At 65.6% G+C, this 57671-nt stretch carries 53 protein-coding genes and 1 tRNA gene (2 of these 54 running past the window's edge); 39 read left to right on the top strand and 15 right to left on the bottom strand.

The window, feature by feature from the left end; all coding sequences use genetic code 11:
• Positions 1-940: the 5' portion of an ABC transporter permease gene (locus tag ACFV4R_RS12800; protein WP_377202513.1), read on the bottom strand. It extends 527 nt beyond the left edge of the window; the window shows 940 of its 1467 coding nt (coding positions 1-940); it begins with the start codon at positions 938-940; the stop codon falls past the left edge of the window.
• A gap of 244 nt (positions 941-1184) precedes the next feature.
• Here ACFV4R_RS12800 and ACFV4R_RS12795 point away from each other — a divergent pair, with 244 nt between their 5' ends.
• On the top strand, positions 1185-2681 hold the full coding sequence (locus ACFV4R_RS12795; protein WP_377202514.1) for a polysaccharide lyase family 1 protein: 1497 nt from the start codon (positions 1185-1187) through the stop codon (positions 2679-2681).
• A gap of 90 nt (positions 2682-2771) precedes the next feature.
• On the opposite strand, the gene ACFV4R_RS12790 is transcribed toward ACFV4R_RS12795, so the two are convergent.
• The 4 genes from ACFV4R_RS12790 to ACFV4R_RS12775 all read right to left on the bottom strand — a co-directional run bounded on the left by ACFV4R_RS12790 (position 2772) and on the right by ACFV4R_RS12775 (position 8132).
• On the bottom strand, positions 2772-3869 hold the full coding sequence (locus ACFV4R_RS12790) for a substrate-binding domain-containing protein (RefSeq protein WP_377202515.1): 1098 nt from the start codon (positions 3867-3869) through the stop codon (positions 2772-2774).
• 51 nt (positions 3870-3920) lie between these two features.
• Positions 3921-5204, bottom strand: coding sequence for a multiple monosaccharide ABC transporter permease (gene mmsB / locus ACFV4R_RS12785; RefSeq protein ID WP_091718877.1), 1284 nt, complete (start codon positions 5202-5204; stop codon positions 3921-3923).
• A gap of 43 nt (positions 5205-5247) precedes the next feature.
• The gene (mmsA, locus tag ACFV4R_RS12780) at positions 5248-6810 is read right to left on the bottom strand and encodes a multiple monosaccharide ABC transporter ATP-binding protein (RefSeq protein ID WP_377202516.1); all 1563 of its coding nucleotides are present in this window, start codon (positions 6808-6810) and stop codon (positions 5248-5250) included.
• Positions 6811-6941: 131 nt separating this feature from the next.
• Positions 6942-8132, bottom strand: coding sequence for an ROK family transcriptional regulator (locus ACFV4R_RS12775; protein ID WP_377202517.1), 1191 nt, complete (start codon positions 8130-8132; stop codon positions 6942-6944).
• Between the two features lie 205 nt (positions 8133-8337).
• Here ACFV4R_RS12775 and ACFV4R_RS12770 point away from each other — a divergent pair, with 205 nt between their 5' ends.
• Positions 8338-9132, top strand: coding sequence for a nitrilase-related carbon-nitrogen hydrolase (locus tag ACFV4R_RS12770; protein WP_377202518.1), 795 nt, complete (start codon positions 8338-8340; stop codon positions 9130-9132).
• Positions 9133-9156: 24 nt separating this feature from the next.
• On the opposite strand, the gene ACFV4R_RS12765 is transcribed toward ACFV4R_RS12770, so the two are convergent.
• Positions 9157-10824 carry a PucR family transcriptional regulator gene (locus tag ACFV4R_RS12765; protein ID WP_377202519.1) on the bottom strand — a complete coding sequence of 556 codons (1668 nt, stop codon included), beginning with the start codon at positions 10822-10824 and terminating at the stop codon, positions 9157-9159.
• Between the two features lie 105 nt (positions 10825-10929).
• Here ACFV4R_RS12765 and ACFV4R_RS12760 point away from each other — a divergent pair, with 105 nt between their 5' ends.
• Positions 10930-12432, top strand: a complete 1503-nt coding sequence (locus tag ACFV4R_RS12760; RefSeq protein ID WP_377202520.1) for an amino acid permease — start codon at positions 10930-10932, stop codon at positions 12430-12432.
• A gap of 70 nt (positions 12433-12502) precedes the next feature.
• On the top strand, positions 12503-14236 hold the full coding sequence (locus ACFV4R_RS12755; RefSeq protein ID WP_377202521.1) for a flavin monoamine oxidase family protein: 1734 nt from the start codon (positions 12503-12505) through the stop codon (positions 14234-14236).
• On the opposite strand, the gene ACFV4R_RS12750 is transcribed toward ACFV4R_RS12755, so the two are convergent.
• Positions 14233-14751: a gamma carbonic anhydrase family protein gene (locus tag ACFV4R_RS12750; RefSeq protein ID WP_377202522.1), complete on the bottom strand. Its 519-nt coding sequence runs from the start codon at positions 14749-14751 to the stop codon at positions 14233-14235. The two genes, ACFV4R_RS12755 and ACFV4R_RS12750, sit on opposite strands and share 4 nt — an antisense overlap.
• 82 nt (positions 14752-14833) lie before the next feature.
• Positions 14834-15694, bottom strand: a complete 861-nt coding sequence (gene purU, locus ACFV4R_RS12745; protein WP_377202523.1) for a formyltetrahydrofolate deformylase — start codon at positions 15692-15694, stop codon at positions 14834-14836.
• Between the two features lie 274 nt (positions 15695-15968).
• On the opposite strand from purU, the gene glyA reads away from it, so the two are divergent.
• From glyA to ACFV4R_RS12690, 11 genes are all read left to right on the top strand, one after another.
• The gene (glyA, locus tag ACFV4R_RS12740) at positions 15969-17267 is read left to right on the top strand and encodes a serine hydroxymethyltransferase (RefSeq protein WP_377202524.1); all 1299 of its coding nucleotides are present in this window, start codon (positions 15969-15971) and stop codon (positions 17265-17267) included.
• Positions 17268-17270: 3 nt separating this feature from the next.
• The gene (locus ACFV4R_RS12735) at positions 17271-18173 is read left to right on the top strand and encodes a bifunctional methylenetetrahydrofolate dehydrogenase/methenyltetrahydrofolate cyclohydrolase (protein ID WP_377202525.1); all 903 of its coding nucleotides are present in this window, start codon (positions 17271-17273) and stop codon (positions 18171-18173) included.
• Between the two features lie 127 nt (positions 18174-18300).
• Positions 18301-19278, top strand: coding sequence for an ABC transporter ATP-binding protein (locus tag ACFV4R_RS12730; RefSeq protein WP_377202526.1), 978 nt, complete (start codon positions 18301-18303; stop codon positions 19276-19278).
• A complete protein-coding gene (locus ACFV4R_RS12725) occupies positions 19271-20128 on the top strand; it encodes an ABC transporter permease (protein ID WP_377202527.1) in 858 nt (285 codons plus the stop codon). The genes ACFV4R_RS12730 and ACFV4R_RS12725 overlap by 8 nt, the downstream gene beginning before the upstream one ends.
• An 8-nt stretch (positions 20129-20136) precedes the next feature.
• Entirely contained in the window at positions 20137-20970 is an 834-nt protein-coding gene (locus tag ACFV4R_RS12720; RefSeq protein ID WP_377202663.1) for an ABC transporter permease, read from the top strand.
• 106 nt (positions 20971-21076) lie between these two features.
• Positions 21077-21637, top strand: coding sequence for a hypothetical protein (locus tag ACFV4R_RS12715; RefSeq protein WP_377202528.1), 561 nt, complete (start codon positions 21077-21079; stop codon positions 21635-21637).
• 10 nt (positions 21638-21647) lie between these two features.
• Positions 21648-22481, top strand: a complete 834-nt coding sequence (locus ACFV4R_RS12710) for an exodeoxyribonuclease III (protein ID WP_056082380.1) — start codon at positions 21648-21650, stop codon at positions 22479-22481.
• An 18-nt stretch (positions 22482-22499) separates the two neighbouring features.
• Positions 22500-23543: a tryptophan--tRNA ligase gene (gene trpS / locus ACFV4R_RS12705; RefSeq protein ID WP_377202529.1), complete on the top strand. Its 1044-nt coding sequence runs from the start codon at positions 22500-22502 to the stop codon at positions 23541-23543.
• Between the two features lie 4 nt (positions 23544-23547).
• Positions 23548-24141, top strand: a complete 594-nt coding sequence (locus ACFV4R_RS12700) for a 2'-5' RNA ligase family protein (protein ID WP_377202530.1) — start codon at positions 23548-23550, stop codon at positions 24139-24141.
• Between the two features lie 37 nt (positions 24142-24178).
• Complete coding sequence (locus tag ACFV4R_RS12695) at positions 24179-25153, top strand: YihY/virulence factor BrkB family protein (RefSeq protein WP_377202531.1); 975 nt, start codon at positions 24179-24181, stop codon at positions 25151-25153.
• Positions 25154-25259: 106 nt separating this feature from the next.
• Positions 25260-26558: an ABC transporter substrate-binding protein gene (locus tag ACFV4R_RS12690; protein ID WP_377202532.1), complete on the top strand. Its 1299-nt coding sequence runs from the start codon at positions 25260-25262 to the stop codon at positions 26556-26558.
• A gap of 39 nt (positions 26559-26597) precedes the next feature.
• Here the strand turns inward: ACFV4R_RS12690 and ACFV4R_RS12685 are convergent, their stop codons facing one another.
• From ACFV4R_RS12685 to sdhC, 5 genes are all read right to left on the bottom strand, one after another.
• Positions 26598-27368, bottom strand: a complete 771-nt coding sequence (locus ACFV4R_RS12685; RefSeq protein ID WP_377202533.1) for an alpha/beta hydrolase family protein — start codon at positions 27366-27368, stop codon at positions 26598-26600.
• Between the two features lie 154 nt (positions 27369-27522).
• Complete coding sequence (locus tag ACFV4R_RS12680; protein ID WP_015936415.1) at positions 27523-28305, bottom strand: succinate dehydrogenase iron-sulfur subunit; 783 nt, start codon at positions 28303-28305, stop codon at positions 27523-27525.
• A gap of 1 nt (position 28306) precedes the next feature.
• Positions 28307-30106 carry a succinate dehydrogenase flavoprotein subunit gene (gene sdhA / locus ACFV4R_RS12675; RefSeq protein ID WP_377202534.1) on the bottom strand — a complete coding sequence of 600 codons (1800 nt, stop codon included), beginning with the start codon at positions 30104-30106 and terminating at the stop codon, positions 28307-28309.
• Positions 30107-30216: 110 nt separating this feature from the next.
• On the bottom strand, positions 30217-30678 hold the full coding sequence (locus ACFV4R_RS12670; RefSeq protein ID WP_056082046.1) for a succinate dehydrogenase hydrophobic membrane anchor subunit: 462 nt from the start codon (positions 30676-30678) through the stop codon (positions 30217-30219).
• 3 nt (positions 30679-30681) lie between these two features.
• The gene (sdhC, locus tag ACFV4R_RS12665) at positions 30682-31062 is read right to left on the bottom strand and encodes a succinate dehydrogenase, cytochrome b556 subunit (protein WP_082178227.1); all 381 of its coding nucleotides are present in this window, start codon (positions 31060-31062) and stop codon (positions 30682-30684) included.
• A 281-nt stretch (positions 31063-31343) separates the two neighbouring features.
• On the opposite strand from sdhC, the gene ACFV4R_RS12660 reads away from it, so the two are divergent.
• The 24 genes from ACFV4R_RS12660 to ACFV4R_RS12545 all read left to right on the top strand — a co-directional run bounded on the left by ACFV4R_RS12660 (position 31344) and on the right by ACFV4R_RS12545 (position 56468).
• The gene (locus ACFV4R_RS12660) at positions 31344-32477 is read left to right on the top strand and encodes a mannose-1-phosphate guanylyltransferase (RefSeq protein ID WP_377202535.1); all 1134 of its coding nucleotides are present in this window, start codon (positions 31344-31346) and stop codon (positions 32475-32477) included.
• Positions 32478-32574: 97 nt separating this feature from the next.
• Entirely contained in the window at positions 32575-33774 is a 1200-nt protein-coding gene (locus tag ACFV4R_RS12655) for an amidohydrolase (protein WP_377202536.1), read from the top strand.
• 179 nt (positions 33775-33953) lie between these two features.
• A complete protein-coding gene (locus ACFV4R_RS12650) occupies positions 33954-34388 on the top strand; it encodes a MarR family winged helix-turn-helix transcriptional regulator (protein ID WP_091718916.1) in 435 nt (144 codons plus the stop codon).
• A 74-nt stretch (positions 34389-34462) separates the two neighbouring features.
• A complete protein-coding gene (locus tag ACFV4R_RS12645) occupies positions 34463-34894 on the top strand; it encodes an organic hydroperoxide resistance protein (RefSeq protein ID WP_377202537.1) in 432 nt (143 codons plus the stop codon).
• A complete protein-coding gene (locus ACFV4R_RS12640) occupies positions 34891-35910 on the top strand; it encodes an NADP-dependent oxidoreductase (protein WP_377202538.1) in 1020 nt (339 codons plus the stop codon). Before ACFV4R_RS12645 ends, ACFV4R_RS12640 begins: the two co-directional genes overlap by 4 nt.
• A 258-nt stretch (positions 35911-36168) precedes the next feature.
• The gene (locus ACFV4R_RS12635) at positions 36169-37275 is read left to right on the top strand and encodes a BMP family protein (protein ID WP_377202539.1); all 1107 of its coding nucleotides are present in this window, start codon (positions 36169-36171) and stop codon (positions 37273-37275) included.
• 176 nt (positions 37276-37451) lie between these two features.
• Complete coding sequence (locus ACFV4R_RS12630) at positions 37452-39026, top strand: ABC transporter ATP-binding protein (RefSeq protein WP_377202540.1); 1575 nt, start codon at positions 37452-37454, stop codon at positions 39024-39026.
• A complete protein-coding gene (locus tag ACFV4R_RS12625) occupies positions 39019-40407 on the top strand; it encodes an ABC transporter permease (protein WP_377202541.1) in 1389 nt (462 codons plus the stop codon). Before ACFV4R_RS12630 ends, ACFV4R_RS12625 begins: the two co-directional genes overlap by 8 nt.
• Positions 40404-41726: an ABC transporter permease gene (locus ACFV4R_RS12620; protein WP_377202542.1), complete on the top strand. Its 1323-nt coding sequence runs from the start codon at positions 40404-40406 to the stop codon at positions 41724-41726. The genes ACFV4R_RS12625 and ACFV4R_RS12620 overlap by 4 nt, the downstream gene beginning before the upstream one ends.
• Before the next feature lie 5 nt (positions 41727-41731).
• A complete protein-coding gene (locus ACFV4R_RS12615) occupies positions 41732-42133 on the top strand; it encodes a cytidine deaminase (protein WP_377202543.1) in 402 nt (133 codons plus the stop codon).
• On the top strand, positions 42130-43461 hold the full coding sequence (locus tag ACFV4R_RS12610) for a thymidine phosphorylase (protein WP_377202544.1): 1332 nt from the start codon (positions 42130-42132) through the stop codon (positions 43459-43461). Before ACFV4R_RS12615 ends, ACFV4R_RS12610 begins: the two co-directional genes overlap by 4 nt.
• 6 nt (positions 43462-43467) lie before the next feature.
• Positions 43468-44097: a DedA family protein gene (locus tag ACFV4R_RS12605; protein ID WP_377202545.1), complete on the top strand. Its 630-nt coding sequence runs from the start codon at positions 43468-43470 to the stop codon at positions 44095-44097.
• Between the two features lie 227 nt (positions 44098-44324).
• Positions 44325-45053, top strand: a complete 729-nt coding sequence (locus ACFV4R_RS12600) for a DedA family protein (RefSeq protein ID WP_377202546.1) — start codon at positions 44325-44327, stop codon at positions 45051-45053.
• 39 nt (positions 45054-45092) lie between these two features.
• Positions 45093-46229: an adenosine deaminase gene (locus ACFV4R_RS12595; RefSeq protein ID WP_377202547.1), complete on the top strand. Its 1137-nt coding sequence runs from the start codon at positions 45093-45095 to the stop codon at positions 46227-46229.
• A 58-nt stretch (positions 46230-46287) separates the two neighbouring features.
• Entirely contained in the window at positions 46288-46914 is a 627-nt protein-coding gene (locus ACFV4R_RS12590; protein ID WP_377202548.1) for a MazG nucleotide pyrophosphohydrolase domain-containing protein, read from the top strand.
• A 117-nt stretch (positions 46915-47031) separates the two neighbouring features.
• On the top strand, positions 47032-48312 hold the full coding sequence (eno, locus tag ACFV4R_RS12585; protein WP_377202549.1) for a phosphopyruvate hydratase: 1281 nt from the start codon (positions 47032-47034) through the stop codon (positions 48310-48312).
• Positions 48313-48492: 180 nt separating this feature from the next.
• Positions 48493-49209, top strand: a complete 717-nt coding sequence (locus ACFV4R_RS12580) for a septum formation initiator family protein (RefSeq protein ID WP_377202550.1) — start codon at positions 48493-48495, stop codon at positions 49207-49209.
• 26 nt (positions 49210-49235) lie between these two features.
• On the top strand, positions 49236-49907 hold the full coding sequence (locus ACFV4R_RS12575; RefSeq protein WP_377202551.1) for a DUF501 domain-containing protein: 672 nt from the start codon (positions 49236-49238) through the stop codon (positions 49905-49907).
• Positions 49904-50851: an exopolyphosphatase gene (locus ACFV4R_RS12570; RefSeq protein WP_377202552.1), complete on the top strand. Its 948-nt coding sequence runs from the start codon at positions 49904-49906 to the stop codon at positions 50849-50851. The genes ACFV4R_RS12575 and ACFV4R_RS12570 overlap by 4 nt, the downstream gene beginning before the upstream one ends.
• A 4-nt stretch (positions 50852-50855) precedes the next feature.
• Positions 50856-52232 (top strand): S8 family serine peptidase, encoded by a 1377-nt coding sequence (locus ACFV4R_RS12565; protein ID WP_377202553.1) that lies wholly within the window; start codon positions 50856-50858, stop codon positions 52230-52232.
• A gap of 60 nt (positions 52233-52292) precedes the next feature.
• Positions 52293-53753 carry an NAD(P)/FAD-dependent oxidoreductase gene (locus ACFV4R_RS12560; protein WP_377202554.1) on the top strand — a complete coding sequence of 487 codons (1461 nt, stop codon included), beginning with the start codon at positions 52293-52295 and terminating at the stop codon, positions 53751-53753.
• A 100-nt stretch (positions 53754-53853) separates the two neighbouring features.
• Positions 53854-54798 carry an N-acetyltransferase gene (locus ACFV4R_RS12555; RefSeq protein WP_377202555.1) on the top strand — a complete coding sequence of 315 codons (945 nt, stop codon included), beginning with the start codon at positions 53854-53856 and terminating at the stop codon, positions 54796-54798.
• A gap of 20 nt (positions 54799-54818) precedes the next feature.
• Positions 54819-54892, top strand: a tRNA-Leu gene (locus ACFV4R_RS12550).
• 220 nt (positions 54893-55112) lie between these two features.
• On the top strand, positions 55113-56468 hold the full coding sequence (locus tag ACFV4R_RS12545) for an ABC transporter substrate-binding protein (RefSeq protein WP_377202556.1): 1356 nt from the start codon (positions 55113-55115) through the stop codon (positions 56466-56468).
• 66 nt (positions 56469-56534) lie between these two features.
• On the opposite strand, the gene ACFV4R_RS12540 is transcribed toward ACFV4R_RS12545, so the two are convergent.
• Positions 56535-57308 carry an ABC transporter ATP-binding protein gene (locus tag ACFV4R_RS12540; RefSeq protein WP_377202557.1) on the bottom strand — a complete coding sequence of 258 codons (774 nt, stop codon included), beginning with the start codon at positions 57306-57308 and terminating at the stop codon, positions 56535-56537.
• Positions 57305-57671 carry the final stretch of an ABC transporter ATP-binding protein gene (locus ACFV4R_RS12535; RefSeq protein WP_377202664.1) on the bottom strand. 731 nt of this gene lie beyond the right edge of the window, so only the last 367 of its 1098 coding nucleotides appear in the window; its start codon lies beyond the right edge, outside the window — the gene reads right to left on this strand; it ends in the stop codon at positions 57305-57307. Before ACFV4R_RS12535 ends, ACFV4R_RS12540 begins: the two co-directional genes overlap by 4 nt.

The raw sequence follows: 57671 nt of genomic DNA, 5'->3' as shown, positions 1-57671 counted from the left end.
TCTTGACGCTGCCAAGCGAGCTGACGGCGGTCTCCAGGTTCTGTCCCTGGGTGACGTCCGCCTTGTCAGTGCCGAGCGCGTCCTGCAGTGCGGTCTTGGCGGCTGCAACATTGTCCAGCGAGTTCACCGTAACGATCATGGTGGACAGTTCGGTGGGGGTCCCGGCGAGAGCCTGGGCGGTGGGAAGGGTCACGTACGCGGCGTTGTTGCCAAAGGCGGTGCCGGCGTCGAACAGGCCTGCAACGGTGTAGGTCTGGCTGTTGATAGTGAACGTGGAGCCGACGGCGAGGTTGTTCTTCTCCGCCAGGGTGGTGCCCAGGAGGGCGTTCGTGGACTCGGCGGTGTAGTCGCCCAACCCTGTGCCTTCGGTGATGGTGAGGGCCTTGCCCGTGGTGTCCACTTCGGCGCCGATGCCGGTGGCTGTGATGGGCAGCGACCGCATGGGCTGGGTGGTGGATCCGGTAGACCCCGTGGTGCCGTTTGACTGCTGGTTGCGGTTACCGAGTGTTCCCGCGTCCACTGCCGCCGTAAGGCTGGTGGTCAGGGTGGCGGCCGCCTGGCCGCCGGGACCGCCCTGGCCGCCAGGGCCGCCTTGGCCGGTTTGTCCCGCTGCCGTCTGGGCGGCGGCTTCCGTGGCATTCCGCAGACGAAGGGAGGAGGTCCCGACGACGGCGCTCACGTTGGGAACGGCGGCTGCAGTGGTTGCCTGCTCGGTGGTGAGCGGTTCACCACCACCTTCGAAGCCCTGGCCTCCGGCCGGGTTCACGGTCAGGACGGTGCCCACGGAGGCATTGAGCTCCTGGACTTTCGCGCCCACGGCCTGGTTGGCCACCAGCATGGCAAGGGCCAGTCCGATGGCGACGGCCAGCACGGCAACAACTGCTGCGGTCCTGACTTTGTTTCTGAAGGCGTTGCCTACGCTCCGGGCAAGGACGCTCACTGTACTCCTAGGATTTCGGGGCAGGCCTGCAAGCCCGCTGTCAGGGTCAACAATCAGCGGAATCCCTGTGCGGACTGCTGGCTGAACCTGTGTTTGCCCTGTGAAGACCCCTTGACAGTCTTGTCATGACGCGCGTAAGAATTAAGCAGTTGCTCGGAAACCGCTTTCTCAGCAACGGCTTCCCACCTTTTCATCCGCACCCCTCAAGGCATGTGGTCTCTGTGGCATGCCGGAAATAAGGCCAATGACGTCCCCTAAACGCGATAACGCACGCACTTCCACGTCCCGAAGGCTCCGGCGTCCCGCCGGAATCGCAGCATCGGCAGCCGCCGTGGCACTGGCTGCGGGCCTTGCTGTGACGGCGCCCGCAACCGCCGGCCCCGCACCGGTCGGCGGAGGAGTGATCAAAGCCGACGATGCGGCACCTACGGGTTGGGCCGCCGTCGGACGTGGCACGAACGGCGGCGCCGGTGCACCTGCTGACAGCCGCTACGAAGTCAGTACCCTCACGGAATTGAAGGCCGCGCTGGCCAACAACGGCCAACCGACCGCTCCCAAGATTGTCTACGTCAAGGGGATCATCGACGGCAACCAAACCCCGGACGGGCGAATCCTCGGTGAGCAGGACTACGCACCGGGCTACGACATCAATCAGTACATCTCCTGTTTTGGACCTGGCGGCAAGGTCTGGAGCGACCAGACTTTCGAATACTGCAAGAAGCAGCGCCAGCTTCGCCAAACCGGCAGCAATAACATGAAGCGGCAGATCGAAGTCAGCCTGCCCAGCAACACCACGCTGGTTGGCCTGGGGGATGGCTCAGGATTCGTGGGTGCCAACATCGTGATTCTGAGCGCCACGAATGTGGTGGTGCGGAACCTCAGCGTGGAAGCGCCGGTGGACTTCTTCAGCACCTGGTCGCCGGATGACGGCAATGGCGCCTGGAACGCGCGGTTTGACGCCGTGTCCTCGGTGACATCGGATCACCTGTGGATTGACCATGTCAGCCTCTCGGATGGCCGGTTCCCGGATAGCGAAGCTCCGAAGGGCCCCAACGGCAAACCCGCCAACCGGCACGACGGCCTGCTGGACCTGAAGGACGGCACAGACTTCGTGACCATTTCCAACAGCAGGCTCTCCAACCATGACAAGACCATGCTCCTGGGTTCCGGCGATGAGCACGTTGACAAGGACGGCGGCAAGCTGCGCGTCAGCTACATCGGCAACTACTTCGAGAACCTCCAGCAGCGAGCACCCCGCGTCCGGTTTGGCCAGGTCCACGTGGTCAACAACTACTTCTCCGGCAGCACCGATGATCCGCACTACCCGTTGGTGAGCGAGGCCCAGGGCGGCAGCAGCTACTTCCTCGGCGCCGGCTACGAGTCGCGGATCTTCTCCGAACGCAATGCCTTCGAGTTCACGGGCCCCGGAGCCGACCCGTCGATCATGGTCAGCAGCTACAACGGCAACCGGTTCAGCGACACTGGGTCCTGGTACAACGGGCAGCCCGCGGACCTTAACGCCATCGCCAAGTCCTCGTTTGAGCAGAACCGCGCGGAGGCACTGGCCGAGGCAGAAGCCGGCGGCGTTCCGGCTCCGGACTGGACGGGCTGGGACTTCACCACGGATGTGGGCTGGGACCCCGCCGATGTCTACGGTTACAAGGCATTCAGTACCCCGCAGGCAGTGAAGAACCATGCGCTGAAGTTCACCGGGCCCGGGGTGCTCAAGGTTAGGCAGTAGGGCAGGCCGCCCGCAGCGGCAGGCTGGAACGGAAACAGCCCGGCCCCCACATGGGAGCCGGGCTGTTCCGTTCGTAGGTAATGCGGAGTGCTACTTGGTGATCGGGCCGAGTACCGGATCGTCCGTGTAAGCGGTCTTCACGTTGGCGGCGGTGACGATGACCGGCTCCAGCAGGTAAGCCGGAACGGTCTTGACGCCGTTGTTGTAGGAATCCTTGTCGTTGATTTCCAGGTCCTTGCCGGCCTGGAGGTCCTTCACCATGGTGATGGCGTGCTCAACGAGCTTGCGGGTGTCCTTGTTGATGGTGGAGTACTGCTCGCCCGCCATGATGGACTTGACCGACTCAACCTCGGAGTCCTGGCCGGTCACCACGGGGAGCGGCTTGCCGGCTGCCTTGACGGAGGTCAGGACTGCGCGGGCCAGGGTGTCGTTGGGGGAGAGGACGCCGTCCAGGGAAGCGCTGGAGTAGCTGCCGGTCAGCAGCGTGTCAGCGCGGCGCTGGGCGTTCTCGGCCTTCCAGCCCTGGGTGACAGCCTGTTCGAAGTTCGTCTGGCCGGACAGCACCTTGAGCGTGCCGTCGTCGATCTTCGGCTTCAGGACGCTCATGGCGCCGTCGAAGAAGACCTTGGCGTTGGCATCGTCAGGGGAACCGGCGAACAGCTCGACGTTGTACGGGCCATTGGGCTTCTTGGCCTTCAGTCCGTCCAGCAGGGCCTGGCCCTGCAGTTCGCCGACCTTGAAGTTGTCGTAGGCCACGTAGTAGTCCACGTTGTCGGTGTTCAGCAGCAGCCGGTCATAGGCAATGATGGTGGCGCCGGCATCTTTGGCCTGCTTGAGCTGGGTGCCCAGCTGGGAGCCGTCGATGGCGCCCACGATAATGACCTTGGCACCCTTGGTGACCATGGCGCTGATCTGGTTTTGCTGCTCGGATACGCCGCCGTTGGCGAACTGGACGTCAGCCTTGAAGCCCGCGCCGTTGAGGCCGTCATTGAACAGCTTCTCCGCGAGGACCCAGTTTTCGCTGGTCTTCTGCGGAAGTGCGACGCCGATGGAGGAGTTCTGATCGAATCCTCCGGCGCCGCCGCTCGCTCCGCCCGATGGGGTTTCCGAGCGGCCGCAGCCCGTCAGCGCCAGTGCTGCGATGGCAGCTACCGCTGCGGCCTTTCCTGCTTTACCAAACATTCGCATAGTTGGTTTTCTCTTTCTTTGTGATGGATTACCGCTATTCGGTTGCAAAGCTCAGGCTTCCCTGGCAATCGCTTCCTTGGTGGAGGTGGTTTCGTCGGGCTGGGTGGGGCTGCTGGGGCCGCCGCCGGACCGGCCCATGTTCCTGGTCAGCAGTCCGATGATGGACTTCTTGCCCTGGCTCTTGTTGTAGACGTCGAAGGCGACGGCGATCAGCAGCACCAGGCCCTTGATGATCTGGGTAAGGTCGGCGCCGACGCCGAGCAGCTGGAGGCCGTTGTTCAGTACAGCCATGACCAGGCCACCGATGATGGACCCCACCACGGTGCCCACGCCGCCGGTCACCGCGGCGCCGCCGATGAAGACTGCAGCGATGGCGTCCAGTTCCCAGCCCACGCCGTCGAACGGGCCTGATGCCGTGGACCGGCCCACGAAGATCATGCCGGCCAGGCCGGCCAGGATGGACATGTTCATCATCACCAGGAAGTTGACCTTCTTGGACTGCACACCGGAGAGCTCGGCCGCGTGCCGGTTCCCACCGACCGCGTAAACGTGCCGGCCCAGGATGGTGCGGGAGGAGATGAAGCCGTAGAGAAGTACCAGGACAGCCAGGATGAGGCCGGGGATGGGGAACGAGGTCCCGGGCCGGCCAGTGGCGAACAGGTATGTGGCGTAGAGGATGGCGCCGCAGACCAGGACCAGCTTCAGGGCCGTAACCCACATTTCCGGGACCTCGGCGCCCAAGGCCTTGGCGCGGGACCTGGAGCGCAGTTCTCCCCAGACCACGAACGCCGCGGCGGCGATGCCGAGGAGCAGGGTGAGGTTGTTGAACCCGGTGTTGGGCCCGACTTCCGGCAGGTAGCCGGAGCCGAGGTACTGGAAGTCGTTGGGGACGGGGATGGTGTTGGACTTGCCGACGAACTGGTTGAAGCCGCGGAACAGGAGCATGCCGGCCAGCGTGACAATGAAGGCAGGGATCCCCACATAGGCGGTCCACCAGCCTTGCCAGGCACCGATGGCGGCGCCGAGTACGAGGCCGAGCAGCACGCCCGCCCACCAGGGGATGCCCCAGTCGCGGATGGCCAGGGCTACGGTGACACCCACGAACGCCGCAACCGAGCCGACGGAAAGGTCGATGTGGCCGGCGATGATCACCAGGACCATGCCGATGGCAAGGATCAGGATGTAGGAGTTGCCGTTGAAGAGGTTGATGACGTTGCCGGGCGTCAGGGTCCGGCCTTCGGTGAAGATCTGGAAGAAGACGATCAAGGCCACCAGGGCAAAGATCATGCCGAATTGGCGGGTGTTGCCGCCAAACAGCTTTTTGAGGGCGTTCATGGTCAGTCCTTGGGTCCGGAAGTTTCTGGGATGATCCAGGGGATCAGGCGGCTTTTCGGTTGGGGTTGGAGGTCATCAGTTTCATCAGGTTTTCCTGGCTGGCCTCGTCCTTGTCCAGGACACCGGTGACGGTGCCTTCGAAGATGGTGTAGATGCGGTCGGACAGGCCCAGGAGTTCGGGGAGCTCGGAGGAAATGACAATCACTCCCTTGCCCTGGTTCGCCAGTTGCTGGATGATGCCGTAGATCTCGTACTTGGCGCCGACGTCGATGCCGCGGGTGGGCTCATCCAGGATCAGCAGGTCGGGGTCCGTGAACATCCACTTGGCCAGGACCACCTTCTGCTGGTTGCCGCCGGAGAGCTTGGCCACGCCTTCTTCCACCGACGGAGTCTTGGTGCGGAGGGACTTGCGGTACTGCTCTGCGACGGTGAATTCCTGGTTCGCGTCCACCACTGAGTGGCGGCTGATTTTGCGAAGGTTGGCGGCCACCGTTGTGGTCTTGATGTCATCCAGCAGGTTCAGGCCCAGGGATTTGCGGTCCTCGGTCACGTAGCCCAGACCGGCATCGATGGCCTGGCGCACGGACTTGAGCGTGACTTCCTTGCCGTCCTTATATACGTGCCCGTCGATGAACCGCCCGTAGGACCGGCCGAAGACTGACCTGGCCAGTTCGGTGCGTCCCGCGCCCATCAGCCCGGCGAAACCGACGATCTCGCCCCGGCGGACGAAGAAACTGGAGTTCTTGCACACCAGCCTGTCCTGCACGTTGGGGTGGCCCACTGTCCAGTTCTTCACCTCGAAGAAGACTTCGCCGATCTTGGGTGTGTGGTCCGGGAACCTGGACTCCAGGGTGCGGCCCACCATGCCCTTGATGATCCGGTCCTCGTCCACGCCGTCCGCTTTCACGTTCAGCGTTTCGATGGATTTGCCGTCGCGGATGATGGTGATCGAATCGGCGATCTGCTCAATCTCGTTGAGCTTGTGGGAAATGATGATGGAGGTGATGCCTTTAGCCTTCAGGCCCTTCATCAGGTCCAGCAGGTGCTGGGAATCGGACTCGTTCAGGGCTGCCGTGGGTTCGTCCAGGATGAGGATTTTCACTGACTTGTTCAGCGCCTTGGCGATTTCGACGAGTTGCTGCTTTCCGACGCCGATGTCCTTGATGGGCGTGTCCGGATCCTCGCGCAGGCCTACGCGGGCCAGCAGGTCCAGGGAGCGGAGCCGGGCCTCGGACCAGTCGATGACGCCCCGTTTGGTGGGTTCGTTGCCCAGGAAGATGTTCTCCATGATGGACAGCTCGGGAATCAGCGCCAGTTCCTGGTGGATGATCACGATGCCGGCGTGCTCGCTGGCCCGGATGTCCTTGAACTGCTGGACCTGCCCCTGGTAAACGATGTCGCCGTCGTAGCTGCCGTAGGGGTAGACGCCCGAGAGGACTTTCATCAGGGTGGATTTGCCGGCCCCGTTTTCGCCGCAGATGGCGTGGATTTCCCCTGCTTTTACCCGCAGGTTCACGTTGGCCAAGGCTTTAACGCCGGGAAATTCTTTGGTAATGGACCGCATCTCAAGGATGATCGGCTCCGCTTGTGTGGTCTGGGACGTCATGTGCCCTAACCCTCCAATGCAATGACTTCTTTGTCCGGCCGGCAAAGCGCAGGGCCGTCTGATCCAAAAGTAAACTGGATCACAGCTATTGTCGTCAAGTCTTGAACGCAATTGCCGGATAACGAAACGATCTACATTTTGCGGATGCCCGCGTGTTGGAAGACCAGTGCCGCTGCGCCGAGGGCCTCAGCACGGTCCCCGAGGGATGACATGGTGAGTGTGGTGGTCTCGCCAATGACGGGCACGGCGTGCCGCACGAGGCCTCGCCTGATGGGGTCCAGCAACAGGTCTCCCAGGCCCGCCAGGGGCCCGCCCACCACAATGACTTCAGGGTTGATCAGGTTGGCCACGTTGCCCAGGGCGCGGCCCACGGAAAGGCCGGCGTCATCAACCACGCGAAGGGTGGCGGGATCTCGGTTGAGCGCCTTCCGGACGATGTCCGCTGGGTTCAGCGGGCGGTCCTCGCCCCGGCTCAGGAGTTCGATCATGGTGGTGGTGGACGCTATGGTTTCCAGGCATCCCCGGTTGCCGCAGCGGCACACCAGGCCTTGTTCGTGGATGGTGGCGTGGCCAATTTCCCCGGTGATGCCGACGTTCCCGTAGTAGGGCGCCCCGTTGAGGATGAGGCCTGCGCCGATGCCGGATCCTATCTTCAGGAACATCAGGTTGCTGACGCCTGTGTGTTGCCCCCAGGTGACCTCGGACCATGCCCCGAGGTTGGCGTCGTTATCAATGAAGACGGGGATTTTGAGCGTGTCTTCCAGATGCTGGAGGATGTTGATTCCCACCCACTCCGGCAGGATGGCGCCTTGCGCCACGGTGCCCGTTCGGCGGTCGATGGGGCCGGGGATCCCGACGCCGGCGCCCACCACCGAAGAGCGTTCCGTTCCGCTTTCCTTGAGGAGTTTTGCGAGGAGGACAACCGCCGCCCGGATGCCTTCCTCGGCCTGGTGGCCCAGCGGCAGCATGACCGATTCTTCAGCGATGACGTGGTAGCTCAGGGAGGCCAGCACCACCCGCAGGTGCCGCCGGCCGAAGTCGATGCCGACGGCCACTGCACCGTTGCTGTTGAGCCGGACATTCAGGGCCCGGCGGCCGGAGCTGGTAATGGGTTCGGTGGACGCCAGTCCCGAATCCAGCATGATTTTGACGATGTTGGACACGGTGGCAGTGGAGAGTCCGGTCTGCCTGGCGAGTTCGGCCTGGGTGGATGGTCCGCCCATGAGGCTTTCGATGATCCGCTGCTGGTTCAGCTGGCGCAGCGCGGATTGCGAGCCGGGGTTCTTGGGCTTGCTCTTCGTTGAGCGCGGGGTGGCGGACATGCTAAGAACATTGCCCTATCCGCACTCTTGTAGTCAAGAAGTTAACGCATGAGTCGCCTCATGCCTGGGGCGGGCTTGGTAGGTCAATTAGCCCGCTGCGCCTTGGCGGCGGTGCAGATGGTCCCGCGGGACGATTCGCAGCGATGGCTACGCTGGGACCAAGATTCCCATTTGGGGACCGTCCGGAGTAGGGAAGGTGGAAACAGTGCTGCTGGCACTCCTGCAGGCAAATGCCGAAGTTCTTGATATTGACGCGAACTGCGCGGTAATTGACAGTGCGGCGCGGGACGCGGCGGCCGTGGGCGCGGCAGTGCTGGTGACCCCTGAGCTCTTTCCGGTGGGCTACGCACCCCTCCGGGTCCGGGCAGCCCTGGATCCCGCCGAACTGCCCGGCCTCCACCGCAGGCTCGCCGTCATCGCCCGGAACCACGGCATCGGGCTTGTCTACAGCTTGCCGCGGATCACTCCGCAGGGGGAGTGGCAGATCAGTGCGACCCTGCTGGACACGGACGGCAGCACCCTGCTTGGCTACGGCAAGGTCCACCTCTTCGGCGCTGACGAACGTGCCGCCTTTACTCCTGCGGCGGAACAGCCCGCCGTCGTAAATTTCCAGGGAATCCCCACCTCCATGGTGATCTGCTACGACGTGGAGTTCCCCGAAGCTGTGCGCGCGGCCGCCGCCGGTGGCGCCGAACTCCTCCTGGTGCCAACCGCCCTGGCCCACGGGTTCGACGACGTTCCACAGATTTTGGTCAGGGCCCGTGCCCTGGAAAGCCAGCTGGCCATTGCCTACGCAAACCATTCCGGAGTGGAAGACGGCTGCCGTTTCCTCGGCGGAAGCGTCATCGCCGGTCCGGACGGAAAACTGCTTGCTGCCGCAGGGGAGGCACCGGTGCTGCTGTACGCCGAACTGGACCCGGACGCTCCCCGCCGTGAGCGGGCAGGGGTGCCCTACCTGGCGGAGCGCCGCCCCGACCTGTACCGCAGCTGGAGCATCTGACCGGTCCGCGGCGCTCTTGAGCTGTCAGGTGCCAGGCGGGCTGACGGAGTCCACGAACTGGAGCGCAATCCACAGCTCGGCCCGCACGGAGGCCTGGCTGAAATCCGTGTCCAGCAGCACGGCCAGCGCGTTGACCTGGCGCCGGACACTGTTGCGGTGCAGGCCCAGGTCCTTCGCCGTTGCGTCCCAGTTGCCGTTCGCGCCCAGCCAGGAGCGCAGCAGGCCCAACTGGCTGTCCCTGCGTTCCGGATCCAAGGCCATGACCGGCGCCAACAGCCGGCTGGCAAGCATGCTGCCGGCTCCGCCGCCGAGCAGCCCGGCCACCGTCCACGCCTGCTCCTCTTCCCTCACTGTCCGGCCGGTGGCGATGACGCGGGGGCGCAAGGCACTTGCGTCCCGGTACGCGGGCGGGAGGCCGGGGAGCTCGGCTGTTCCGCCAACCACCAGGCCCCAGCCCAGCCGCTCCACCTCGGCCACCAGCTGGTCATCCACCTTCAACCGGGTGATCGCAGCGAACCCATAGTCGGTAAGTTCCACCAGCTTCGTGTCGAAAAGCCTCCGCCACTGGAGCAGCTCCCGGACCGGCCCGTCCGCCACCGCGCCCTCCAGCCGGACGCCCTGGACCACCCTGAGGGGGCCGGTCCGGGTACCAGAGACGCTTTGGGCCAGCAGGTCCCGGACGCTGTTCAGCTGCCGGGTGCTGCCGCCGGCGAGGCTCTCCGGGTGCAGCAACACCGCCGCGGCCAGCTGGCTGGGCGCCAGTGAACCGCTGGTCCGCTGCCGGACAAGAAGCTCCAACAGTCCCACCACTGAGGAAACCACGCTGTTTTGCGCAGGCGTAAGCGGTTTGGCGGTGCCCAGGACCAACGCGCCGAGCGTAGCGTCCTTGCTGCTGCGCAGGGGGTGGCCCAGAGCCATCACCTGGCCATGCCCGGGCAGCGCCTCGGTTTCCACGCGGGGTCCACTGCCGGCAAGCAGCTTTTTGACCAGGGGCTGCACGGAGGAAAGTTCGACGACGGCTCCTGCCTTGGCGCGGACCTTTCCGTCCGGCCCGAACAGGGCTGCCCATACAGGGACCTTTTGCGTCAGGGCCGCAAGCAGTTCGTGCTCCGGGCGCGCCGAGAGGACGGCCCGCATGAGATGGCGGTTCGTTTCGGCCAGCTGGCGGAACGCCTGGGCGTTGCCCGATTCCAGCAGCTTGGAGAACTCCAGTCCAAGCGCGGCAAAGGGGATGCTGGCCGGGACTTCCACCAGCGTCAGGCCGCGGCGCCGGCACGCGGCGGCCACCTCGTCGGGTACGGCATCGTAGTACGGCTCCAACCCGAATCCGAGGGCGGCCACACCCGCATCCACCAACCGGGCAACGTACTCATCAGCCAGCGCCGGATCCACTGGTCCCGGCACCTGCGGGCGGGAGGCGTCCCCGCGCTCCTGGCCGCCGTGCCCGCTTCCCGTCCCCGCCTGCAGGAAAGGCAGCCCCGCTGTGAGGACGAACTCGCCGTCCAGGAGGTACGGGGTGGGATCCCCGAGCTCGCTGGGCTCCACCCAGCGGAGGGGCGCTTCACCGTTGCCGGCATCGTGGAGCACCGTGACACCGGCGGGCAGTTTTCCGAGGAAACGGCCCAGTGTCACCGCGTCCTGCTCTGGAACGGCGACGGGCGTCTCACCGGAAATTGGTGCAATATGTCTCATGGGCTTTCACTATAGGTCACTTTGCACCCCATTGAGATGCCGCTCACACCCCTACGCTGGGGTGGGGAATCCAACCATCCACCGACCCATGAACGGACGTCAACGATGACTGTGCCCACACTTCCAGGCCAGGTGACCGGCCGCACGGACGGCCGCCCCTCGCTCGGCGCGCAACTGCTCCGCCGCAAGCCCCTCGCACTTATGGCAGCTGAAGCGGACGCCGGCACCGGCGGACCCCGGCTGGTGCGGAGCTTCGGCGTGCTGCAACTGACCATGATCTCCGTCGGCGCCACCCTGGGTACCGGCATCCTGGTGATCCTGGGCGAGTCCGTTCCCCTGGCCGGTCCGGCAATCTGGATCTCGTTTGCGATTGCGGGCCTCGCCGCTTTGCTGTCCGCCGTCTCGTACGCGGAAATGGCCGGGCTGGTGCCGGTTGCGGGCTCCAGCTACTCGTACACCTACGCCACCATGGGCGAAGGCATGGCGTGGATCTGCGGATGGTGCCTGGTGCTCGAATATGCGGTCTCGGTGGCCGCCGTCGCTGTGGGCGCCGGACAGTACGTCAACGAGGCGCTGGCAGTCTTCGGGTCAGTCCTTCCGGACGCGCTCTCACAGCCCCCGGGTGACGGCGGCATGGTCAATGTTCCGGCTGTGGTGATCGTCCTCCTCGCCACGGTCCTGCTGGTCCGCGGCGCAAAGGAAAGCGCCTGGATCAACACCGCCATCGTGGCGGTCAAGGTCGGCATCCTGCTCTTCTTCTGCGCTGTGGCCTTCACCGCCTTCAACGCCGGCAACTTCGATCCCCTCCTGCCCATGGGTGCCGCGGGCGTCTCCGCAGCAGCTTCCCGGGTGTTCTTCTCCTACATAGGCTTTGACGCCGCTTCCACCGCCGGTGAGGAAGCACGCAATCCCAAGCGGGACCTGCCCCGGGCCATCATGCTCTCCATGCTCATCGTCACCTCCATCTATGTCCTGGTTGCCGTGGCAGCCATCGGTGCCCGGCCGTGGGGATGGTTCGACGGAACGGAAGCGGCACTGGTGAAGATCCTCGAAGAAACCACCAGGCAGCCCTGGATCGCCCTGGTCTTCGCCGTCGGAGCCGTGCTGGCCATCGCCAGCATCGTCCTGACTGTGCTTTACGGCCAGACCCGTATCCTGCTCTCGATGTCACGCGACGGCCTGGTGCCACAGGTCTTCAGCCGCGTCTCCCGCCGGACCGGGACTCCCGCTGCCGGGACCCTGATCATCGGTACCGCCGTCGCGCTCACCGCCGGCCTGGTGCCCCTGGGCGCCCTGGCCGACGCCACCAGCATTGGCACCCTGTTCGCCTTCGCCCTGGTAAACGTGGCGGTCATCTACCTCCGCCGTGCCCGTCCTGAGCTCGAACGTACTTTCCGGGTGCCGTTCTTCCCCGTGACTCCGATCCTTGGCGCTTTCATGTGCATCTACCTGATGGCCAACCTCGGCGCCGACACGTGGATCACCTTTGGCGTCTGGATGCTGGTGGGGGTGGCTGCCTACTTCGGCTATGGCCGCCGGAACTCCAAAGTGGCGGCCCTCGGCGGCAGCGAACACCTGGACGTACCGGCCGTGAACCACCAGTCCTGAACCACTGCTCCCGGCGACTACCCCGGACTTATTCACACCAGCACGCAGCAACTCCGAAGGCAGATATCAAATGACCACAGCTACCGAGCTTCCCGCCTCCGATCCGTCCAGCACCTCAGCGTTTACGGAAGACGCTCCCCGGCATCCGGAGGAGCAGGCGGGGCCCATTACTATGCTCAACCCGGACTTCCCGTTCAGCTATGACCGCTACCTGGCCCACCCCGGCGGGCTGGGCTCGGTTCCGGATGAACTGCTGGGCACCGAAGTCGCCGTCATCGGGGCCGGGCTTTCCGGCCTGGTCACCGCCTACGAGCTGATGAAGCTGGGGCTGCGGCCGGTGGTCTACGAAGCGGACCAGATCGGCGGAAGGCTGCGCACCGCGGCCTTCCCCGCGGCGCCGGGCGTCGTGGCGGATTTGGGTGGCATGCGCTTCCCCGTCTCCGGCAAGGCTTTCTACCACTACGTGGACCTGCTGGGGCTGGAGACGCAGGACTTCCCCAACCCGCTGGCCGACGCAACGTCCAGCACGGTGATCGAACTCGCCGGCAAGAAGTACTACGCGGAAAAGCCGGGCGACCTGCCGCCGTTCTTCCGCGAAGTCGCGGACGCCTGGAAGTCAGCCGTCAACGACGGTGCGAAATTCGGTGAGATGCAGGATGCCATCCGCCGGCGTGACACTGCCCGGATCAAGGAACTCTGGAACGAACTGCTCCCGCTCATGGACGAACAGACGTTCTACGGCTTTATCGCTGCCAGCGACTCCTTTAAGGCGGCAGGCTTCGCGCACCGTGAGGCTTTCGGCCAGGTGGGTTTCGGCACCGGCGGCTGGGACACTGACTTTCCCAACTCCATCCTGGAAATCCTGCGCGTGGTCTACACGGACGCGGACGACCAGCACCGCTTCATCCGCGGGGGAGCGCAGCGGTTGCCCGAGGCACTGTGGCAGCACGCGCCGTCGGACCTGGTGCACTGGCCTGCCGACACGTCCCTGGCGTCGCTGCACTCGGGATCACCACGGGGCGCCGTGGGAAAGATCAGCAGGGACCCGGACGGGAACCTGCGGGTCCGTGAACGGTGGGGCCGTGAGGCCAGCTACCCGGCCGTCGTGACCACCTGCCAGTCGTGGCTGCTGTCCACCCGGATCCATACCGAGGAGGCGCTGTTCCCGGCAGAGCTGTGGACGGCCATCGAACGCTCCCATTACATGCAGTCCTCCAAGACCTTCGTTATGGTGGACCGGCCGTTCTGGAAGGACATCGATCCGGAAACCGGAAACGAGGTCTTGTCCATGACGCTGACGGACCGGCTGAACCGTGCCACGTACCTGCTGGATAACGGTTCGGACCAGCCCGCCGTCATCCTGCTCTCCTACACCTGGAATGACGACGCCCTGAAGTGGCTTGCCCTCGACGCCGATGAGCGCGTGGAGCTGATGCTGCATTCCCTGGAGCAGATCTACCCGGGCGTGGACATTGCGGGCCACATCGTGGGCCAGCCCATCACCGTGTCCTGGGAGGCCGACCCCAACTTCATGGGCGCCTTCAAGGCGAACCTGCCGGGCCAGTATCGGTACCAGCAGCGGCTGTTTACGCACTTCAAGCAGGACAAGCTGCCCGAATCACAGCGCGGCATCTTCCTGGCGGGCGACGACGTCTCCTTCACCGCAGGCTGGGCCGAGGGCGCCGTCACCACCAGCCTGAACGCGGTGTGGGGTGTCATCAACCACCTGGGTGGCGGTTCTGCAAAGGACAACCCGGGCCCGGGCGACCTCCTGGATGAACTGGGTCCTATTAGCCTCGACTAGTGATGGAGGTCGCGGTGTTTCGCCGCGAGCTCCACATACCGTGACGCGTTGGCGCGGACGCCGTCGAACTCTTCCTCCGTCAGTTCCCGGCGCACCTTGGCGGGAACCCCGGCCACCAGTGAGCGCGGCGGAACCACCGTTCCTTCCAGTACCACGGCGCCGGCCGCCACCAGCGAGCCGGTGCCGATGACTGCCCCGTTGAGGACGGTGGCGCCCATGCCGATGAGGCAGTCGTCCTCCACGGTGCAGCCGTGCACGACGGCGGCGTGCCCCACGCTGACGCGTTCGCCCACCGTGCAGGGGAAGCCGGGGTCGGCGTGCAGCACCACGTTGTCCTGCAGGTTGCTGCCGGCACCGACAGTGATGGCGGCGGTATCAGCCCGGACCGAGACGCCGTAGAACGCGCTGGAGTCCTTGGCCAGGGTGGCGTTGCCGATGATGGACGCCGACGGGGCTATGAACGCTGATTCGTGAACGGCGGGGGAGTGACCGCCGAAAGGGTATAGGGGAGCCATGGCTTCACCCTAAGCCACCCTTGCACCCAACTGGGTAGCAATAGATGCCGTTTTGTGGCGCCATAACGGCATCTGCTGCTACCTAGTTGAAGACCACGGTCCGGTTGCCGTCCGGCAGGACCCGGTGTTCGGCGTGCCACTGCACGGCCTGGACCAGGGTGCGGCCCTCGACGTCGCGGCCCATCTGCACGAACTGCTCCGGAGTCCGGGCGTGGTCCACCCGGATGACTTCCTGCTCGATGATGGGGCCCTCATCCAGGGCAGCGGTGACGTAATGGGCGGTGGCGCCGATCAGTTTCACGCCGCGGGCGTGGGCCTGGTGGTAGGGCTTGGCACCCTTGAAGGACGGCAGGAACGAGTGGTGGATGTTGATGGCCTTACCGGTGAGATCGGTGCAAAGCTCGTCAGAAAGGATCTGCATGTAGCGGGCCAGGACGGTCAGCTCAATATCGTGCTCGGCAATCAGGGCGCGCAGCTTGTCCTCGGCCTGTTCCTTGGTGTCCTTTGTCACCGGGATGTAGTGGAACGGGATGCCATAGAACTCGGCCAGCCCGGCCAGGTCGCGGTGGTTGGAGACAATGGCGGGAATCTCGATGGGCAGCGTGCCGGAGCGCTGCTGGAACAGCAGGTCGTTGAGGCAGTGGGCTGACGTGCTGGCCATGATCAGGGTCCGGACCTTGTCGCCCACGGCATTGAGGCTCCACTGCATGGAGAAGGCCGCTGCCACCGGTTCCAGGGCTGCCCGCAGTTCGGAAGCAGGGGCGGCAGTGGTGACCTCCACCCGCATGAAGAAGTTGCCTGTTGCCGGGCTGCCGTACTGCTGGGAATCCATGATGTTGCTTCCCGCCACCAGCAGGGCGCCGGCCACTGCGTGGACGATTCCGGGGCGGTCCGGGCAGGACAGGGTCAGTACGTAGGCTTGGTTCAGCTGGTCTTCATTCACGCGTAATAGCCTACCCGCGCGGCAGGTGCCGGTTTTGGTAGGCTGGGAGCGTCGCAACTGGCGTTGGGTGGCTAACCACCAGGGAGCGGCAATCACGAAGACCACGGATCGTACGCCTGGGCCGAGGGTCATGTTTTGCCGGATTTGGTCTGCCTGCGCCAGCGCAGCAGCACCATGCCGGGCGCCCTCACGCCCTGTCATCAAGGCGGTGCGGGAGTGCGCCAGCCGGTAGCCTGACCTTAGCAGTGCCCGTTTCCCTAGCCAGGAGTTTTTCGTGACTACTACAGCCACCTCAACCACAGCAGTGAGCAACCAGCCGCTGGCCGAGCTCGACCCCGAAATCGCGGCAGTCCTGGACCAGGAGCTTGGCCGCCAGCGCGGCACCCTGGAAATGATTGCCTCCGAGAACTTTGCTCCCCGCGCCGTCATGGAGGCCCAGGGCTCCGTCCTGACCAACAAGTACGCCGAGGGCTACCCGGGCCGCCGCTATTACGGCGGCTGCGAATACGTGGACGTCGCAGAGCAGCTGGCCATCGACCGGGTCAAGGCCCTGTTCGGCGCCGAGTACGCCAACGTCCAGCCCCACTCCGGTGCGCAGGCCAACGCCGCCGCGCTGTCCGCCATGATCACCCCGGGTGACAAGATCCTGGGCCTGTCCCTGGCCCACGGCGGCCACCTCACTCACGGCATGAAGCTGAACTTCTCCGGCAAGCTCTACAACGTGGCTGCCTACCAGGTGGAGGAAGACAACTTCCGCGTTGACATGGACAAGCTCCGCGAGCAGGCCATCGCTGAGAAGCCGCAGGTCATCATCGCCGGCTGGTCCGCCTACCCGCGCCACCTCGACTTCGCAGCCTTTCGCTCCATCGCCGATGAAGTGGGCGCGCTCCTCTGGACGGACATGGCGCACTTCGCCGGCCTGGTGGCAGCCGGTCTGCACCCGAGCCCGGTTCCGTACTCCGACGTCGTCACCTCCACGGTCCACAAGACCCTGGCCGGCCCCCGTTCCGGTGTGATCCTTGGCAAGCAGGAGTGGGCCAAGAAGCTCAACTCCAGTGTCTTCCCGGGCCAGCAGGGCGGACCGCTCATGCACGTGATCGCGGCCAAGGCTGTTGCGTTCAAGATCGCCGGCGGCGAAGAGTTCAAGGAGCGCCAGGAGCGTGTCCTCGAGGGTGCCAAGATCATCGCCGACCGCCTGAACCAGTCCGATGTTGCCGAGGCCGGCGTCTCGGTCCTCACCGGCGGCACCGACGTGCACCTGGTCCTCGTTGACCTGCGCAACTCCCAGCTGGACGGCCAGCAGGCCGAGGACCTCCTGCACTCCGTGGGCATCACCGTCAACCGCAATGCGGTACCGTTCGATCCCCGCCCGCCGATGGTCACCTCCGGCCTCCGCATCGGTACGCCTGCATTGGCTACCCGCGGATTCGGTGCCGCCGAGTTCACTGAGGTCGCCGAGATCATCGCCACCGCCCTCAAGGCAGGCACCGGCACCGACGTTGAAGCCCTGCAGTCCCGCGTCGACAAGCTCGCCGCCGACTTCCCGCTCTACCCCCAGCACGAGCAGTGGTAACCAATGACTGAAACCACCACCGCACAGATCCTGGACGGCAAGGCCACCGCCGCTGCCATCAAGGCCGAGCTGACCGAACGCGTGGCCGCACTTAAGGCCAAGGGCGTCACCCCCGGCATCGCAACTGTGCTTGTGGGCGCCGACCCCGCCTCGCAGCTGTACGTCTCCATGAAGCACAAGCAGTCCGTGCAGATCGGGATGAATTCGATCCAGCGCGAGCTGCCGGCCGACGCCACCCAGGCCGACGTCGAGGCCCTCATTGATGAACTCAATGCGGACCCCGACTGCCACGGGTACATCGTGCAGCTGCCGTTGCCCAAGCACTTGGACACCGATGCCATCCTGGAGCGGATCGACCCCGCCAAGGACGCCGACGGGCTCCACCCGACCAACCTCGGCCGCCTGGTGCTCAACGTCAACGGCGAGATCACCACTCCGCTGCCGTGCACCCCGCGCGGTGTCATCGAGCTGCTGGAACGCAACGGGTACAGCCTTTCCGGCAAGCACGTGGTGGTGGTTGGCCGCGGCGTCACCATCGGCCGGTCCATTGGCCTGCTGCTCACCAGGCGGGCTGTCAACGCCACGGTAACGCTGACGCACACCGGCACCAAGAACCTGTCGGAGCTGCTCAAGCAGGCAGACGTCATTGTGGGCGCCGCCGGCGTCAAGCACATCGTCAAGGCCGCGGACGTCAAGCCGGGCGCTGCCCTGCTGGATGTCGGCGTTACCCGGGAAACCGATCCGGAGACCGGCAAGAGCCGCGTGCACGGCGACATTGAGCCCGCCGCCGCAGAGGTGGCCGGCTGGATCTCGCCGAACCCCGGCGGTGTGGGTCCCATGACGGTGGCCCTGCTGATGACCAACGTGGTCGAAGCCGCGGAACGCTCGGTCGAATCGGCCGGCTAGCCACGGGAAACGCGCACGACGGCGGCGCGGAACCTTTCGAGCGAAAGGTTCCGCGCCGCCGTCGGCCGTTAACTCCAAACTGCGAGTGCCCTTCCACATCCCCGGCACCTCAACTAGTGTGCGGAGGGTGCACAACGAAGCCTTCCTGCCGTCCGGCATCCGGTCCGGCAGCCCGCCGTCGCGCCTCATCGTCATCGCAGCCGACAACCTGACCAAGAAGTACGGCGACCTCGCGGCCGTCAACGGTATTTCCTTCTCGGTACCCGCGGGGGAGTCCTTCGGGCTCCTGGGCCCCAACGGCGCCGGAAAATCGACCGCGATGAAGATGATCGGCGGGGTCACCCGGCGCACCTCGGGCACGCTGGACATCATGGGCCTGGACCCGGACACGCACGGCCCGGAGGTTCGCGCGCACCTGGGTGTGGTGCCCCAGCAGGACAACCTGGACGAGGAACTGAGGGTCCGGGACAACCTCCTGGTCTACGGCCGCTACTTCGGCCTGCCCATGAGCTACCTGAAACCCAAGGCCGATGAGTTGCTCGAATTCGCGCAGCTGACCGACAAAGCCAGATCCAAGGTGGACGCCCTGTCCGGCGGCATGAAGCGGCGCCTGACCATCGCCCGGTCCCTCATCAACGAACCCCGCATCCTGCTCCTGGACGAGCCCACCACCGGGCTGGATCCGCAGGCACGGCACATCCTGTGGGACCGGCTGTTCCGGCTCAAGGAACAGGGCGTCACGCTGATCCTCACCACCCACTACATGGACGAGGCAGAGCAGCTGTGCGACAGGCTGATCGTGGTGGACAAGGGGCGGATCATGGCTGAAGGGTCGCCGGCGCGGCTGATCCGTGAGCATTCCACCCGGGAAGTGGTGGAGCTGCGCTTCGGCTCCGAACGGAACACCACCATCGCGGCGGAGCTGGACGGCATCGGCGAACGCCTCGAGGTGCTGCCGGACCGGGTACTGATTTACGCGGACGACGGCGAATCAGCCCTTGAGCATGTCGCTTACCGCGGCCTGCGGCCGCTGACCTCGCTGGTCCGCCGGTCCTCGTTGGAGGACGTGTTCCTCCGGCTGACCGGACGGAGCCTCGTTGACTGACACTCGGCCGGCACCGGGGACCGGGCCTGTCCTGAAGGCCCACGGACCCGCAGTCGCCGCCGCCAGGGCGCGGCGCTGGGGTGCGTTCTACTACGCGGAGCAGGTGCTGCGCGTGATGAAGGGCTACAGCTGGTCCATCGTGATGTACAGCGTGGGCCAGCCCGTGGCCTACCTGTTCGCCATGGGCGTGGGGCTGGCCACGCTGGTGGACGGGCAGGGCGGCGCAGCCTTTGGCGGCGTCAGCTACCTTGCGTTCATCGCCCCGGCCCTCCTGGTGTCCGCCGGCGTGATGACCGCAGCCAACGAATTCACCTTCCCGGTGATGGACGGGTTCAAGTGGCGCCGCACCTACTATGGACCGCATGCTTCGCCGCTGACCCCCGGCCAGATCGCGGCCGGCCACATCATGGCGGTCACGCTGCGCCTGCTGGTCCAGTCCGCCATCTACTTCCTTGCCGTGGCACTGTTCGGCGCTTCACCGTCAGGCTGGGGCTGGGCGGCCATCCTGGTGGCCACCCTGACGGGGCTTTCATTCGGCCTGCCACTGATGGCCTACTCCGCTTCCATCACCGAGGACAAGGGCCAGTTCGCCCTGGTGATGCGGTTCATCGTGATGCCGCTGTTCCTCTTCTCGGGAACTTTCTTTCCGCTGGACTCCCTCCCGCTGGCCGTGCGCTGGATCGGCTGGGTATCGCCCATCTGGCACGGCACTGAACTGGGACGGGTCCTCAGCTACGGGTACCAGGAGCCGCCCCTGCTGACGCTCCTGCACCTGGCAGTCCTTGTTGGCCTGGCGGCGCTGGGCTGGACACTGACCCGCCGACGCTTCGCCCTGAGGATGGGACAGTGACCACCCGAATGGACCATGGCAGCCCGGCGGGCGCGGCGGCTGCGGCAGCCCGGGACCGGACTTTCGGGCCCTTGTACTCCCGCAACGCCAGGGCCGTGATCGCCCGCGGGCTGATGGCCACCAGGAGTACCAACTGGCTGGTGATGCTCTCCGGCTTCTTCGAGCCGGTGCTCTTCCTGGTCTCCATGGGAGTGGGGCTGGGATCCATCGTCGGCGCCGTTGCAGGTCCCGATGGAACCAGCATCAGCTACGCGGCCTACATCGCCCCGGCACTGCTGGCAGTCTCGGCGATGAACGGGGCGGTGTACGACTCCACGTGGAACGTGTTCTTCAAAATGAACTTCGCCAAGCTGTACCAGGGCATGCTGTACACATCGCTGGGCCCGCTGGACGTTGCCCTCGGAGAGATCTTCCTGGCCCTCCTGCGCGGCATGCTCTACGCCACCGGCTTTACCGCCGTGATGGGCACGATGGGGCTGATCACCTCGCCCTGGGCCCTGCTGATGATCCCGGCCTCGGTTCTCATTGCGTTTGGCTTTGCGAGCCTGGGCATGGGAATCACCAGCTTCCTGAAGACCTTCCAGCAGATGGACTGGATCAACTTCATCCTGCTGCCGATGTTCCTGTTCAGTGCCACGTTCTACCCGCTGAGCGTCTATCCGGAACCCATCCAGTGGTTCATCCAGGCCATGCCGCTGTGGCACGGCGTGGAGCTGCTGCGCCAGATCAGCGTCGGTGTCTTCACCGGGGCCACGGCGGTGCACATCGGCTACTACCTGGTGATGACCGCCGCGGGCATGCTCCTGACCACCCTCCGCCTGCGTGCCCTGTTCCTGAAGTAGCCCCGCTCCCCACCAGGTTGCAGCAGATGCCGTCTACTTACCTGGGTCTGTTCGCCGGGGGTGGAAGGCGGCCGAAGCATGCCGGGCCGTTTGAGAGAATAGGTGCATGCAATCTCTGGGCAACCCCAATTCAGCTCCCCACGCCGCCAAAGGCGGTTTCTCGATGTTCCGCATCAGCGGACCCGGACTGATGGTCCTGGTGACCGCGTTCATCGTTGCCGTGATCTTCGCGGCAAACCAGAACGACGTCGTGGGCTGGGTTGTCGCCGTCATCGCCTTCTTCTGGCTGGCCCTCGCCTGCTTCGTGGTCTTCAGCATCCAGAAGGCGGCCAGGAAAGCCGGAGCAAAGCTCAGCGAGGCCCAGAATGCCTTCACCACGGCAGCCGGCCGGGGACCGACGCAGTCGGCGGCAGACCATGGCGGAACCACAGTGGTGTCCGAACGCAGCCAGGCCGATGAGGTCCGCGACCTGAAGCTGGACCACTCCTTCAAGATCGTCCAGGTGCAGGTCCGCGTGGTGGAGGAGGAGCGCGCCAAGGGTGCAGCCGCCAACCAGGACACCATCCACCGGGCCCTTGAAACGATTGAAATCACGGCTACCAACGCGCGGGACATGATCAAGTCCTCCGGCAACGGCGAGCCCGTAGCCGGAACCATCATCGACTAGAGTGGAACGGGTGAGCTCGGCATTGAAGAAGGACCACCTCCGCATCGCATCCGTTAACGTGAACGGTTTGCGGGCTGCCTACAAGAACGGCATGGCCGCCTGGCTGGAGCCGCGCGACGTGGATATCCTCTGCCTCCAGGAAGTCCGTGCGCCCGATGCCATTGTCCGGCAGCTGCTGGGAGAAGGCTGGCACATCCTGCACGCCGAAGCCGAGGCCAAGGGCCGCGCCGGCGTTGCCATTGCCTCCCGCGAAGAGCCCATCGCCACCCGCAACGGGATCGGCGACGACTACTTTGCCACCGCCGGCCGCTGGGTTGAAGCCGACTTCCGCGTGACCGATGCCTCGGGGGAGCGCGTGCAGCTCACCGTCGCCAGCGCCTATGTGCACTCCGGTGAGGTGGACACTCCCAAGCAGGACGACAAGTACCGCTTCCTCGACGCCATGAGCACGCGGCTTCCGGAGCTGTCCAAGCACAGCGACCATGCCCTGGTGGTGGGTGACCTCAACGTGGCCCACACCCCCCTGGACATCCGAAACTGGAAGGGAAACCTCAAGAAGGCCGGATTCCTGCCGGAAGAGCGGGCCTACTTTGACCGGTTCCTGGGCGAGGAGATTGGCTGGCATGACGTTCACCGGACCATGTCCGGTGAGATGGACGGGCCCTACACCTGGTGGTCCTGGCGGGGCAAGGCCTTTGACAACGACGCCGGCTGGCGCATCGACTACCACCTGGCGACGCCTGCGCTGGCAGCCTCGGCAACCTCCGCCGTCGTGGACCGCGCAGCCACGTACGACACCCGCTTCTCCGACCATGCCCCGCTGGTAGTGGACTACCAGCTCTAAGCCCCGAAAGTTTCACGCATGACACTCCAGCCCACCCCGGCCGCCAAGAAGCGCATCCTGTCCGGTGCCAAGCCCACCGCCGATTCCCTGCACCTGGGCAACTACATCGGAGCCGTCCGCAACTGGGTGGACATGCAGGCCGAGTACGACGCCGTGTTCTTCATCCCTGACCTGCATGCGATCACCGTGGACTTCGATCCCTCGGAGCTTGCCAAGCGCACGCGCATCGTGGCTGCCCAGTACATCGCGGCCGGGATCGACCCGGACAAGAGCATCTTCTTCGTCCAGTCCCACGTGCCAGAGCACGCCCAGCTGGCCTGGGCACTGAACTGCATCACCGGTTTCGGCGAGGCCTCCCGGATGACCCAGTTCAAGGACAAGACCCAGAAGTCCGGCGCGGACACCGCTACCCTGGGGCTTTTTGCGTACCCCACGCTGATGGCGGCGGACATCCTGCTGTACCAGACAGACCTGGTGCCGGTAGGTGAAGACCAGCGGCAGCACCTCGAGCTGACCCGCAACCTCGCGCAGCGGTTCAACACGAAGTTCGGCGCCACGTTCACCGTCCCTGAGGCCACCATCCTCAAGGAAAGCGCGAAGATCTACGATCTCCAGAATCCCAGCGCCAAGATGTCCAAGACCGGTGAGTCGCCCAACGGGGCCATCCAGCTGCTGGAGGACCCGAAGATTGCCGCTAAGCGCATTAAGTCCGCCGTGACCGATGCCGGCACGGAGATCAGGTTCGACCCCGAGGAGAAGCCCGGCGTTTCCAACCTGCTCACCATCTACTCATCCCTGACCGGCAAGCCGGTGGCGGATCTTGAGGCCGAGTACGAGGGCAAGATGTACGGCCACCTCAAGGTGGACCTCGCTGAAGTGGTGGTGGACTTCGTCACCCCGCTGCGTAACCGGACCAATGAGCTGATGACCGATCCTGCCGAGCTGGACCGGCTGCTGGCCCTTGGCGCAGAACGGGCGCGCGAGATTGCCTCCGTAACGATGGCCCAGGTATATGAGCGCATGGGCTTCCTGCCGTCCCACAGCCTCGCAGGAGTCCGCTAGCACCATGTCTTCCAGCGTCGGCGTCATCCTCGGGTTCCCGCCTGACATCGCAGCAGAGCTCCAGCAATGGCGTGCGTCATTTGGCGATCCGCTGGCTGGCGTGGTTCCTGCGCACATCACGCTGGTGACCACCACCCCCACCCACGATTGGGAGGCAACCCTGGCCCACGTCCGGGACGTGGCCCGCCGGCAAAGTCCCTTCATGGTCACCATCGCCGGGACCGGATCCTTCCGCCCCGTTTCACCGGTGGTGTTCATTAAGGTCGAGGACGGTTTCGACGAGTGCGTCGAACTGCACGAAAAACTCCAGCAGGGTCCGCTGCAGCGGGACCTGCCCTTCGCTTTCCACCCGCACGTCACCATTGCCCACGATGTCAGCCCGGAAAGCCTCGATGAGGCGGAAACGGTGTTGAAAAGCTACAAGGCCACCTTCCCCGTGGTTAGCATGGGACTCTACGAGCATGATGCAGACGGCATCTGGCAGCTACGGGAAGAGCTGGACTTTGGGACCGAAACTGACAACCACGCCGGCACCCGATTCGCGGACGGTGCTGCGGAAGCGGCATCCCGAACCGGCGGGGCAGCCTCTTCCCACTGAGCGTGCAAAACTGCAGCTGGCCGTCAGCCAAAAGCGGATGGACTGGAGCAAGGCACGGCGGTCCGGCGGCGGGGGGATCAAGTCCCTCCTGGCCATGGTCCAATGGCTGCTAGCCCGGCTGAACGCCTTCCGTCCCCTGCGCGCTTTTAGGCATTACAGCCTCCAGCACGGTCCCCTGATGAGCGCCGGAATCGGCTTCAACATGTTCTTCTCCATCACCGGCCTGCTCGCCACCGGGTTCTCCGTCGCGGGGCTTGTCCTGCGAGGACAGCCTGCACTGCTGGACAGCATCGTCAGCAGCGTGGCCTCAAGCGCCCCCGGCCTGTTGAAAGTGGACGGCGGAACGGGCCTGGTGGACCCCCAGGACCTCCTCAACCCGCAGGGACTGGGACTCACCGCCATCATCGCCGCCATCGTCACCATCATTACCTCCCTGGGCTGGATCAACGGGCTCAGGGACGGCCTGCGGGGCGTCATGGAACTGCCGCCCCTGGTGGTCAACCCCGTGGTCCTCAAGCTGCGGGACGCGGGCACCCTGCTCCTCCTTGGGGTAGCCCTCGTCATCAGCGCCGGTGCGTCGCTAATTTTCGGGACGGCAGCAGGCTGGGTGTCCGATGTCCTGAACCTGGACGATGCGGTGGCCGGGCCGCTGACGACGCTCATCAAAATCGCCGTTCCGCTGGTCCTGAGCTGGGTGACAGCCCTCATCATGTTCCGGCTGGCCGGCGGACTTAAGCTCTCACGCCGAGCCCTCCTGGAAGGCACCATCCTGGCAGCCATCGGCACCACGTTGCTGCAGATCTTCAGCACCGAGCTTCTGGGCGGTGCCGGGCGCAATCCCCTCCTGGCGCCGTTTGCCATCATCATCGGGCTGCTCATCTGGTTCAACTTCGTCAGCCAGGTGTACCTCGTATCGGCAGGCTGGGCGGCCATCCGCGAAGCAGACCTGGCCGCAGGGGACAAGCCACGCAAATCGATCCTCGGCGCCCGCCACACCATTCCCCAAACCTGAACTACCCGCGTCCGGCGTCCCCGGAACCGCCAGGGCCTGTTGGCGGCCAATCCCTTTGTGATACGTTTCACGAAACCGTTTTCTGACGAGGGAAGAAGCTGGCCCGATGACGCGTCTCAGTACCTACCGACTCCGCAAATCCGTTGCAATGCTCAGTGCCGCATGCCTGCTTGGACTGACAGCGGCATGCTCCGCCCCGTCGGGCGGAACCGGCGACGGCCCGGTGGAGATCCGTTTCGCGTGGTGGGGAAATGCGGGGCGTGCAGAGCTCACCAACAAAGCCATTGCAGAATTCGAAGCCGCCAACCCTGACATCAAGGTAAAGCCCGAGTTCGGGGACATCAGTGGGTATTTCGACAAACTCGCCACCCAGGTGGCCGCTAACGATGCGCCGGATGTCATCACCATGGGCGGCGCCTACCCGGCGGAGTATGCCAACCGTGGCGCGCTGCTTGACCTCTCTAAAGTGTCAGGTCAGCTGGACCTCGCCAAGCTGGACCAGGGGGCGCTGGACAACGGGCAGGTCCAGGGCAAGCAGTACGGAATCTCCACCGGTGCCAACGCCCTGGCCATCGTGGTGAACCCCGCCGTCTTCGCGGCAGCCGGCGTTCCCCTCCCGGATGACACCACCTGGACCTGGGAAGACTTCGCCGAAACCGCGGCGAGCGTGACGGCTAAGAGCCCCAAGGGCACCTACGGAACGGCAACGGTCCTCACGCATGACTCCCTGGACGCCTTCGCCCGGCAACGGGGAGAGTCCCTCTACACCCAGGACGGCCAGCTTGGCCTCACCAAGGAGACAGTCCAGGACTACTTCGACTTCTCCCTCAAACTCAGCGAGTCCGGAGCCGCGCCCAACGCCTCCGAGACAGTGGAAAAGCTCAGCGTCAGCACCGAACAAACGCTGATGGGCATGGGCCAGGCGGGCATGATGCTCACGTGGAGCAACTCGCTGACAGCGCTCAGCAAGGCCTCCGGAGCCGAACTGAAACTCCTCAAGCTCCCCGGCGAAAAGCCCACACCGGGCATCTGGCTCCAGTCGTCGCAGTTCTACACCATTTCCGCACGCAGCAAGCACACCGAAGCCGCGGCCAAACTGGTGAACTTTCTGGTCAACAACCAGGCCGCAGCCAAGATCATCCAAAGCGACCGCGGCGTCCCGAGCAACCCTGAAATGCGCACTGCCATCCAGGACCTCCTGACACCGCAGGGCAAAGTGGAGGCCGCCTACATCGGCGAGATCGGCAAGATGGACTTCGCGCCCACCTTCATCGGACCCACGGGTTCGACGGCGGTCTCCGAGATCACGGCGCGGATCAACACCGACGTGCTGTTCAAGCGCCTGACGCCGGAGAAGGCCGCCGAGCAATGGATCAGCGAGAGCAAGGCCGCCATCGGAAAGTAGGCAGCGCCCGGACGGCCGGCCTCAACGGCCTGGCGCAGGTCAGTGCGCGGCGTCGAGGTACTGGTCGGCCCAGGCCGCGATGATCCTGGCCGCCCGCGCAGCCTGCCCCTTGCCGGTCAGGAGGTGGTCGCTGCCTTCCAGGGAGACAAAGTTCCGGGGGTGCCGGGCGGTCTGGAAGATCGTGCTGGCGTTCTCGATCCCCACGGTGTTGTCAGTGGGGGAGTGGAGCACCATCAGCGGCTTGTGCAGCTGCCGGATGCAGTCCGTGAGGTCGGCGTTTTCCAGGTCCTCCACGAAGTGCCTGCGGATCTCCACGCGCTTGCCGCCCAGGTCCACCTCGGCGCTGCCTTCGCTCAGGATCCGGTCCAGGGCGGCGTCGAAGACGTGGGCCACGTGCTTGGGCGAGAAGGGGGCACCGACTGTTGCGACGGCGTCGAGCTCCGGGATCTCCCGGGCTGCGGCCAGGACTGCAGCGCCGCCGAAGGAGTGGCCCACCAGCAGCGAAATTTCCTTGCCCTCGCTGCGCATGAACTCCGCAGCCTTGACCGTGTCGGCAACCTTGTGGCTGAAGGACCCGGCAGACCACTCGCCGGCCGAACCGCCCAGGCCCAGGTTGTCGAACCGCAGCATGCCCACGCCGCTGTCCGCAAGGGCCTTGCACATCCGGGACGCGGACGGGCTGTCCTTGCCCAGGGTGAATCCGTGCGAGAACACACCCCAGCCCTTAACGGGGCCTTCCGGAATATCGATGATCCCGGACAGCATCTCTCCGGTGGAACCGGCGAATGTGACCTTCTCTGAGCGGGACACGGTGTCCCCTTCCTGTCGAACGGGCTTGCCCCATCACTGAGGGCTCCCAAACCGGGGGAATGGGAACCCTCAGTGATAGGGCAACGGGGGGTTTAACGATCGACGGCGCCACTCACCACGTGGGGTGAGTGACGCCGTCGTCCGCGGGTGATCCTTAGATCTTGCGGGAGAGAATCGCCTGCTTGACCTCGGCGATCGCCTGCGTCACCTGGATGCCGCGGGGACATGCTTCGGAGCAGTTGAAGGTGGTGCGGCAGCGCCACACGCCTTCTTTGTCGTTGAGGATCTCGAGGCGCATGTCGCCGGCATCATCACGGGAATCGAAGATGAAGCGGTGTGCGTTTACGATGGCCGCCGGGCCGAAGTACTGGCCGTCGGTCCAGAAGACCGGGCAGGAGGACGTGCACGCAGCGCACAGGATGCACTTGGTGGTGTCGTCGAAGCGCTCACGGTCCTCAGCGGACTGGAGGCGTTCCTTGGTGGGCTCGTGGCCCTTGTTGATCAGGAACGGCATAACCTCGCGGTAGGACTGGAAGAACGGCTCCATGTCCACGATGAGGTCCTTCTCCACCGGCAGGCCCTTGATGGGTTCCACCGTGATGGGCTTGGACGTGTCCAGGTCCTTCAGGAGGGTCTTGCAGGCGAGGCGGTTGCGGCCGTTGATGCGCATGGCGTCGGAGCCGCACACGCCGTGGGCGCAGGAGCGGCGGAACGACAGGCTGCCGTCCATCTCCCACTTGACCTTGTGCAGGGCGTCCAGGACGCGGTCCGTGCCGTACATGGTGAGGTGGTAATCGTCCCAGGTGGCCTCTTCCGAGACCTCCGGGTTATACCGGCGGACTCGCATGTGAACATCGAACGTGGGGATTTCGCCGCCCCCGCCGACGCCGGCAGGCAGTTCAATCTTTGAGGCTGGCTCAGCGATTTCAGCGGTCATCTTAGTACTTCCTCACCATCGGCTCGTAGCGGGTAAAGACGACCGGCTTGGTGGCCAGCCGGATCCCGGCGATTGCTTCCGCCGATCCGTCAGCCGGCGCGTGGTCATCCTTGTACGCCATGGAGTGCTTCATGAATTTCTCGTCGTCACGGTCCGGGAAGTCCTCGCGGAAGTGTCCGCCGCGGGATTCTTCACGGTGCAGGGCAGCAACCGTCATGACCTTGGCCAGTTCCAGGAGGAAGCCCAGTTCCACGGCTTCGAGGAGGTCAAGGTTGAAGCGCTTGCCCTTGTCCTGCACGTTGATGTGCTTGTAGCGCTCCTCGAAGGAGGCGATGTCGCTCAGGACCTGGTTCAGCGTGTCCGCGGTGCGGAACACCTGCATGTTGGCGTCCATGGTGTCCTGCAGTTCCTTGCGGATCTGCGCCACCTTCTCGTCGCCGGTGCCGTTGCGGGCGATGTCCAGCAGGTCCGTGGTGTAGTCCAGCGGGTTCTCCGGCAGCTCCACGAACTGGGCCGTCTTGGCGTATTCCGCAGCGGCGACGCCGGCACGCTTGCCGAACACGTTGATGTCCAGCAGGGAGTTGGTGCCCAGGCGGTTGGAGCCGTGGACGGACACGCAGGCCACTTCACCCGCGGCGTACAGGCCGGGGATCACGGTGTCGTTGTCCTGGAGGACTTCGGTTTCGATGTTCGTGGGGATGCCGCCCATGGCGTAGTGCGCGGTGGGGAACACGGGCACCGGCTCGGTGTAGGGCTCCACGCCGAGGTAGGTGCGGGCGAACTCGGTGATGTCCGGGAGCTTGGCGTCGATGTGCGCCGGTTCCAGGTGGGTCAGGTCCAGGAGGACGTAGTCCTTGTTCGGACCGCAGCCGCGGCCTTCACGGACTTCGTTGGCCATGGAACGGGCCACGATGTCGCGGGGCGCGAGGTCCTTGATGGTGGGGGCGTACCGCTCCATGAAGCGCTCACCCTCCGAGTTGCGCAGGATGGCGCCCTCACCGCGGGCAGCCTCGGACAGCAGGATGCCCAGGCCCGCAAGGCCGGTCGGGTGGAACTGGAAGAACTCCATGTCCTCCAGGGGGATACCGCGGCGGAACGCGATGCCCATGCCGTCACCGGTCAGGGTGTGGGCGTTGGAGGTGGTCTTGAAGACCTTGCCCGCGCCGCCGGAAGCGAACACCACGGACTTGGCCTGGAACACGTGCAGTTCGCCGGTGGCGAGGTCGTAGGAGACCACACCCGCAACGCGCTTCTGCTTGTACGAGGTGCCGTCTTCGCGGACCGCGTCCTCTTCGACCGTCAGCAGGTCCAGGACGTAGTACTCGTTGTAGAACTCAACGTTGTGCTTGACGCAGTTTTGGTACAGGGTCTGCAGGATCATGTGGCCGGTACGGTCCGCTGCATAGCACGCACGGCGGACGGGTGCCTTGCCGTGGTCGCGGGTGTGGCCACCGAAGCGGCGCTGGTCGATCCGGCCTTCGGGCGTGCGGTTGAACGGCAGGCCCATCTTTTCCAGGTCGAGCACGGCGTCGATGGCTTCCTTGGCCATGACCTCGGCGGCGTCCTGGTCCACCAGGTAGTCACCGCCCTTGACGGTGTCGAACGTGTGCCACTCCCAGTTGTCTTCCTCGACATTGGCAAGGGCTGCACACATGCCACCCTGCGCCGCACCGGTGTGCGAGCGGGTGGGGTAGAGCTTGGTCAGTACTGCTGTGCGCGCGCGCTGACCGGATTCGATCGCGGCGCGCATGCCAGCGCCACCGGCACCGACGATGACGACGTCGTACTTATGGACCTGCATACCAGACGCTCTTTCTCTCAAAATTCGCAATAAAACAAACGGGGGCGTGTAGCTGTCCCCGCACAACAGGGCCCGCGGTTTATGCCCGCGGGCCCGGGATGATGCTGGTGCTAGGCAGGGCAGAAGCCGCCAGGCAGCGGAACGCCGTCCACCACGGGGCACGGATCGAAGGTGAAGATCACCAGGGTGCCCAGAACGATGATGACGACGGTGGCCGAGTAGAGGACCGTCTTCAGCCAGCGGCGGGTTGAGTCCTTCTCGGCGTAGTCGTTGATGATGGTGCGCACGCCGTTGGTACCGTGCAGCATGGCCAGCCACAGCATGGCCAGGTCCCAGAACTGCCAGAACGGATCTGCCCACTTGCCGGCCACGAAGCCGAAGTCGATGGCGTGGATGCCTTCGCCCACCAGGAGGTTGACGAACAGGTGGCCGAAGATGAGGACCACCAGCACCACGCCGGAGAGGCGCATGAACAGCCAGGCGATCATCTCGAAGTTGCCGCGGCTGCCGCCGTTGCGGCGGTACTGGGGTGCAATCCGCCCGCTGCGGGGGCTCTCGATGGTTGCAGTCATGGCTTAGTGACCTCCGAGGGCGAGGGACAGGTGGCGGATGGAGAAGGCAACCATGGTGACAACCCAGAGGCCCAGGACTACCCAGAGCATCTGGCGCTGGTATTTGGCGCCTTTCTTCCAGAAGTCCACTGCAATGATGCGCAGGCCGTTGAAGGCGTGGAACACAATCGCAGCGACAAGACCGGTCTCACCCAGCGCCATCAGCGGATTCTTGTAGGCGCCAATGACGGCGGTGTACGCCTCCGGAGACACACGCACCAGGCTTGTGTCCAGGACGTGGACCAACAAGAAGAAAAAGATCACTACACCGGTAATCCGGTGTCCTACCCAAGACCACATGCCTTCACGGCCGCGGTACAAGGTGCCAGCTGGTTTTGTCGGCACTGATAAACCTCCCTGCAACACAGCGGCGCTGGCATGAGATCCACGCGGGGGGAACGCCTGCTGCGAGAGCACTCGTAGCTCAGGCCTAAATCTAGGCTTCGCTCACAGCTTATTCAATTTAGGAGCATCTTGCTGCCCAGTAGTGGCGCGGTTTTCCTGAATTTATGAGACAAACGCCACAAAGCCTTGCTCCGAAAGCGGCTGTCCTGCTTCCGGGCGGGGTCCCGGGCGCGGGTCCGTCTACGCGGGCAACCGCACCCGTTCGGCTAAAGTAGGCCTTGATGAGTACAGACAAAGTGACAAGCCCGGTATCACCTCTTGACCGCTTCTATGCGGTGATTCCGGCTGGCGGAGTGGGGACCCGCCTCTGGCCCCTGTCACGAGCCGCAGCTCCCAAATTCCTTCACGATCTCACCGGTTCGGGCAGCACCTTGCTGCGCGCCACCTATGACCGGCTCCAACCGCTTGCGGGGGACCGGATGCTGGTGGTCACCGGAAAGGCGCACCGCGATGCAGTGTGCAGGCAGCTTCCGGAAGTACAGGACGCGGACCTGGTGCTCGAATCCGAGCCCAAGGATTCCGGTGCCGCGATCGGACTCGCTGCCGCCATCCTGCACGAACGAGATCCGGACACCATCATGGGATCCTTCGCCGCGGACCAGGTGATCAGCCCGGACCAGCTCTTCCAGGAAGCAGTCCGCGAGGCCATCTACACCGCAGCCGCCGGGAAGATCGTCACCATCGGCATCAAGCCCTCGCACCCGTCCACGGGCTTCGGGTACATCCGTTCGGGCCAGGTGCTACGCGTTGAAGGCGCGCCCAGCGCCCAGGACGTGGTGGAGTTCGTGGAAAAGCCGGACGAGACGGTGGCCCAGCAATACGTCGACAGCGGCAACTACGTCTGGAACGCCGGCATGTTCGTCGCTCCCGTGGCGCTGCTTCTCAAGCACCTGGAAGCCAACCAGCCCGAACTGTTCCAGGGATTGCAGGAGATCGCCCGCGCCTGGGACACCCCGGAGCGGGATGAAGTCACGGCGCGGGTATGGCCCACGCTGCCGAAGATCGCCATCGACTACGCCGTGGCCGAGCCTGCCGCGGAAGCCGGGGACGTCGCCGTCGTGCCCGGAACCTTCCGGTGGGACGACGTCGGAGACTTTGCTTCCGTGGGCCGGCTCAACTCCGCCAAGGAAGTGGATGATGTCACGGTTCTGGGCGAGGGCGCCCGCGTCTTCACGGAGAACTCCAGCGGCGTGGTGGTCACCGACACCAAGCGCGTCATTGCCCTGATCGGCATTGAAGACGTGGTGATCGTGGATACGCCCGATGCCCTCCTGGTCACCACCATGGCCAACTCGCAGCGGGTCAAGGCCGCCGTGGACGCCCTCAAGGCCAGCGGCGACACCGACGTCCTGTAGGACTCCGCAGCCCACATCCCGGGCACCAGCCGTGCCCGGGATGTAACGCGGCGACTGTGATGGACGCTATTGCGGCCACGATCGCTAGAGTGAAGCAGTGCGCAATTACACTACTGAAGCCGAACCCACCGCTTTGGTGGCTCCATGGCTGGAGCCGCTCCTGCCGGAACTGATCGAATTCCGCCGGGACCTGCACGCGCATCCGGAACTTTCGTTCAAGGAGTACCGCACCACTGACAAGCTGGCCGAGCGGCTGGAAGCCGCAGGCCTGGCGCCGCGCCGCCTCGAGGGGACCGGGCTCACCGTGGACGTCGGTGAGGGCCCCATCGCCACGGCCCTCCGCGGGGACATCGACGCCCTGCCCATCATCGAGGAAACCGGCCTGCCGTTCGCGTCAAGGAACCACGGTGTCACCCACGCCTGCGGCCACGACGTCCACACCACCACCATGCTGGGGATCGCCCTGGTCCTGCACCGCATGCACCAGGAAGCGCCCCTGGGCGGCACCATCCGCATCATCTTCCAGCCCGCCGAGGAAACGATGCCCGGCGGTGCCCACGCGTGCATCGAGCAGGGCGTGCTGGACGGCGTTCCCCGGATCCTGGCCCTGCACTGCGATCCCCGGATCGATGTGGGCAAGATCGGAACCCGCATCGGGGCCATCACGTCGGCCTCGGACACCATCCGGATCGAGCTTTCCGGCCGCGGCGGCCACACCTCCCGCCCGCACCTCACCGAAGACCTCGTCTTTGCACTGGCCCAGATCGCCGTGAATGTGCCAGCCGTGCTGTCCCGCCGGGTTGATGTCCGCAGCGGTGTCTCCGTGGTCTGGGGCCAGATCTCCGCCGGCTCCGCCCCCAACGCTATCCCCGGGGTGGGCTATATGGCCGGCACCATGCGCTGCCTGGACCGTGAAGCCTGGCACGCTGCCGGCGAGCTGCTCGATGAGGTGGTCCACCAGGTGGCGGCCCCGTATGGCGTGGACGTCCGGCTTGAGCACACCAGGGGAGTGCCGCCGGTGGTGAACTCAGAGCATGAGACCGCCCTCATAGAAGCATCCGCCCGCGCCGAGATCGGTGAGAGCGCCGTGGTGCTCACCCCGCAGTCCATGGGCGGCGAAGACTTCGCCTGGTTCCTGGCCGAACTGCCCGGGGCCATGATGCGGCTGGGCACCAAGACGCCGGGCGGCGAGGAATACGACCTGCACCGCGGGGATTACATCCTGGACGAACGGGCGCTGGGTCTCGGCATCCAGGTGCTGACGGGCGCGGCCCTGCGCACCATCCGTGACCTGTAGGCCACCTTCCCGGCTGGGCGGCAGGGAGAAGCCCCGGCCGCTGGGCGGCCCACGCAGACACGACTAAGGCGCGACGCCGGCACTTACCAAAGTGCCGGCGTCTCGCCTTTTTGCGCGTCCGGGGAGCGGCGGCTGAATGTAAGTTGTGCACAATTGAATTGTGGACTAGCATTGTGGTTGTGACTGATGCTCCCCGCCTTGACCGGCAAGTGTGTTTCGCCCTCTACTCGGCATCCCGTGCCGCCACGGCCGTATACCGGCCCGTGCTGGAGGAGCTGGGACTGACCTACCCCCAGTACCTCGTCATGCTGGTGCTGTGGGAAAACGAGCCGCGCGGGGTCAAGGACCTCGGCCACGAACTCGGCCTCGACTCGGGAACGCTGTCCCCGCTGCTGAAGCGGCTCGAAGCACTGGGGCTTGTGGAACGCCGCCGCTCCGGAGACGACGAGCGCCGCGTGGCCGTCCACCTGACGCCCGCCGGGAAGGACCTCAGCAGCAAGGCCGGGGCCATTCCCCAGCGCCTGGCAGACGCCGCCGGGCTCACCGCCGGAGAGCTTGAGCAGTTGCGCGGAACTCTCGCCAAACTCACCGCCGCCCTCCATGACGCCGTCTGAAGCATCCAGCCACAACGCTCCCGCGGGCCCCAAGAATTTACCCAGACACCAACTATGAAAGGGCGGTCATCCACGTGAAGACCCTTTACACAGCAGAAGCACTTGCCTCCGGCGAGGGCCGGGACGGCAGCGCCCGGTCCAGCGACGGCAAGCTTGAAGTGGGCCTCGCCAGCCCGGTGGAACTGGGCGGAAGCGGCCAGGGCACCAACCCTGAGCAGCTTTTTGCTGCCGGCTACGCCGCATGTTTCCACTCGGCGCTCCGCCTGGTGGGCCGCAAGGAGCGCGCCGACCTGACCGACTCCGCCGTCGCAGCCAAGGTCCACCTGGGCCAGCTGGACGACGGGGCAGGATTCGGCCTCGCTGCCGAACTGGAGATCGCCCTTCCCGCCCTCGACCTCGCAACGGCCGAGGACCTGGTGGCCAAAGCCCACCAGGTCTGCCCTTACTCGAACGCCACCCGCGGCAACATCACCGTCGAACTCAAAGTTTTGGAGTACGCAGCATGAGCACCACCACCATTCCCGCAGCAACCCGTGAAATCCAGCTCGCTTCCCGTCCCGTGGGCCGGCCCGTTCCGGAGAACTTCCGCCTGGCCGAGTCGCCGCTTCAGGAGCTGGCCGAAGGCCAGATCCTCGTCCGGAACCTGTTCATCTCCGTGGATCCCTACATGCGTGGACGCATGAACGACGTCAAGTCCTACTCCGCGCCCTTCGCGCTGGACAAAGCGCTCGACGGCGGCGCCGTTGGTGAGGTCATCGCGTCCCGTTCCGACGCACACAAGGAAGGCGACGTCGTCGTGCATTCCCTCGGCTGGCGCGAATACGCCGTGGTGGACGGCAGCACAGCCTCCCCGGCCCGGACCGACCTGGCTCCAGCATCGGCGTTCCTGGGCGCACTGGGCATGACCGGCCTCACCGCTTACGCCGGCCTCCTCAAAGTGGCCGAGTTCAAGGAAGGGGACGCCGTCTTCGTTTCCGGCGCCGCCGGCGCCGTCGGTTCGCTGGTGGGCCAGATTGCCAAGGCCATGGGCGCTTCCCGCGTCATTGGGTCAGCAGGGTCACCCGCCAAGGTGGCCAGGCTCCTCGAACTCGGTTTCGATGCCGCCTTTGACTACCACGACGGTCCCGTGCGCGAGCAGCTCGAAAAGGCCGCCGGCGCCCAGGGCATCGACGTCTACTTCGACAACGTGGGCGGCGAGCACCTCGAAGCTGCCTTGTCGGTCCTGAACGTCGGCGGCCGGGTGGCCATGTGCGGAGCCATTGCCCAGTACAACTCCACCGAGCCGACCGCGGCGCCGCATAACCTCATACAGGCCATCGGCAAGCAGCTCACCCTGCGCGGCTTCCTGGTGGGCGGCCAGCGGCAGCACGCTGCAGAGTTCGCCGAGAAGATGGCCGGCTGGCTCTCTGATGGAACAGTCCGCTACGACGAGACAGTGGTGGACGGGCTGGAAAACGCACCGCAGGCTTTCATGGATCTGCTGGATGGAGCCAACACGGGGAAGATGCTGGTCCGCCTGTAGGGCCAACACCCCAGTCTTACCAAGCACCCGGGGGTGCCGCGGATCCGCGGCACCCCTACTGCTTGGTAACAACTTGTAAACAATCTCCGGGATCTGGCGCCACCGTGCTACGGGGACGTGGCGCAGGCCACTAAAGTGATGGCATCAGTGCGCTCCGGCGCATGCTGCGGGCATCAGTGACAACAGAATTTCAGTGCAGAAACGGACACTCATTGAATTCGTGCCGTAGCGCCACTCTCGCATCCTGGAGGAATCTTGATGACATCACTGCGTGCACGCATGAAGCGCGGTTCAATGGCCGGCCTGGCTACCGTCAGCGCCTCGGCCCTTCTTTTGACAGCCTGCGGCGCGGCCCCGGAACCCGGAAGCACCTCGTCCGCCGGTGCCAGTGACTACACCGGCTGCATCGTCTCCGACTCCGGCGGATTCGATGACCAGTCCTTCAACCAGTCCTCCTACGAGGGCCTGAAGAAGGCGGAGAAGGACCTGGGAATCAAGGTGAACCAGGTCGAATCGAAGACCAACAACGACTTCGAACCCAACCTCCGTGCCATGGTGACCGCGGGTTGCGACCTCACCGTGACGGTCGGCTTCCTGCTGGGCGACGCCACCAAGGCGCAGGCCACGGCCAACCCGGACAGCCACTTCGCCATCATCGACTTCGGCTACGAGACGCCCATCAGCAACGTCAAGCCGATCATCTACGACACTGCGCAGGCGGCGTTCATGGCCGGCTACCTCGCCGCAGGCACCACCAAGACGGGGACCGTGGCCACCTTCGGCGGCATCAAGATCCCCACCGTCACCATCTTCATGGACGGCTACGCGGACGGCGTGAAGTACTACAACGAAAAGAAGGGCAAGGACGTCAAGCTCCTTGGCTGGAACAAGGACGCCCAGGACGGCAGCTTCACCGGCGACTTCGAAAAGCAGGACGTCGGCAAGCAGCTCACCCGGAACTTCCTGGACCAGGGCGCCGACATCGTCATGCCCGTGGCCGGGCCCGTGGGCAAGGGTGCAGGCGCCGCCCTGCAGGAAGCCAAGAATGCCGGCAAGGACGTCAAGCTGATCTGGGTTGACTCGGACGGCTTCCTCACCGCCCCGGACTACAAGGAGATCATGCTCTCCTCGGTCATGAAGCAGATGGGCGAGGCCGTGGAAACCGTGGTGAAGGAAGACAAGGACGGCAAGTTCAGCAACACCCCCTACGTTGGCACCCTCGCCAACGACGGCGTGCAGCTGGCCCCGTTCCACGACTTCGATTCCCAGGTCCCGGCGGACCTGAAGTCTGAGCTGGACCAGATCAAGAAGGACATCGTGGACGGCAAGCTGAAGGTCGAATCCGCCGCGAGCCCGAAGGCCTGACCCCGCACTTGGCGCCACTGCCGGCCCGTCCCTGACTGGCCGGCAGTGGCGCTTTTTGCTGGCATCCCTTTTTCGGGCCACCGCCCGGTTCCCCGACGGCTGCACCCACTAGGCTGGAGCTGCAGCCACATATCCCGTCCGGTCGATCACCGGACGCTTCGAGATTGGTCAGAGTTTTGAAACTTGAACTCAGAGGCATCACCAAACGCTTTGGGACCCTGCTCGCCAACGACCACATCGACGTGGTGGTTGAATCCGGCCAGATCCACTGCCTGCTGGGCGAAAACGGGGCCGGTAAATCCACCCTGATGAACGTGCTCTACGGACTGTACGAGCCGTCCGACGGCGAAATCCTCGTCGACGGCAAACCCGTCTCCTTCCGCGGCCCGGGTGACGCCATGGCCGCCGGCATCGGCATGGTGCACCAGCACTTCATGCTTGTCCCGGTATTCACCGTCGCCGAAAACGTCGCCCTGGGTGCCGAACCCACCAAAGCGGCGGGCTTCCTCAACCTGGACGAAACCAGGCGCCGGATCCGGGAAATCTCGGACCAGTACGGCTTCGACGTCGATCCCGATGCCCTGGTGGAAGACCTCCCCGTCGGCGTCCAGCAGCGGGTGGAGATCATCAAGGCGCTGGTCCGCAACGCCAAGGTCCTCATCCTTGACGAGCCCACCGCCGTCCTCACCCCGCAGGAAACCGACGAACTCCTGGACATCATGCGGCAGCTCAAGGCCGGCGGCACCTCCGTCGTCTTCATTTCCCACAAACTGCGTGAGGTCAAGGAAGTCTCGGACACCATTACCGTTATCCGGCGCGGCAAAGTGGTCGGCTCCGCGGAGCCCACGGCCTCCACCACGGACCTGGCCTCGATGATGGTGGGCCGCGCCGTCAGCCTCACCCTCGAAAAGGCCCCCGCCAAGCCGCAGGAGAAGACCTTCGAGGTCCGGGACCTGACAGTCATCGCCCACAACGGCCAGCACGTGGTGGACGGACTCAGCTTCGACATCGCCCGGGGTGAAATCCTGGCCGTCGCCGGCGTCCAGGGAAACGGCCAGACCGAACTCACCGAAGCCATTCTGGGACTCCAGGACCGGGTGTCCGGCTCAATCACCCTCGACGGCAAGGAACTCCTGGGCCGGTCCGTCAAGGACGTCCTGAAGGCCGGCGTCGGATTCGTTCCCGAAGACCGCAAGGTGGACGGCCTGGTGGGGACCTTCTCCGTCGCCGAAAACCTGGTCCTGGACCTTTACGACAAACCTCCCTACGCCAAGGGCATCAGCATGAGCCCGGCCAAGATCCTCGAAAACGCCAAAGCCCGCATCGACGAATTCGATGTCCGCACGCCCTCCGCAGCCGCGGCCGCCGGGACACTGTCCGGCGGCAACCAGCAAAAGGTGGTGATGGCCCGGGAGCTCTCCCGCCCCCTGCGCCTGTTCATCGCTTCCCAGCCCACCCGCGGCGTGGATGTGGGCTCCATCGAATTCCTGCACCGGCGCATCGTCGCCGAACGCGACCAGGGCACCCCGGTGATGATTATCAGCACCGAACTTGATGAGGTCATGGAACTCGCTGACCGCATCGCCGTGCTGTACAAGGGCAAGCTGGTGGGCATCGTTCCCGCCGGCACCGGCCGCGACGTCCTCGGCCTGATGATGGCCGGAATCCACCCGGATGAACAAGCCCAACCCCAGCCGGCCGCCAGCCGCCCGGCCCCCACCTCCGACGCCGAGGGAGGCGACCATGTCTGAGCAGCATCCCCCCAAACGAACTGCCGGCGAAGAGCAGGGTGACACCCAGCCTGCCAAACCGCACCAGGCCACCCTTGCAGCCGAGGAAACCGCCGCCGTCGTCTCCGTGGACACAGCCGGCGGCGCCATGGGGCCCTCGGCCGTCCCTCCCAGCGCCCAAAGCGGGCAGCTGCCCGGCGGCCCTGACACACTGCTCCGCAAGATCTTCACCGGCAGCGGCATGGTGTCAGTCCTGGCAGTGTTCCTGGCCCTCGTCATCGGCGGCCTGCTCATTGCCAGCACCGACACGCGGGTGGCCTCCACAGCCAGCTACTTCTTCGCCCGCCCCGCCGACTTCCTGACCGCCGTCTGGAACGCCGCCACCCGCTCTTACATCGCCCTGTTCCAAGGGGCCGTGTTCAACCCCCGCGGCAACAGTGTGGCAGCCCAGTTCGCTCCGTTCATGGAGACCCTCACCATCGCCACGCCGCTGATCACCGCCGGCCTGGGAGTGGCGCTTGCCTTCCGGGCAGGGCTCTTCAACATCGGCGCCCAGGGCCAAATCATTGTGGCCGGCATCCTTGCCGCCTGGGTTGGCTTCGCACTGCACCTCCCGCTGGGCCTGCACCTGCTGCTGGTCCTGGTGGCAGGCATCGTCGGCGGCGCGCTCTGGGGCGGCCTCGTCGGCGTGCTTAAGGCCCGCACTGGCGCCCATGAGGTCATCCTCACCATCATGTTCAACTACATCGCCCTCTACTTCCTGCGGTACCTGCTGAACACCCCGGCCTTCCAGCGCCCGGGGGAGTCGAACCCCATCTCACCCATCCTGGATCCGTCCGCCGTGTACCCGCAGATTTTCGGCAGCCAGTACCGGCTCCACCTTGGCTTCGTTCTCGCCATCGGTGCCACCGTCCTGGTCTGGTGGCTCCTGAACCGGTCCACGGTCGGCTTCGAGTTCCGCGCCGTGGGTGCCAACCCCAAGGCTGCCCAGACGGCCGGCATCAACGTGTCCCGCTCCACCATCCTGGTGATGGCCATCGCCGGCGGGCTGGCCGGCATGTCCGGCGTGGCCCAGGTGGCCGGCACCGAAAAAGTCCTCACGGACGGCGTAGCCGCCACCTACGGCTTCGATGCCATCACCGTCGCCTTGCTGGGACGTTCGACGCCGTGGGGCACCTTCGCAGCCGGGCTGCTGTTCGGCGCCTTCCGCGCCGGAGCCGTCCAGATGCAGATCCAGACCGGCACGCCCATTGACATCGTCCTGGTGGTCCAGTCGCTGATCGTCCTCTTCATCGCCGCGCCGCCGCTGGTCCGCGCCGTCTTCGGGCTCAACCCGCGGCGGAAGAAACCCGCCCGCGCCGCGAAGTCCACGAAGGCAGCCACCACCGGAGGTGCAGCATGAGCACAACAGTTTCATCCCGGCCGGGCAACCCGCAGCCGGACAACGCCGCGGCGGACACCGGCGCGGCAGCCACCTCCGCCAAACCGGTGAGCTGGAAGACCCCCGTCCTGCTGGCCGCTTTCGGGTTGATCGCCCTCGTGTTCTTTGGGCTCCTCGGCCCCAACAAGACGGCCAGCTTCGGCATCTCCACGGGAAGCGACTTCTTCCAGTTGCCCGCCCTGGAGGTCAACGCCTACGGCGGCGGCATCGTGCTGTCGGTGCTGCTCCTGGCCCTCGCCGCTTACGCCGTCTACCTCAAGACCAAGGGACGCCCTGCCCCCGGTTGGCTGACCGTCACCTTCATTGTCCTGTTCGTGGCCGCATTCCTGATCTGGGTGGTGGGCGGCGCCCGCACTCCCAGCATCTCGCTGGCAGGCCTCATCGCCGGCTCGGTCACCCTGGCCGTCCCGCTGGTGTTCGGTTCGCTCTCCGGCGTCCTTTGCGAACGCGTAGGCGTGGTCAACATTGCCATCGAAGGCCAGTTGCTCGGTGGCGCCTTCACCGCAGCCATTGTTGCCACCATGACGCAGAACCCCTTCATCGGCCTGGCTGCCGCGGCCGTTGCAGGCGCCGTGGTGTCCATGGTGCTGGCACTGTTCAGCATCAAGTACCTGGTCAATCAGATCATCGTTGGCGTAGTCCTCAACGTCCTCGTCTCCGGCGTCACAGGCTTCCTCTTCAGCACCGTGATGCAGGAAGACAAAGCCCGGTTTAACTCGCCGCCGGGGCTGGACATCGTTGAGATCCCCATCCTGTCCGAGGTTCCCATCATTGGACCCATCCTGTTCCGCCAGTCGCTGGTGGGGTACCTGATGTACGTCGCCGTGCTGGTGGTCTGGGTAGGGCTGTTCAAGACGCGCTGGGGGCTGCGGGTCCGTGCCGTGGGCGAGCACCCCCAGGCCGCCGACACCCTCGGCATCAACGTCAACGCCACCCGGTTCTGGAACGTCACCCTGGGCGGTGCTGTGGCCGGAATCGGTGGATCGTTCTTCACCCTGGTGGCCATCGACAGCTTCACCAAGGAGATCTCCGGCGGCCGCGGGTTCATCGCCCTTGCCGCCCTCATCTTTGGCAGGTGGAACCCCATCGGAGCGTTCTTCGCGGCCCTGCTGTTCGGCTTCGCCGACAACCTGCAGAGCATCGTCACCATCATTGGCACTCCGGTTCCCAGCCAGTTCATGGCCATGCTCCCGTACCTGGTGACCGTCCTGGCCGTTGCGGGCCTGGTGGGCAGGTCCCGGGGGCCGGCGGCCAGCGGCATACCGTACGTCAAGGGTTGACCGGCGTGGGGAGCACTGTTGACTGGCCTGCGCTGGAGGCAGCCGCCGTCGACGCCATGCGCAAGGCCTACGCGCCCTATTCCAAGTTCCCGGTGGGGGCAGCAGCCCTCACCGGGGACGGCCGGATCGTCAGTGGCTGCAATGTGGAGAACGCCAGCTACGGCTTGACGCTCTGTGCCGAGTGCGCCCTGGTAGGTAACCTCCAGATGACCGGGGGCGGCAGCCTCCGCGCCTTTTACTGCGTGGACGGTAACGGAAATGTGCTGATGCCGTGCGGGCGTTGCCGGCAGTTGCTGTACGAATTCCGTGCTCCGGACATGGAGCTTATGACCACCCAAGGAATCAAGACCATGGACCAGGTCCTTCCTGATGCCTTCGGTCCCGAACACCTGGAGGAAACCCGATGACAGACATCCGCGCAACGGACACCATTTCCGAAGCCTTCGACGCCGTCGACATCATCCGCGTCAAGCGGGACAAGGGCACGCTGAGCCCGGAGCAGATCGACTGGACCATCGATGCCTACACCCGCGGCGTCATCGCAGATGAGCAGATGGCCGCCCTGAACATGGCCATCCTGCTCAACGGCATGGACCGCACCGAGATTGCGCGCTGGACGGCCGCGATGATCGCCTCCGGCGAACGGATGGACTTCTCCAGCCTTCGCCGCCCCGACGGCGGCCTGAAATACACGTCGGACAAGCACTCCACCGGTGGCGTGGGAGACAAGATCACCCTGCCGCTGGCCCCGCTGGTGGCGGTGTTCGGCGTCGCTGTCCCGCAGCTGTCCGGCCGCGGGCTGGGGCACACCGGCGGCACCCTGGACAAGCTGGAATCGATCCCCGGCTGGCGGGCGTCACTGAGCAACGAGGAAATACTCGCCCAGCTCCAGGACGTGGGCGCCGTCATCTGCGCCGCCGGAGCAGGCCTGGCCCCGGCGGACAAGAAACTGTACGCGCTGCGCGACGTGACCGGCACGGTGGAGGCCATCCCGCTGATTGCCTCGTCCATCATGAGCAAGAAGATCGCCGAGGGCACCGGCTCCCTCGTGCTCGATGTGAAGGTGGGCAGCGGCGCCTTCATGAAGGACGAGGCCAAGGCCCGCGAGCTGGCGGAAACCATGGTAGCCCTGGGCCAGGACGCCGGCGTGAACACGGTGGCACTGCTCACCAACATGGGCACCCCCCTCGGCCTGACCGCCGGAAACGCGATTGAAGTTGAGGAATCGGTGGAGGTGCTGGCGGGCGGCGGCCCGGCCGACGTCGTCGAACTGACGGTCAGGCTCGCCGAGGAAATGCTCGCCTGCGCGGGAGTGCACGACGCCGATCCGGCCGCAGCGCTCAAGGACGGGCGCGCCATGGACGTCTGGAACAGGATGATCCGGGCCCAGGGCGGGGACCCCGCCGCGAAGCTCCCGGTGGCCTGGGAGTCGGAGGTGGTCTACGCTCCGGCCGACGGCGTCGTGGTGGAACTGGATGCCCTCTCGGTGGGCGTTGCGGCTTGGCGCCTGGGCGCCGGACGTGCCCGGAAGGAAGATGCCGTGCAGGCCGGCGCAGGGGTGCGCATGCATGCCAAGCCGGGTGCTGTGGTCCGGGCCGGCGAACCGCTGATGACCCTGTTGACGGACACCCCTGAGCGTTTCGACCGGGCAAAGGAAGCGCTGGAGCACGCAGTGGTGATTGCACCGGAAGGTTCACGGCCCGCACAGCAGTTGATCATCGACCGAATAGCATAGAAAGCTATGCAGGCCATCAACGACTTCATCCTCGCCGCAGCCGGACAACCCTGGGTACTCTTCCTCGTCCTGGCCTGCTGCGTCATTGACGGCTTCTTCCCTCCCATCCCCAGCGAATCCGTCGTGGTGGGCCTCGCGGCCGTGGCCGCCACGGCGGACGTGCCCAACCCGTACGTCCTGATGGCCGTTGCTGCCCTGGGCGCGTTCGCCGGGGACAACATCGCCTACCTGATTGGCCGGAAAGTCGGCACCACCCGATGGGCCTGGATGCGCGGCCAGCGCATGCAGGGCGCGTTCCGGTGGGCCGGCGCGGAACTGCGCAAGCGGCCTGCCTCGCTGATCCTCGTGGCGCGGTTTGTCCCCATCGGCCGCGTTGCGGTCAACCTGACGGCCGGCGTGACCCACTACCACCACCTGCGCTTCGTCGGCCTGACCTGCCTTTCCGCAGCCCTGTGGGCGGCCTACTCGGTGGGTATCGGTCTGTTCTTCGGGCAATGGTTCGAGGAAAACCACCTCCTGGGGGCCGCCATCGCCATCGTCTGCGCCGTGGCGCTGGGCATCATCGTGGACCTGGTGATCAACAGGCTCAGGGGCAAGCCCAACGTCGTGGACCGGATTCGCGAACCCGAAGCCTGAACCCGTCCCCGCGGCACCCCCGTCTCCACCCGGGGGAGGAGGCCCGGACGGCGCCAAGATCAGCCGCTGGGACGACGCCGGCGCACGCGCTGCCGGGATAGCGTTGCAGTGGTGTTCCCGGGGCGGGGGCGTAGCGAACGACGCCTCCGCCGTGGGACACTTAGGAACGATTTCCGCTTTGGCTGCGTCGCTACGGCAGCGGCATTTTTGTCTAGGAGCAAGACTGCGTGGAGTTTATTAATGAGGCCGTGCTCCATGCGGCGGGCCAGTGGTGGATCTACCCGGTCCTCTTGGTGTTCTTTTTCGTGGACGGCTTCGCGATGGTGGTCCCCAGTGAGACCCTCATCGTCGCCCTGGCGGCCTTCTCCCGGCACAGCGGCGAACCCAACATGTGGATCCTTGGCGCCACCGCGCTGGTCGGCGCCATCGCCGGGGACAACATGGCTTTCATGCTCGGCCGCAGAATCGGCCTGGACCGGTGGAAGTGGATGCGCAGGCCCAGGGTCCGGAAGGTGTTCAGCTGGGCGCGCTACGAACTGGATAAGCGCGGGGCGGTACTGATCTTCACCGCACGCTACATTCCCTGGGGCCGCGTGGCAGTCAACTACGTGGCCGGCAGCACCGGGTTCGGCCACCGCCGCTTCTTCGTCCTTGACGCCTTCGCCTGCCTCACGTGGGTGGGCTACTCCATCGGCATCGGCCTGCTGGCCAGCTCGTTCCCCTGGCTGCACCACAACCCGCTGCTCAGCGCCGGCATCGCCGTGGTGTTCGCCATCGTCCTGGGTGTCCTCCTGGACCACATGCTGCGCTGGTGGCACAAGCACCTGGCCCGCAAGGACGCCACGGAAGTGGACGAGTGGCTGGACGGCGGCCCCTCCGGTGCCCGGGACAGCTCAACCGGCGGTCCGGCATTCCTCGCACCTGCAGCCAAGGACGGCGGACCCACCGCTGCTTAGCGGCTGGCATTGAACCGGCCCCCACCCTAAGGTGGGAACGTGACTGAGCCTATTGTTGACGAAGCCCCTGCCATCGATTTCGACCTGAAGAGCCTGCCGAAGGTGTCGCTGCACGATCATCTGGACGGCGGACTCCGCCCGGCCACCATCATCGAACTGGCGGAGGCCGTGGGCCACGAGCTCCCGTCCACCGATCCCGTGGCCCTGGGCGAATGGTTCCGCGAGTCCGCGGACTCCGGCTCCCTGGTCCGCTACCTCGAAACCTTCGACCACACGGTGGCCGTGATGCAGACGCACGAAGGCCTGGTCCGGGTGGCGAAGGAGTTCGTCGAGGATTTGGCGGACGACGGCGTGGTGTACGGCGAGGTGCGCTGGGCACCGGAGCAGCACCTCCAGAAGGGCCTCACCCTTGACGAGGCAGTCGAAGCGGTCCAGGAGGGCCTCGAAGCCGGCGTCGAGGCAGTCAGCGACAGCGGCCGCGAAATCCAGGTGGGGCAGCTGATCACTGCGATGCGCCATGCCGACCGCGGCCAGGAGATCGCCGAACTGGCCGTCCGCCACCGCAACAAGGGCGCGGTCGGTTTCGACATTGCAGGGGCCGAGGACGGCTTCCTGCCGTCCCGCTTCCGTGACGCCTTCACCTACCTGGCACAGGAGAACTTCCCCGCCACTGTCCACGCCGGCGAAGCAGCGGGCCTGGACAGCATCCAGTCCGCCCTCGTTGACGGCCGCGCGCTGCGCCTGGGCCATGGCGTCCGGATCGCCGAGGACGTCACGGTGGAATTCGACGAAGACACCGAATCCGAGGACACGGTGGGCCTGGTCACGCTGGGCGACCTGTCGAGCTGGATCCGGGACCGCGGCATCGCCCTGGAAATCTGCCCGTCGTCCAACCTCCAGACCGGAGCAATCGCCGCTTTCGGTGAGGGCATCGAAAGCCACCCCCTGGACATGCTGTACCAGCTGGGCTTCAACGTCACCATCAACACCGATAACCGCCTGATGAGCGGCGTCACCCTGACGGATGAATTCGAGCTGCTCGTGGAGACGTTTGACTACGATCTCGATGACCTGCTGGAGCTCACCCTGAACGCGGCCGAAGCCGCCTTCCTGCCGCTCGAGGAAAAGGAAGCGCTGGTGGAGTACATCAACGACGCCTACGCCAACCTTGGCTGAAACCCCGGTAAACCGGCTTGTCAGGGTCATAGCCCAGCTACGGGAGTACTGCCCGTGGATGGGCGCCCTGACCCACGCATCGCTAGTGGAATACCTCCTCGAGGAGGCCTACGAGGTGGCCGAGACCATCGAGGAAGGGCACCCGGACAGTGAGCTGCTTGGCGAGCTGGGCGATGTCCTGCTCCAGGTGGTCCTCCACGCCCGGCTGGCAGAGGAGCGCGGCGCGTTCACGTTCGACGACGTCGCCCGCGGCCTGGGTGCCAAGATGATCCGCCGCAACCCGCACGTCTTCCACCCGGACGGCACCCTGCAGGACAGCTTTCCCGCCACCGTGGAACAGATCGTGCAGAAGTGGGACGCAGTCAAGCGGGCCGAAAAGCCGGAGCGAAAGGACCCGTTCGAGGGTATTCCGCAGGCGCTGCCGGCCCTCGCCAGGGCGCAGAAGTCGCTTGACCGGGCTGCGAGGGCCGGCGTAGCCGCGCCCGCCGCAAGTGAAGCCGGGCCCGCCGCGATCGAAGCCGGCCCCTTCGCATCGGAGGAGGAGCTCGGAAACCTGCTCCTCGCCGTCGTCCGTTCCGCCCACACCGGCGGGTTCGACGCCGAACGCGCCCTTCGCGGGGCCGTGCGGCACTATCAGGGGCAGGCCAGCCGGAACCCGGAAGGGCCGGACCCTGCACCATCATGACGTCCACCCGTGGTGAGGTTTCCGTAACCTCCACCACTCTCGACTACGCTGTTTCCTGACGAGGACGTCGAGTTTTTCTGCCACATCCCCCGTTAATCGCCCATAAGGAGCAAATTCATGGCGCTTATCGATGCCATCCACGCCCGCGAGATCCTCGATTCCCGCGGCAACCCGACCGTTGAAGTTGAGGTCCTGCTTTCTGACGGCCAGATCGGCCGCGCAGCAGTTCCGTCCGGCGCATCCACCGGCGAGCACGAGGCAGTCGAACTCCGCGACGGCGACAAGAGCCGCTACCTCGGCAAGGGCGTCCAGAAGGCCGTTGACGCCGTGATCGACCAGATCGCCCCTGCCCTCACCGGTTTCGACGCAACCGACCAGCGCAGCATCGACCAGGCCATGCTGGACCTGGACGGCACCCCGAACAAGGGCAAGCTGGGCGCCAACGCCATCCTGGGTGTTTCCCTGGCCGTCGCCAACGCGGCCGCCGCTTCCGCTGACCTCCCGCTGTACAAGTACCTGGGCGGCCCGAACGCCCACGTGCTGCCCGTGCCGCTGATGAACATCCTCAACGGTGGCTCGCACGCTGACTCCGACGTCGACATCCAGGAATTCATGGTTGTCCCGCTGGGTGCTGAGACCTTCTCCGAGGGCCTCCGCTGGGGCGTCGAGGTTTACCACGCGCTCAAGGCTGTCCTGCAGGAAAAGGGCCTGTCCACGGGCCTCGGCGACGAAGGTGGCTTCGCGCCCAACCTGCCGTCCAACCGCGCAGCGCTGGACCTGATCCAGGAAGCCATCAAGAACGCCGGCTACACCCCGGGCAAGGACATCGCCCTGGCCCTGGATGTTGCCTCCTCCGAGTTCTTCAAGGACGGCGCCTACCAGTTCGAAGGCAAGGCACTGTCCGCCAGCGAAATGAGCGCCTACTACGCAGAGCTCGTTGCGGACTACCCGCTGGTTTCCATCGAGGATCCGCTGGACGAGAACGACTGGGAAGGCTGGAAGACCCTCACCGACGCCATCGGCGACAAAGTCCAGCTGGTGGGTGATGACCTCTTCGTCACCAACCCGTCCATCCTGCAGCGCGGCATCGACACCAGGACCGCAAACTCCCTGCTGGTCAAGGTGAACCAGATCGGCTCGCTGACCGAGACCCTGGACGCCGTCAGCCTCGCCCAGCGCGCCGGCTACACCACTATCACCTCGCACCGCTCCGGCGAGACCGAGGACACCACCATCGCCGACATCTCGGTGGCCACCAACGCCGGCCAGATCAAGACCGGCGCCCCGGCACGCTCCGAGCGCGTCGCCAAGTACAACCAGCTGCTGCGCATCGAAGAGGAACTCGATGACGCCGCACGCTACGCCGGCCGCAGCGCGTTCCCGCGTTTCAAGGGCTAGTAGCCGCGTAATCCATCGGGCGGTGGCTATGGTTGAAAGACCATAGCCACCGCTGCTGTTTCTGCAGCAGCCCGTCCGCCCGGTTGTTGCCCGGCGCATGTTGTTGATCAACCGCGCTGTGGCAACAAAGGATCATCACAGACAGTGGCGGCCGCAGGCAGGCCGCGTTTCAGGAGTGTCATGGCCACCCGCCGTCCCAAAGTTCCCAAGGTCGCCCCCAACCGCCAAGCCAAGGACACGTCCGACGCCGGGCACGTACAGGGTGCCGACGTCATCAGGGCGCACTTCGGTTCCGGCAAGGACGGGGCCGGGCACGCTCCCGGCGGCGCGGCAGGCTCATCAACGGCAGGCAGGAACTCCGGCAGCCCGGCAGGAACCCGCAGCGGATCCGGAAACGGACCGGCAACGGCCAAGGCCCCCGCCGCAGGCGCCGCGAGGAACGGCACAACGGCCGGGAAGACCGGCCCGAAGGGCAAAGCCCCGTCCTCGGAAGCGGATCAGCAGCCCGTCCCCGCCAAGGCATTCTCCGGACGGATGCTGGCCCTGGCCGTGGTCATGATTGCCATCACCATCATGCTGGCGCCCACGGTTAAGGTTTTCTTCGACAAGAAAGCCGAAATCGACGCCCTCAACGCGGACATCGCCGCACGCCAGGCCGCCGGGGACTCCCTCCGCCAGCAGGTCTCGCGGTGGCAGGACCCCAACTACGTGAAGCAGCAGGCCCGCGACCGCATTAACATGGTTATGCCGGGCGAAACCGGCTACTGGGTATTCGGCAGCGATTTGCCGGCCGACGAAACCGGCGGCCAGCCCGGTGCCGCAGCCGCCCAAGACCCCGCAGATCTGCCGTGGGTGGATTCCCTGTGGGAGTCCATCACGCGCGCGGCGACTGAATAAACGCAACAGGAAGGACGGCCAGCGCAGTGGAAAACAACACGGCAGCCGCCCGGGAGAACTCCCGCCAACCATCCGCACATGACCTGGACGTATTGAGCCGGCAACTGGGACGGCCCGTCCGCGATGTGGTGGAAATTCCTGCCCGCTGCATCTGCGGGAACCCCCTCGTGGCGGCCACCGCCCCCCGTCTGGGCAACGGCACCCCGTTCCCCACCACGTTCTACCTGACGCACCCAGTCATCACGTCCGCCGTCTCGCGGCTTGAGGCAGCCGGTGTCATGAACGAGATGAACGGCGAACTCGCCGCCGACGGCCAGCTTGCCGCGGCCTACCGTTCCGCCCATGAGGCCTACCTCGCCGCCCGCGATGCCATCGGGGAGCGGTCCGGGATCGGCGCCGTCCCCGAGATCGATGGCGTCTCCGCCGGCGGCATGCCCACCCGCGTGAAGTGCCTCCACGTTCTCGTTGGCCATTCCTTGGCAGCAGGACCCGGCGTCAACCCCCTGGGTGACGAGGCACTGATCCGCATCCAGGAATGGTGGACCGCGGACCGCTGCTACTGCGACGGCGCCTGGGACTCCACGGGAGAGGCTCCGTCGAAGGACCTCAGCCGGCACGGACCCCAGGGCCTGCCCGGCATCGTGGGCCGGCCGGCACCGGTGCGGAAGTCCGCAACAGCCACGGAGGCCCCGGAATGACCCGTGTGGCCGCCATCGACTGCGGCACCAACTCCATCCGCCTGCTCATTGCCGACATCGACCGGAGCGCCGGAACCCCCCGCCTCACGGACGTCGTCCGGGAAATGCGCGTGGTCCGGCTCGGGGAAGGCGTGGACGCCACGGGGGAGTTCACCCGGGGAGCACTGGACCGCACCTTCGCGGCCACCGCTGACTATGCGGAGCTCATCCGCCGTCACGGCGCCGAAAAGATCCGGTTCGTGGCGACGTCCGCCAGCCGGGACGCCCGGAACCGGGACGTCTTCGTGGACGGCATCCGCGACCTGCTGGGCGTGGCCCCGGAGGTCATTTCCGGAAACGAAGAGGCAGCGCTGTCCTTCGCCGGGGCCAGCAGTGTCCTGCCCATCCTGGACGGCCACGAGGTGCTGGTGGTTGACCTCGGCGGCGGAAGCACCGAGTTCGTGCTGGGTACCGGAGCCGGCGTCACCGCGGCCCGTTCCGTTGACATCGGCTGCGTCCGCCTGACCGAGCGGCACCTGCGAAACGATCCGCCAACTCCCGAACAGATTGCCGCCGCGGAAGCCGACGTGGACGAAGCCATTGCCCTCGCCGCCCGTGAGGTCCCGCTGGAACGCGCCACCGCCGTCGTCGGCGTAGCAGGCTCCATCACCACCATCACGGCGCACGCGCTCGGACTGACCGAGTACTCGCCGGACGCCATTCACGGCGCCGAACTGCCCATCGACACGGTGCGGGACGCGTCATTGGACCTCCTGGGCATGGTCCGCGCCGACCGTGCAGCGCTGCCGTACATGCACCCCGGGCGGGTGGACGTCATCGGCGCCGGGGGACTGGTGTGGCGCCGCATCCTGGAACAGGTGAACAGGCTTTCAGGCGGCCGGGTCACCACCGCAACGGCCAGTGAGCACGACATCCTCGACGGCATTGCCCTGAGCATCGGCTGATTCCATGGTTTCCTCACGTGCATCCGTACTCCGGAGGTCGGGGTCGGCGGTGCTGGCCCTTGTCCTGGCGGCCTGCTGCCTTTGCGCCGGCCTGGTGGCCGCTCCGGCCGCCCACGCCGACGACTGGCGCGACAAGCAATACTGGCTCGCCGACTCCGGCATCACCAAGGCCTGGGAGGTGTCCAAGGGCGCCGGCGTCAAGGTGGCCGTCATCGACAGCGGCGTGGACGCCCAGCACCCGGACCTCAAAGGCGCTGTGGTGGGAGGCTATGACGCCTCCGGCGCCGGCCAGCCTGACGGGCAGAAGAGCGTCGGCTCCAAGCCGGAACACGGCACCCTCGTAGCCACCATGCTCGCCGGCCGGGGCCACCAGCCTGCCACCGCCAGCCCCAAGCCATCGCCCGGTGCTCCCACCCAGGGGCCGGACGGCATCGTGGGTGTGGCCCCGGAGGCCGAGATCCTCTCCGTCTCCACCTGGCTGGGGTCCACCAACCCCTCGGGCAAGAGCGACCAGGACCAGATTCCGGAGGCTGTCCGCTGGGCCGTGGACAACGGCGCCAAGGTCATCAACATTTCCCTTGGCAGCACCACCCCGCAGTGGCCGCAGAGCTGGGACGCCGCCTTCCTCTACGCCGAACAAAAGGACGTGGTCATCGTGGCGGCCGCCGGCAACCGCGTGGGTGGCAACATCCAGGTAGGCGCGCCCGCCACCATCCCCGGTGTCCTGACGGTTGCCGGACTGGACCGTAAGAACACGGCCAGCGTGGACGCGTCGTCCCAGGGCATCAGCATCGGCGTCGCAGCCCCGGCCGAGGACTTGTTGGGCGGGCTGCCGGGCGGCGGCTACGCGGAATGGGCGGGCACGTCAGGTTCCACGCCCATCGTCTCTGGGGTGGCAGCACTGATCCGGTCCAAGTGGCCGTCCATGAGCGCCGAGCAGGTCATCAACCGCATTGTCACCACCGCCAAGGACGCCGGAGTTCCGGGGAAGGACCCGCTGTACGGCTACGGCATCCTCAACGCCGAGGCCGCGCTCAAGGACGACGTGCCAGAGACTTCCAGCAACCCGCTGGGCTCGGTGGCTGAATGGATCCGGGTCCACCGCCGCGGCAACCTGGCCACCCCTGCGCCGCTGCCCACCGCGGACGTCCCCAGCGCGGTGCCCACGCTTCCCGAAGCGACTGTGCCCGCGGCCGAGGCTCCCTCGCAGCGGGACAGTGCGATCAGCGCCGCCGTCGTGATCGGATTCGGGCTCCTGTTCCTCGCAATCATCGCCGCGGCCGCCGTCCAGTTGACCAGGGCCGCCAGGAACCCCGCATTGGCACGTGACGATACCGAAACGGGGGTCCTGGACAAGGTGGATTCAGAGCGGAAGCCGTAGCGTTACGGGCGCCTGACGCAGTTAGTGAAGATTTTCACAAACTGGGCTATCCTTGAAGGCATGGCAACCACCCCACAGCTCCAGGACCGTCCCAGGGTGCTCGTCGTCGGCGGCGGGTACGTCGGCCTGTACGTAGCACTCAAACTGCAGAAGAAGATCGCGAATGCAGGTGGCATCGTCACCGTCGTTGATCCGCTGCCCTACATGACTTACCAGCCGTTCCTTCCCGAGGTGGCAGGCGGCAACATCGAGGCCCGCCATGCCGTGGTGTCCCACCGCAAGCACCTCAAGCAGTCCGAACTGATCCAGGGCCGCGTCACCGCGATCGACCACGCCAACCGCACTGCGGTGGTGGCTCCCTCCGACGGTGGCGAAACCTTCGAGGTTCCTTACTTCGACGTCGTCCTGGCGGCCGGCGCCATCACCCGCACGTTCCCCATCAAGGGCCTCGCGGACAAGGGCATCGGCCTGAAGACCATCGAGGAAGCCGTTGCGCTGCGCAACAAGGTCCTCGAGCGCATTGAGCTCGGCTCCACCATGACCGATCCTGCGGCCCGGGCCAAGGCCCTCACCTTCGTCGTTGTCGGCGGCGGTTTCGCGGGCATCGAATGCATCACCGAGATGGAGGACATGGCGCGCGCCGCTGTCCGCAACAACCCCCGGGTCAAGCAGGAGGAAGTCCGCTTCGTCCTGGTTGAGGCCATGGGCCGCATCATGCCCGAGGTCACGGCCCCGCAGGCAGACTGGGTTGTGGAGCACCTCCGCAGCCGCGGCATCGAGGTCCTGCTCAACACCTCGCTGGACAGCGCTGAAGGCGCACTGAAGCTCATCAACCTCCCGGACAAGAGTCCGGCACAGGAATTCGAAGCCGATACCCTCGTGTGGACTGCCGGCGTGCAGGCCAACCCCATGGTCCGCTCCACCGACTTCCCGCTGGAACCCCGCGGGCGCGTCCGCGTCCTCCCGGACCTGCGCATCGGCGGCGACGAAGGCATCGTCGAGAACGCCTGGGCTGCCGGCGACATCTCGGCCGTCCCGGACCTCACCGGCAAGGGACTGCCTGACGGCACCTGCGTCCCCAACGCCCAGCATGCACTCCGCCAGGCCAAGCGCCTCGCGAAGAACCTGTGGGCCTCCCGCTGGGACAAGCCGCTGAAGGACTACAAGCACAAGAACCTTGGTGCTGTGGCCGGCTTCGGCGAATGGAAGGGCGTTGCCAACATCAACCTGCTGGGCCGCATCGGCCTGAAGGGCCCGCTGGCCTGGCTGGCACACCGTGGTTACCACGGCATGGCAATGCCCACGTTCGAGCGCAAGTTCCGCGTGGTCCTGAACTGGATCATCGCCTTCTTCGCGGGCCGCGACACCACGCAGCTGCTGGACCTGGACAACCCGCGCGGCGCCTTCGTTGCTGCCGCCACCCCGGCACCCAAGCCGGCTGCGGCCCCTGCTCCCGCGGCCCCGGCCGCCGGCTCCTCCGTGGTGGAGCCGAAGGAACCGGTCTCGGCCCAGGCCAAGTAACCGGCTTCGCGCCACAAGCACGACGGCGGCTGTCCCCAAAAGGGGGCAGCCGCCGTTTGCGTTGTGTGGCCCCGCCGGACCCGCCTCCTAGACTGGGCTCATGACCGCCGAAAAGAACCTCCAGTCCCTGTTGGCGGGGATGCGCCCCGTCCAGCGCGACGGCGAGTACGTCTATGTCCTCTGGCCCCACGGCAGGCCCCTGGAGGGCCATGTTGAGGCGGCTGTCCGCGAGGCTGAAGGGCTGACTGTCGTCCTGCCCCGTGCGGAGGCCGACCGGATGGGCCTTCCCTACGACTTCGTGGCTGCCTGGATCACGCTGGAGATCCACTCGGCGCTGGAAGCCGTAGGCCTCACCGCCGCAGTAGCGAGGGCCCTGACGGACGCCGGCATCAGCTGCAACGTCCTGGCCGGGTTCCACCACGACCACCTCCTGGTCCCAGCGGCGGACGCGCAGCGGGCCCTGCAGGTCTTGGCCGATCTATCCGCCGAAAGCCGGAATGCACCGCGTCCCGGCCTCCAGCTGCGCACCGAAACGCCCGCGGACCGGGACGCGATCCTGGCCCTGACCGCCGAGGCGTTTGCCGTCTCACCGGCAACCGGACTTCCCGCAGAAGGGGAGCCCGTGGAAGTGAAGATCCTGCGGGCGCTGTTCGACGCCGATGAATACCTTCCCGAACTCAGCGTGGTGGCGGTGCTGGGCGGCGAAGTGGTGGGCCACGTCATCAGCACCCGGGGCTGGGTGGGCAGCCATGAGATGCTCGGGCTGGGGCCGATCAGCGTGACGCCCAGGCTCCAGCGGCAGGGCATCGGATCAGCCTTGATGACTGAGACCATCGCCAGGGCCAACGCTGCGGGGGAGAGCGGCATCGCGCTCCTCGGCAGCACCGTGTACTACCCCAGGTTCGGATTTGTCCCGGCGGCCTCTTTCGGCGTGCTGGCGCCGGATGAAGCGTGGGGCGGGCACTTCCAGCTCCTGCCGCTGGCGCTGTGGCCGGGCGGGGTGCACGGGGCGTTCCGGTACGCCGAACCGTTCGAACGCTTCTGACGGGATACCATTGACCCGGCGCCCCAGTAGCCCAATTGGCAGAGGCATCGGACTTAAAATCCGCGTGTTGTGGGTTCGAGTCCCACCTGGGGTACGGAGCAGAGGATGCCCTCCAAAAGGCACCGAATCGAAGGAAGCCGCCCGCACTGCGGGCGGCTTCCTTCGTTTAATTTCGCATATGCAACGACTGTTATAAGGATGTGACCTCAGTCACTTATCTTCGCCTTGGATTTGCATTAGCTTGAAGCTAAATCAGGAACACCTGATTTTTCGCGTCAAAGGCCGTTCGCACCTTTAGATCGAGGAGCTCGTAAATGACTTTATTCCCCCAGGCGGGAACCCGCGCTGCCAAGCTGACAGCGCTTGGCATCGGCGTCGCCTTCATGGTGACAGCGTGCGGCGGTTCGTCCACACCCACGACGTCCGAGTCCGCTTCCTCCGCATCAGCCGGAGGCATCGCGTGCCCCGCACCGGAAACCGGAGGGGGCGCTGCAGCCACGCAGAGCGCGGCGCCGGCAGCTGTTCCGCCGTCCACCGGCAGCACGGAGACTCCGCTCAAGATCGGCTCGCTGTTGCCCACCACCGGATCCCTGGCCTTCCTTGGCCCGCCCGAAATCGCCGGTGTGAACCTCGGCATCAAGGAAGTTAACGATGCCGGCGGCGTGCTGGGCAAGCCGGTGGAAGTGATCCACCGCGACTCCGGTGACACCAAGACGGACATCGCCACCCAGTCCACGTCCGCCTTGCTCGGCCAGGGTGTCAGTGCCATCATCGGTGCCGCATCGTCGGGCGTGTCCAAGACGGTCATCAACCAGATCACCGGTGCAGGCGTTATCCAGTTCTCGCCGGCCAACACGTCCCCGGACTTCACCACCTGGGACGACAAGGGCCTGTACTGGCGCACCGCCCCGTCCGATGTCCTCCAGGGCAAGGTCCTGGGCAACTACATGGCAACGTGTGGCGCCCAGACCGTCGGCATGGTGGTCCTGAACGATGCCTACGGTACCGGCCTGGCCAAGAACATCAAGGAATCCTTTGAGGCCGCCGGCGGCCAGGTTGTTGCCGAGGAACTCTTCAATGAAGGTGACAGCCAGTTCAGCAGCCAGGTGGACAAGGTACTGGCCGCCAAGCCGGACGCTATCGCCCTGATCACCTTCGACCAGGCCAAGAGCATCGTTCCGCTGATGACCGGCAAGGGAGTCAAGGCCACGCAGATGTTCCTGGTGGACGGCAACACCTCCGACTACAGCAAGGACTTCCAGGCCGGCACCCTGAAGGGCGCCCGGGGCACCATCCCCGGCACGTTCGCGCAGGATGCCTTCAAGAAGAAGCTCCTCGCCATCGACCCGGCACTGAAGGACTACAGCTACGCCGGTGAGTCCTACGACGCCGTCAACCTGATCGCCCTGGCCACGGAAGCTGCCAAGAGCACCAAGGGCACGGACATCGCCGCGAAGCTGAAGGAAGTTTCGGAGGGCGGCGAGAAGTGCACGTCCTTCGCCGCCTGCGTCACCCTGCTCCGCGAGGGCAAGGACATCGACTACGACGGCCAGTCCGGTCCGGTGACCTTCTCCGACGCCGGTGACCCCACCGAGGCGTACATCGGAATCTACGAGTACCAGGACGACAACAAGTACACGGCAGTCAAGGAAGAGTTCGGCAAGCTCTAAACCTTCACAGGCACAACAAAGCCCCCGTCCATCCGGACGGGGGCTTCGTTGTGTTGGGGCTCCGGGCTATTCGACGGTGTCCGCCAGGGTGCCCAGGTACAGCTGGATCACCTTGGGGTCCTTCATCAGCTCCCGGCCGGTACCGGTGTACGCGTCCCGGCCCTGGTCCAGCACATAACCGCGGTCGCAGATCTGCAGGCAGCGGCGGGCGTTCTGTTCCACCATGATCACGGAGACGCCGGCTCGGTTGATTTCATGAACGCGGAGGAAGGTCTCATCCTGCTTGACGGGGGAGAGCCCGGCTGAGGGCTCGTCCAGCAGCAGGACTGCAGGATCCATCATCAGCGCGCGGCCCATCGCCACCATCTGGCGCTCGCCGCCGGACAGCGAACCGGCCCGCTGGGCGCGGCGCTTCCCTAGTTCCGGAAAAAGCCCGGTGACAAAGTCGAACCGCTGGGCAAAGTCCTTGGGCCGCTGGAACATGCCCATTTGGAGGTTTTCTTCAATGGTGAGGGCCGCAAACACATTGTTGGTCTGCGGGACGAAGCCGACGCCGCGGGTCACCAGCTTGTTGGCCTTCAGCCCGGTAATGTCCTGGCCGCGGACCACCACGGTGCCGGAGTGGACCTTCACCAGGCCAAACATGGCCTTGAGGAGGGTAGACTTGCCGGCGCCGTTGGGGCCGATGATGCCGATCAGCTCGCCCTTCCGGGCTTCAATGCTGCAGCCGTTCAGGATGTTGACGCCCGGAATGTATCCGGCCACGAGGTCGGTGACTTTGACGACCGCTTCGCCGTCGTCTACGGGCTGAGCGGCCGGTGCCGCGCTGGTGCTGCTCATTGGGTGTCCCTATCTGTCCGGTCGTTCCCATCGGTTTCGGCGTCCCTGTTAGCGCGCCTGCCGCGTTGCCCGTCACCTGCCGACGGTTCCTCCGGGCTGGCGGTACCGGCCTCATCCCCGACAACGTCCAGGGAGATGATCCCGGCGTTTTCGGTTCCGACGATGGATTCGTCGTCCGCCACTAGTTCGGCAGCGAGCTCCTTGATGCCCTCGGCGTCACCAAGGTCGACGTCGTGGTGGGCGCCGAGGTAGGCATCGATGACGGCGGGGTTCTTCATGACCTCACCGGGCGGGCCTTCGGCGACAACCTTGCCCTCCGCCATGACCACCACCCAGTCCGCGATGTGCCGGACCATGTGCATG

This window comes from Pseudarthrobacter sp. NPDC059871, assembly GCF_042731175.1.
In the GTDB taxonomy this organism is placed as follows: Bacteria; Actinomycetota; Actinomycetes; order Actinomycetales; family Micrococcaceae; genus Arthrobacter.
Note: the sequence above shows the minus strand (reverse complement) of the source record. Positions and strands in the feature narration are given on the sequence as shown.

What these genes read in the sequence shown, in the direction of transcription:
- ACFV4R_RS12795 (WP_377202514.1), top strand. Translation starts at nt 1,185, where the DNA reads ATGACGTCCCCTAAACGCGATAACGCACGCACTTCCACGTCCCGAAGG.
- ACFV4R_RS12790 (WP_377202515.1), bottom strand. Translation starts at nt 3,869, where the DNA reads ATGCGAATGTTTGGTAAAGCAGGAAAGGCCGCAGCGGTAGCTGCCATC.
- mmsB (WP_091718877.1), bottom strand. Translation starts at nt 5,204, where the DNA reads ATGAACGCCCTCAAAAAGCTGTTTGGCGGCAACACCCGCCAATTCGGC.
- mmsA (WP_377202516.1), bottom strand. Translation starts at nt 6,810, where the DNA reads ATGACGTCCCAGACCACACAAGCGGAGCCGATCATCCTTGAGATGCGG.
- ACFV4R_RS12775 (WP_377202517.1), bottom strand. Translation starts at nt 8,132, where the DNA reads ATGTCCGCCACCCCGCGCTCAACGAAGAGCAAGCCCAAGAACCCCGGC.
- ACFV4R_RS12765 (WP_377202519.1), bottom strand. Translation starts at nt 10,824, where the DNA reads ATGAGACATATTGCACCAATTTCCGGTGAGACGCCCGTCGCCGTTCCA.
- ACFV4R_RS12760 (WP_377202520.1), top strand. Translation starts at nt 10,930, where the DNA reads ATGACTGTGCCCACACTTCCAGGCCAGGTGACCGGCCGCACGGACGGC.
- ACFV4R_RS12755 (WP_377202521.1), top strand. Translation starts at nt 12,503, where the DNA reads ATGACCACAGCTACCGAGCTTCCCGCCTCCGATCCGTCCAGCACCTCA.
- ACFV4R_RS12750 (WP_377202522.1), bottom strand. Translation starts at nt 14,751, where the DNA reads ATGGCTCCCCTATACCCTTTCGGCGGTCACTCCCCCGCCGTTCACGAA.
- ACFV4R_RS12735 (WP_377202525.1), top strand. Translation starts at nt 17,271, where the DNA reads ATGACTGAAACCACCACCGCACAGATCCTGGACGGCAAGGCCACCGCC.
- ACFV4R_RS12720 (WP_377202663.1), top strand. Translation starts at nt 20,137, where the DNA reads ATGGACCATGGCAGCCCGGCGGGCGCGGCGGCTGCGGCAGCCCGGGAC.
- ACFV4R_RS12715 (WP_377202528.1), top strand. Translation starts at nt 21,077, where the DNA reads ATGCAATCTCTGGGCAACCCCAATTCAGCTCCCCACGCCGCCAAAGGC.
- trpS (WP_377202529.1), top strand. Translation starts at nt 22,500, where the DNA reads ATGACACTCCAGCCCACCCCGGCCGCCAAGAAGCGCATCCTGTCCGGT.
- ACFV4R_RS12700 (WP_377202530.1), top strand. Translation starts at nt 23,548, where the DNA reads ATGTCTTCCAGCGTCGGCGTCATCCTCGGGTTCCCGCCTGACATCGCA.
- ACFV4R_RS12695 (WP_377202531.1), top strand. Translation starts at nt 24,179, where the DNA reads ATGGACTGGAGCAAGGCACGGCGGTCCGGCGGCGGGGGGATCAAGTCC.
- ACFV4R_RS12690 (WP_377202532.1), top strand. Translation starts at nt 25,260, where the DNA reads ATGACGCGTCTCAGTACCTACCGACTCCGCAAATCCGTTGCAATGCTC.
- ACFV4R_RS12680 (WP_015936415.1), bottom strand. Translation starts at nt 28,305, where the DNA reads ATGACCGCTGAAATCGCTGAGCCAGCCTCAAAGATTGAACTGCCTGCC.
- sdhA (WP_377202534.1), bottom strand. Translation starts at nt 30,106, where the DNA reads ATGCAGGTCCATAAGTACGACGTCGTCATCGTCGGTGCCGGTGGCGCT.
- ACFV4R_RS12670 (WP_056082046.1), bottom strand. Translation starts at nt 30,678, where the DNA reads ATGACTGCAACCATCGAGAGCCCCCGCAGCGGGCGGATTGCACCCCAG.
- ACFV4R_RS12660 (WP_377202535.1), top strand. Translation starts at nt 31,344, where the DNA reads ATGAGTACAGACAAAGTGACAAGCCCGGTATCACCTCTTGACCGCTTC.
- ACFV4R_RS12640 (WP_377202538.1), top strand. Translation starts at nt 34,891, where the DNA reads ATGAGCACCACCACCATTCCCGCAGCAACCCGTGAAATCCAGCTCGCT.
- ACFV4R_RS12635 (WP_377202539.1), top strand. Translation starts at nt 36,169, where the DNA reads ATGACATCACTGCGTGCACGCATGAAGCGCGGTTCAATGGCCGGCCTG.
- ACFV4R_RS12625 (WP_377202541.1), top strand. Translation starts at nt 39,019, where the DNA reads ATGTCTGAGCAGCATCCCCCCAAACGAACTGCCGGCGAAGAGCAGGGT.
- ACFV4R_RS12620 (WP_377202542.1), top strand. Translation starts at nt 40,404, where the DNA reads ATGAGCACAACAGTTTCATCCCGGCCGGGCAACCCGCAGCCGGACAAC.
- ACFV4R_RS12610 (WP_377202544.1), top strand. Translation starts at nt 42,130, where the DNA reads ATGACAGACATCCGCGCAACGGACACCATTTCCGAAGCCTTCGACGCC.
- ACFV4R_RS12605 (WP_377202545.1), top strand. Translation starts at nt 43,468, where the DNA reads ATGCAGGCCATCAACGACTTCATCCTCGCCGCAGCCGGACAACCCTGG.
- ACFV4R_RS12590 (WP_377202548.1), top strand. Translation starts at nt 46,288, where the DNA reads ATGGGCGCCCTGACCCACGCATCGCTAGTGGAATACCTCCTCGAGGAG.
- eno (WP_377202549.1), top strand. Translation starts at nt 47,032, where the DNA reads ATGGCGCTTATCGATGCCATCCACGCCCGCGAGATCCTCGATTCCCGC.
- ACFV4R_RS12580 (WP_377202550.1), top strand. Translation starts at nt 48,493, where the DNA reads ATGGCCACCCGCCGTCCCAAAGTTCCCAAGGTCGCCCCCAACCGCCAA.
- ACFV4R_RS12570 (WP_377202552.1), top strand. Translation starts at nt 49,904, where the DNA reads ATGACCCGTGTGGCCGCCATCGACTGCGGCACCAACTCCATCCGCCTG.
- ACFV4R_RS12565 (WP_377202553.1), top strand. Translation starts at nt 50,856, where the DNA reads ATGGTTTCCTCACGTGCATCCGTACTCCGGAGGTCGGGGTCGGCGGTG.
- ACFV4R_RS12560 (WP_377202554.1), top strand. Translation starts at nt 52,293, where the DNA reads ATGGCAACCACCCCACAGCTCCAGGACCGTCCCAGGGTGCTCGTCGTC.
- ACFV4R_RS12555 (WP_377202555.1), top strand. Translation starts at nt 53,854, where the DNA reads ATGACCGCCGAAAAGAACCTCCAGTCCCTGTTGGCGGGGATGCGCCCC.
- ACFV4R_RS12545 (WP_377202556.1), top strand. Translation starts at nt 55,113, where the DNA reads ATGACTTTATTCCCCCAGGCGGGAACCCGCGCTGCCAAGCTGACAGCG.
- ACFV4R_RS12540 (WP_377202557.1), bottom strand. Translation starts at nt 57,308, where the DNA reads ATGAGCAGCACCAGCGCGGCACCGGCCGCTCAGCCCGTAGACGACGGC.